Genomic DNA, 57,671 nt, shown 5'->3' on the forward strand with positions numbered 1-57,671 from the left:
GCGGGTCGGCGCTGCGATCCGCGATCATGGCGGTCTGCCCGAGGGCTTCGTGATCTCGACCAAGCTCGACCGCGACATGGAGACCGGCCGGTTCGACGCCGCCCGCGTCCGCGAAAGCATCGAGGAGAGCCTCACCGCGCTGGGGCTGGATCACGTCCACCTGCTGCACCTGCACGATCCCGAACATGCCCGCGACCTGCAGGAGATCACCGGCGAGGGCGGCGCGCTGGACGCGTTGTTCAAACTGAAGGAAGAGGGCGTCGCCGGGGCGGTCGGGCTCGCCATGGGCCGGCTCGACGTGATGAAGCCGATCCTCAGCGCCTATCCCTTCGATGGCTTGATCAGCCACAACCGCTACACACTGCTCAACCGCTCGGCGCATGCGATGTTCAACTATGCCGATGCCAAGGGCATGGCGATCCTGAACGCCGCGCCCTATGCCGGTGGCGTGCTGGCGAAGGGCAGCGCGGCGATGCCACGGATCACCTATCAGGAGGCCGACGCCGAGGCGCTGGCGCCGGTCGAGCGGATCGAGGCAATCTGCGCGAAGCACGGCATCGCGCCGGGGGCGGCGGCGCTACAATTTTCGATGGCGGATACGCGTGTCGCCTCGACAATCGTTGGCGTGTCCAGACCGGAACGGGTGCGGCAGACGCTGGACTGGGCCGAGGCCAGGATCCCGGCTGCGGCGGAAGAGGAATTGACGGCGGTGCCCTTCGCAACCGAGGATCCGGAGGCGAACCGGGTGTACCGGCCGGGGTAAGAGCCGTCGACGGTTGGCCTGATGCCGGATTGCAAGCCGAACACGACTTCGTCGCGTCGCATTCAGCCGGCAACTCCGAACTAGTCCGTCCGGATTACGCCTCCACCATCGGCGGCCAGGGCCGCTGGTCCTCGGCTTCGATCCACGCCCGGAAATGCTCGGGCAATGGCGGCAACGCCTCTTCATGGCCCAGCGCCGCCAGCACCTGCTCCGGCGGCACGATGCCGCGCTTGCCGGTGACTGCCGTGCGATACATCGCGTGCCCGGCGCATTCGCCGTCCTTCTTCCACATCGACTGTTCGAGGTAGAGGAACTTGTCGTCCACCCCCACGGCGCGCGAGCGCATCTCGAAACCCTCGAAGGACCGGATGCGGCGGCGATACCGCGTACAGGACCCGGCCACCGTCAGGCCCCAACGGTTGTCGCGCAGCACCGGATAGAGCCCCGTTCGGATCGCAAGCGGGATGCGCCCCAGATCATAAAGCGTCAGGGTGCGGCCGTTGTTCAACTCCATCCAGAAGTCGATGTCCCATGGCCAGCACCGATGATGCGAGACATGAGTGCCGGTCAGCGGCAGCGGATCGGCGTTGCGGTGAATGATGAGTTCAAGCGCCATGCGGGCAAAGGGATACATGCGGGCACCTCCTGCCCCTAGGTCGCGCCGCGCCGCGGCAAGAGCAAGCCGTAACGCGGCGGCACTTGTCCTTTGGTCGCGGTGCGCTTACCTAGGCTGCGATCCAAGGAGAGAAGACCAGATGTATGCGATTTACGGGCCGATCAAGCTGATCCTCGACGTGGCGTTCTTCATCATGATTTTGCATATCATCATGAGCTGGCTGATCAATTTCCAGGTGCTTAACCTCGGTCAGCAATTCGTGGCGCAACTCTGGTACGGCCTGAACCGCCTGCTGGAACCGATCTATCGCCCGATCCGCAACATCCTGCCGGACACAAGGCCGCTCGACCTGGCGCCGCTGGTGGCCTTCATCATCCTGATTTCCCTGCGCGATTTCATCCTGCCGGAGCTCTTCGGGCTGATCTAACACGGGGCGGGTGCTTTGCGCTCATCCCGCGGCTGCCTCTTGTTCACCGATTCTCAATGTGAGACTGTTCCTGTAAGAGCAGTTTAGAACAAATCTTGCAGGATTTCTGACATGGACCAGACCGCCACGCTTTTGCGGGACGTGTTCGGATTCGACGGTTTTCGCCCCGGTCAGGGCGAGATCGCCGAAGCCGTGGCGCGCGGCGAGAACGTGCTGGCGATCATGCCCACCGGCGGCGGCAAGTCCCTGTGTTTCCAGCTGCCCGCGCTGATGCGCGACGGCGTGACGGTGGTGATCTCTCCGCTCATAGCCCTGATGCGCGATCAGGTGCGGGGCCTGCGCGAGGCGGGTGTCGAGGCCGGTGCGCTCACCTCCGGAAACACGCCCGAGGAAACCGACGCGGTCTTGGAGGCGCTGGAGCGTGGCACGCTGAAGCTGCTCTACCTCGCCCCGGAACGTCTGGCCGCGGGCGGCACCCTGCAGATGCTGCGCCGCATCGGCGTCAGTTCCATCGCCGTGGACGAGGCGCATTGCGTCAGCCAGTGGGGCCATGACTTCCGCCCCGACTACCTGCGCATCGGCGAATTGCGCCGCAGTCTGGGCGTGCCGCTGGCCGCCTTTACCGCCACCGCCGACCGCGAGACCCAGGACGAGATCGTCACCCGCCTGTTCGACGGCGAAGAGCCCGCCCGCTTCCTGCGCGGCTTCGACCGGCCCAACATTCACCTTGCTTTCCAGCCCAAGAACAGCCCGCGCCGCCAGATCCTCGACTTCGCTGCCGCCCGGCGCGGGCAGTCGGGCATCGTCTATTGCGGCACCCGCGCCAAGACCGAGGGCCTAGCCCGCGCCCTGTCGGACGATGGCCACAGCGCGTGTTTCTATCACGGCGGCATGGATGCCGAGGACAGGCGTATCGTCGAGACCCGTTTCGCCCGCGAGGACGGGCTGATCGTGGTCGCCACCGTGGCCTTCGGCATGGGCGTGGACAAGCCTGACATCCGCTGGGTTGCCCATGCCGACATGCCCAAGTCCATCGAGGCCTATTACCAGGAAATCGGTCGCGCCGGCCGCGATGGCGCCCCGGCCGAGACGCTGACCCTGTTCGGCGCCGATGACATCCGCCTGCGCCGGTCCCAGATCGACGAGGGCCTCGCCCCGCCCGAACGCCGCGCCGCCGACCATGGCAGGCTGAATGCGCTGCTGGGCCTTGCCGAGGCTTTGGAATGCCGTCGCAAGACCCTGCTGGGCTACTTCGGGGAAGACGCCGATGCCTGCGGTCACTGCGACCTCTGCCAGACCCCGGTCGAGACCTTCGACGCCACCGATGCGGTGCGCAAGGCGCTCTCGGCGGCGCTGCGCACCGGCGAATGGTTCGGCGCCGGTCACCTGATCGACATCGTCATGGGCAACGAGACCGACAAGGTCCGCCAGAAGGGCCACGACCAGTTGCCCACCTTTGGCGTCGGGCGCGAATTCGACAAGCGCGGCTGGCAGGCGGTGTTCCGTCAGATGATGGGCCACGACCTGTTCCGCCCCGATCCCGAACGTCACGGCGCCCTGCGCATGACCGAGGCCGCGCGCCCCATCCTGCGTGGGGAGGACACGATCACCTTGCGCAAGGATACCATTGCCAAGGCGCAGGCCACCCGCCGCCCCGCCGTCAAGGCGATGGTCAGCGACGAGGACGCGCCGCTGCTGTCCGCGCTCAAGGCCAAGCGCCGGGCGCTGGCCGAGGCTGCGAGCGTCCCCGCCTATATCATCTTCACCGACCGCACCCTGATCGAGATGGCCGAGGCGCGGCCCGACAGCCTCGACGCGATGGCCGGGATCAGCGGGGTCGGCGCCAAGAAGCTTGAGAAATACGGCGCCGAGTTCCTTTCGGTCATCACTGGCGCCGACGAAGAGATGCACCCGACACGGCGCAAGCTGGCCGGGCGCGACGCTGGCGCGCTCTATGACCGTCTGATGCAGGTGCAGGCCGATCTGGCGCGCGGCGAGATGGGAACCGACAAGCCACTGTCCTGCTCGGCCTCGCAATTGGCCAAGCTGGCCGAGCGTCGCCCATCGGTGCCCGAAGAGCTGGAAAAGCTGCTGGGCGAGCGACGCGCGGAGCGCTTTGGCGCGGCCTTTCTGGACGTTCTGCGCGAAGCATCCTAAGTCCGGGTCCAAACGGAGGGACTTGAATGCTCGTGGTAATCTCGCCGGCCAAGCGGCTGGACTGGTCCGAAGTCAACGTCGACAGCACCGAACCTGCAATGCAGGACGACGCCCTGCGGCTGGCGAAGACCGCGCGCAACCTGACGCTGCGCGACCTGAAGGGGCTGATGGACCTCAGCGATGATCTGGCGCGGCTGAACCGCGACCGGTTTCGCGACTTCGCGGAAGACCCTGCGCCCAATGCCACCCGCCCGGCGATCTTCGGCTTTGCCGGCGACACCTATCAGGGGCTCGAGGCGCGTTCTTTGGAACCGGACGAGCTGCGGTATGCGCAGGATCACCTGCGCATCCTGTCCGGCCTCTATGGCGTGCTGCGGCCGCTGGACGCGATCCAGCCCTATCGGCTGGAGATGGGTTCGCGGCTGAAGACGCGGCGGGGCACAAACCTCTACCACTATTGGCGCGACCAGATCGCGAAGGCGCTGACTGCGCAGGCCGAGGAGACCGGCACCGATACGCTGATCAATTGTGCCAGCCAGGAATACTTTGGCGCGGTGGACCCGAAGGCGCTGAAGCTGAAGGTGGTCACGCCGCAGTTCTACGACATGAAGGGCGGCAAGCCCAAGATCGTCAGCTTCTTTGCCAAGAAGGCGCGCGGCGCAATGGCGCGCTACATCGTGCAGAACCGCTTGCGCGATCCGCAGGATATCCTTGCTTTCGACCTCGGCGGCTATCGCCATTGCGCAGAGTTGTCGGAGCCGGGCCGTCTGGCATTCCTGCACGACGCCAGAGACTGACAGGGCATCTTCAAAAAAGCGCGAAGAAAGCATTCGGCAGGCAGGTTCTTCCAAGTCCCGGCGCGAGGGCGTTTAGTAACGCCAACCAGACAAGGAGACAGCCGGTGACCGACCGCAGCTATTACGCGCCCCATGGCGGGCTTCCGGGGCAGACCGAGCTGCTGACCGGACGCGCCGTCTTTACCGAAGCCTATGCGGTGATCCCCAAGGCTACGATGACCGACATCGTGACTTCGTTCCTGCCGCACTGGCAGGATACCCGCGCCTGGGTGATCGCGCGGCCGCTGTCGGGCTTCGCCGAGACCTTTTCGCAATACATCATGGAAGTCGCCCCCGGCGGTGGCAGCACCCAGCCCGAACCGAATCCCGAGGCTGAGGGCGTGCTTTTCGTGGTGGGCGGCACCATTGTGCTGAACATCGAGGGCACCGAGCACCGGCTGACCGAGGGTGGCTTTGCCTACCTGCCGCCGTCCTGCGCGTGGTCGCTGAAGAACGACGGCACCGATCCTGCGCGGTTTCACTGGATCCGCAAATGCTACGAGCCGGCCGAGGGGCTGGACGCGCCCGAGGCGTTCGTGACCTCGGATCACGACGTGGCGCCGACGCCGATGCCCGACACCAACGGCGCCTGGGCGACGACGCGTTTCGTCGATCCGGCAGACCTGCGCCACGACATGCACGTGACGGTGGTGACCTTCGAGCCGGGCGGGGTGATCCCCTTCGCCGAGACCCACGTGATGGAGCACGGGCTCTACGTGCTGGAGGGCAAGGCTGTCTATCGGCTCAACCAGGACTGGGTCGAGGTCGAAGCGGGTGATTTCATGTGGCTGCGCGCCTTCTGCCCGCAAGCCTGCTACGCCGGCGGTCCGGGGCGCTTCCGTTACCTGCTCTACAAGGACGTGAACCGTCACGCCAAGCTGTAAGCGGGCCGCCCGCGGTCCTCGGAGCCGCGTCCCGGACCTGATCCGGGACCTCTACCCCGACGCCGACCGTGAGGCCCCGGAGCAGGTCCGGGGCTGCGGTTACCAGCAACGCTGCGGTCCCTCTGCGTCATCCCGTGGCGCGCTCGTCCCGCCACGCGGGCGCGTATTTCGCCAGCATCGCCTCGATATCCGCGCGTTTCAGCGGCTTGGTGATGTAATCGTCGAGCCCCGCCGCCAGAAGCGCCTCGCGGTCGCCACTCATGGCGTGGGCGGTGCAGGCGATGATCGGGACACGCCTGCCGCTTGAGGCCTCCAGCTTTCGGATCTCGGCGGTGGCGGTCTTGCCGTCCATCTCGGGCATCGAAATGTCCATGAAGATGACATCCGGCTCCAGCGCCTCATAAAGCGCCACGGCCTCAAGCCCATTGTCGGCGAAATGCAGGTCGATCTCGAGTGTCTTGACCATCTTGCGGAAGACGAACTGGTTGGTCTTGTTGTCCTCGGCCGTCAGCACCCGGAGGGACCGTGCCTGTCGGGCCGACCCGGCGGCGGGCGGGGCGGCGGGCTGCGACACTGCTGGCGGCGTGGTGGCAGCCGGCGGCGGTGCCGGGGGCGCGGGCATTAAGGACGCCTCGACCGGGGGCAACAGGCCGCCGAGCGTGCCGAACAGGACGCTCCGCGGCACCGGCTTCTGCAGGATCGCCGTCAGGTGCCGCGCCGCGGGGTCCTGCTCGGCAAAGCCGGTGTTGGAACTGAGCATGACGATCGGCACCCCGTGCCCGGCGTCGCGCAGGGCCTGCGCCAGCTCGAGCCCGTCCATCTCGGGCATGTTGTGATCGGTCAGGATCAGGTCGAAGCGCGGGTCGCCGGCATAGAGCGCCAGCGCCTCGCGCCCGTTGGCACAGCTGGCGGTCTCGACTTGCATCACCTGCATCTGGCGCTCCAGGATGGTCCGGTTCATCGCGTGGTCGTCGACGATCAGCACCCGGCGCAGGTGGCGCGGCAGATGTGGCGGGCGCACCGGCCCCTCGGCGGCGGCGGACAGCACAATCTGGAAACCGAAACTCGATCCGCTGCCGACGACACTGTCGACCCAGACCCTGCCGCCCATCATCCCGACCAGCCGCTTTGAAATCGCCAACCCCAGCCCGGTGCCTTCGAACTTGCGGTTGGTCTCGTCCTCGACCTGATTGAATTCGCCGAAGACATGCGCCAGCTTTTCCTCCGGAATGCCGATGCCGGTGTCCTCGACAGTGATATGGATCGACGTTCCGCCATCCTCCCGCGGGAGACCGACGACACGCGTCAGCACATGGCCGCACAGCGTGAACTTCACGGCGTTGCCGATGATGTTCGTCAGCACCTGACGGATGCGCCCCGGATCGCCGACGAATTCGGTGGGCAAAAAGATGTCGTAGTCCACCAGCAGGTCGATGCCCTTGTCGCGCGCCGAGGGCTGCAACAGCATGATGACCTCGTGGATGGCGCGTTCAAGGTCGAAGGGCTCCGGGTGAAGCACCATCTTGTCGGCCTCGATCTTCGAATAGTCCAGCACGTCGTTGATAATCACCATCAAGGCTTCGCCAGAATTCTTCATGGTGTTGACGTAGAGCCGCTGCTCTTCGCTCAACTCGGTATCGGTGAGAAGTTCGGCCATGCCGATGACGCCATTCATCGGGGTGCGGATTTCGTGGCTCATGTTGGCAAGGAAGGCGGACTTCGCGCGGTTCGCGGCCTCGGCCCTGTTGCGCGCGTCGCGTAAGGCGGTCTCATACCGGATGGTGTCGGTGATGTTGAGTACGAGGCTCACCACGTCGCCGTCTTCGCCGCGTTTGTCGAGCACCTTGAGGTACGTGTCGTTCCACAGCCGCACGGTCACCGGTTCCGGCGTAGCGGATTGCCAGCGGTCCAGCATCATCATCCGCCAGTCCGCCGGAGGCAGGTCGCCGCTGTCGACGATGCCCTCTTCGGTCAGCAGTTGCAGGATGCGGGCGAAGGGCACGCCGGGGCGGACCTCGTCCAGCCCGTCGAACACCGACAGATAGGCGGAGTTGGCGAAGATAAGGCAATGGCTGCTGTCGAAGAAGGCAAAACCGTCTTCGATGGTCTCGACGGCCTGATGCAGGCGGCGCTGGGCGACCTCGAGGTTCTGGGTGGCGCGCGTGAGGTCGGACTTCACGCGCTGGTTCTCGTCCCGGACGGTGGCCATCTCGGCGCGGGACTCGACGATTTCCTCGCTCAACGCGCGGGCATGGTGGCCAAGCTTGCGGTTGGCGGCGAACAGCTCGGCCTGCTTGAGCTCCAGCAAACGTTCGGCGGCCAGCCGGGCGCGGCGTTCCTCCGCTAGTTTGCTGGCAAGACTCATGGCCCGGGCTCCATGTATAACACGGTAATCCGCGCAACTTGGCCGCAAGGCATGAAGAATGGCTTAACCTTGTTGCCGCAAACCGATGACGCAAATGTCATGAGGCCGGGGGAATCGTTGCCAGCCGGGGTCACAAGTGGGACAATATGACGATTAGGACCGGAGGAATTTTGATGCACCGATTTGTTGCCGGCCTTTTGGCCGCCGTTCTTTCAGTGCCGGCTTTGGCGCAGGGCGCAGCACAGGACGTCATTCCGGACAGACGTGCCGTATTTTCGCGCAACATCGACTTTCTGGGCGCGGATCTTCAGGCGCTTTTCGACACCGATCTCGCCACCTGCGAACGCGTCTGCCTGAGCGATCCGGACTGCCGGGCCTTCACCTATAACAGCCGGTCCAACGCTTGTTTCCCCAAAAGCGCTGTGACCGGGGTCTCGCCCTACCAGGGCGCGGTCTCGGCCAAGGTCGTGACGAGCGATCCGGCGGTGACGGCGCGGGCGGGGGTGCGGCTACGCGATCTGGATTTCCTGTCGCAACACGATCTGGACGCGGCACTGGCGCAGGCCCGCACCCTCGGCGGACGTCACTTCGGCGGCACGTCGACGGTCGAGGCCCTGCTTGAAATCGCCCGGCAGGACGAGGTCGACGGCAATCTCGCCGGCGCGCTCCGCTGGACCGGGGCCGCGCTGGCGCAGAGCGATGCGGCCGACCTCTGGGTCGATTACGCCCGCCTCGCCCTGAAGCACGCCATGGCCGGCAATCGCGCGTCCAATGCACGAGAGTTGATCGGAGCCGCGCTGACAGGGGGGATCAACGGCTACCTGCGCGCCTCCGGCGATCCGGGCCGGGTGGCGGCGCTGATGGTTCTGGCGCAAGCGTTGGAAGAGGCCGGCCGGGGCCGCGACACGGTGCCCGCATTGCGGCTGGCCGCAAGCCTGCAACCCCGGGCCGATGTCACCGCCGCGCTGGAAGACGCGGTCGGCAAATACGGCTTCCGCATCACCGAACACCGAACCGAAAGCGACCGGGCCGAGCCCCGCATCTGTGTTACGTTCAGCGAGGATCTGGTGCGGGCGGGTCAGGATTATGCGACCTATGTCCAGCTGCCCGATCCCGGCCTCGCGGTCACCGCCTCGGGTCGCGACATATGCGTCAGCGGCGTCGCGCACGGCAAGCGCTATACGCTGACCTTCCGCGAGGGCCTGCCCGCCGCGTCCGGCGAGGCCACGATCAAGGACGTCTCGATCACGCAATATGTCCGCGACCGGTCGCCTGCCGTGGCCTTCAAGGGCCGTGCCTACGTGCTGCCGCGGTCTGCCGGGGCCGCGCTGCCGATCGAGACGGTGAACCTCTCCGAGGTCGACCTGACGCTGCGCCGCATCTCCGACCGCAACCTGCTGCGCGCCATACAGGACAGCTATTTCGGTGAGCCGATGGGCTATTACACCGAACGCCAGTTCGACCGCGAGGTCGGCGAAACGGTGTGGCAGGGCGTTGGCGAAGTCGAGCAGCAGCTCAACCGGGATGTCGTCACCCGGCTGCCGGTGGGCGGGATGCTCGCGGATCAGCCGCCGGGGATCTACGCGCTGACCGCCAGGGTGCCCGGCGCGGACGCCTATTCCGACGACATGGCAACCCAGTGGTTCGTATTGTCGGACCTCGGTCTGGCCAGCATGTCCGGCACCGACGGGCTGCATGTGTTCATCCGCGGCCTTGGCGACGCCGAGGCCCGCGCAGGTGTCGAGGTGCAGCTGGTCAGCCAGTCCAACCGCGTGCTGGCACAGGCCGCGACGGACGCGCAGGGCCACGTCGTCTTTGACCCCGGACTGACGCGCGGCACCCAGGGCGCGGCGCCGGCGCTGCTGGTGGCGAAGACCGGCGATGACATCGCCTTCCTGTCGCTCACCGATCCGGCCTTCGACCTGTCCGACCGCGGCGTCGAGGGGCGCGAGCCCGCCGGTCCGATCGATGTCTTCATTGCCACCGACCGTGGCGCCTATCGCGCCGGCGAGACGATCCATGTCACCGCGCTGACCCGCGACGCCGAGGCGCAGGCGATCGAGGGCCTGCCCCTGACCGCCATGCTGACACGCCCCGACGGCGTCGAATACTCCCGCCACCTGTCGCAGTCGGGCCAAGTCGGGGGCCATGTCTTCGACCTTGCCACCGGGCCGGGCGTGCCGCGCGGCACGTGGCGGATCGAACTGCATGCAGATCCGGACGCCCCGGCGCTGGTCAGCCGCACCGTGCTGATCGAGGACTTCCTGCCCGAGCGCATCGACTTCGACCTTGCGCTGCCCGAAGGCCGCATCACCGCGACCGACAGCCCCGAACTGCGCATCGACGCGCGCTATCTGTTCGGGGCCCCCGGCGCCGACCTGCCGGCCGAGGTGCGCGTGCGCCTGTCGCGGGCAGACGGGATTGACGGCTGGCCGGGCTTCACCTTCGGCCGTCACGACACCACTTTCGACCCCCGCACCCGCTACATGGAGGGTGAGCTTCGCACAGACGCCACCGGCCATCTGCAGGTGCCGCTGGCCCTGCCCGAAATCGAGGGCGACGCCGCCAACCTGCCGATGACCGCCGAGGTCGTCGTTGCCATGTCCGAAGGGTCGGGCCGCCCGGTTGAACGCAGGGTGATCCGCGACCTTGCGGCCGCTGGTCCCGTGCTGGGCATCGACCCGTTGTTCGATGGCGTGGTCAAGGAGGGCTCGGAAGCCCGCTTTCGCCTGATCGGGCTGGACGCCGACGGTCAGCCCGCGCCAATGCAGGTCAGGTGGACCCTCAACCGCGTCCGCACCCGTTATGAATGGTATCGGCTTTACGGGTCGTGGAACTGGGAACCCACCGTTACCCGCACCGAAATCGCCAGCGGCGCGCTTGCGTTGGGCCAGACCCCCACCGAGATCGCCGCCGATGTCGATTGGGGCAATTACGAGCTGGTGGTGGAGCGCACCGACGGAGATTACGTCGCCGCCTCCACCGGGTTCTGGGCCGGCTGGTACGCGCCCGCCGATGCGACCAACACGCCGGATACGCTCGACGTGTCGCTCGACAAGCCCGCTTACCGCCCGGGCGAGACCGCCACCTTGCGGCTGGTGCCGCGCTACGCCGGGACCGCGCTGATCACCGTCATGTCGAACCGCGTGATCGACATGCAGACCGTCGACGTCACCGAGGGCGAGAACCTGGTTCCCCTCCCGGTCACGGACGATTGGGGTGCCGGGGCCTACGTCACCGCAACCGTCATCCGCCCGATGGACGCGCCCGCCGGGCAGAACCCCGCCCGCGCGCTGGGCCTTGCCCATGCCGGCATCGACCCGGGACCCAAGGCGCTGGACGTGACGCTGATCACCGCCGAAACCTCCGACCCGCGCGGGCCACTGACTGCAGAGGTGCAGGTCGCGGGCGTCGCTCCGGGCGAAACCGCCCATGTCACCGTCGCCGCCACCGACCTTGGCATCCTCAACATCACCGGCTTTCAAAGCCCCGATCCGCAGGGCCACTACTTCGGCCAGCGCAAGCTGGGGGTTGAGATGCGTGACATCTATGGTCGGTTGATCAACGGTCTCGACGGCGCCATGGGACAGGTCCGCTCGGGCGGTGACGCGGGCGATGCGGCGCGGTTCAACAGCCCGCCCAAACTGGACGAGTTGGTTGCCCTGTTTTCCGGCCCGGTCGAGGTCGGACCGGATGGCACCGCAGAGGTCACCTTCGACATTCCCGAGTTCAACGGCACCGTGCGGCTGGCGGCCGTCGTCTGGTCGCGCAGCGGGGTCGGGCAGGCCGAGGCCGATGTTCTGGTGCGCGATCCGGTTGTCGTCACCGCCAGCCTGCCGCGTTTCCTGTCGCCCGGCGACACCAGCCGCCTGCTGGTGGAAGTGGTCCATGCCGAGGGCCCCGCGGGCGAGATGGACCTGACCCTTACCGCGCAGGGTCTCACCCTCGACGCCTCTGCCATTCCCGCGACGCTCAGCCTGGCGGCGCAGGAAAAGACCGCCTTCACTGTCCCGATCACCGCGGGCGACGAGGGGCGGCACGCGATCACCCTGTCGCTGACCACACCCGACGGCAAGGTCCTGCGCAAGTCGCTGGACGTGCCGGTGCGCAATAACGACCCCGAGGTCTCGGACACACGCCGCTTGTCACTGGCCGAGGGCGAGACCTTTACCTTCAACGACAACGTCTTCGCCGGTCTCCGCCCTGGCACCGGTTCAGCGCTGGTCGCTGCCGGGCCGCTGGCGCGCTTCGATGCGCCCCGCCTGCTGGCCGCGCTCGACCGTTATCCCTATGGTTGCACCGAGCAGATCACCAGTCAGGCGATGCCGCTGCTCTACCTGTCGTCAGTGGCCGAGGCGATGGGCCTGACCGAGACCGCGCAGATCCAGACCCGCATCGACCAGACTGTCGCCCGCATCCTCACCCGGCAGGCGCCGAACGGTGCCTTCGGGCTGTGGAGCGCAACATCCGGCGATGTCTGGCTCGACGCCTATGTCAGCGACTTCCTCAGCCGTGCAAGAACGCAGGGCTACAGCGTCCCCGACCTTGCTTTCCGTCAGGCTATGGACAACCTCAAGAACCAGGTCAACTACGCCCCCGATTTCGACAAGGGCGGCGAGGATCTGGCCTATGCGCTGCTGGTGATGGCCCGTGAAGGCGCGGCGGCGGTGGGCGACCTGCGCTACTACGCCGATGTAAAGGCCGACAACTTCGACACACCGCTGGCCGCCGCGCAGCTGGGTGCCGCGCTGGCGATGTATGGCGATCAGACCCGCGCCGACCGCATGTTCCGGACCGCCATGGCCATGATAGCGCCGGAGGACACCCCCGAAACCCCGGTGCTGCGGGCCGATTTCGGCACCCGGCTGCGCGACGCCGCCGGCTTGCTGTCACTCGCCGTCGAGGCCGGATCCGACGCGGTCGACCGCGAGGCGCTGGTCCACCGCATCGCCGCCCGGCGCCCCGAAATGTCGACGCAGGAGCAGGCCTGGTCGCTGCTTGCGGCCAGCGCCATGGTCACGGACCCCGCTGCCGGCAGCATCCTGCTGGACGGCGAGCGGGTTGCCGGCCCGCTGGTCCGGAGATTCCGCGACGGCGCCGCCCCGCGCAGCATCACCAACGCCGGTACCGGGCCGACCGACGTGACCCTGACCACCTATGGCAAGCCCGCCGGCGCAGTGGATGCCTCGGGCTACGGCTATCGCATCGACCGCAGCTACTACACGTTGGACGGCGCGGCGGTCACTGGCCCGGTTCGCACCGGCGACCGGTTCGTCACCGTGCTGACCGTGACCCCGGCCGAGGATACCGGCGCGCGGCTGATGATCGACGATGCGCTGCCTGCCGGGTTCGAGATCGACAACCCCAACCTTTTGCGCTCCGGTCAGGTCCGCGCGCTCGACTGGCTTGATCCGTCCCGCGTCCGCCACAGCGAGTTCCGCGCCGACCGTTTCCTTGCTGCGGTGGATCACGAGGGTGTCGAGCCTGTCCAGCTGGCCTATATCGTCCGCGCCATTTCGCCCGGTCGCTTCCACCACCCCCCCGCGGTGGTCGAAGACATGTACCGCCCGCAATACCGTGCCCGCACCACCTCGGGGCAGTTGGTGGTCGCGGAATGAAACGGCTCGGGCTCTTCCTGTTGATCGCGGCGTTATGGAGCGTGGCCGCCGCGCGCGACGCCTTTGACGATTGGGTGAACGCCACGCAATTGCCGCCGGTACTGGCCGCCACATCGGTCGAGGTGCTTGACCGCGAGGGCCGATTGCTGCGTGGATATACCGTCGAGGACGGCCGCTGGCGCTTCTCGGTCACGCTGGACGAGATCGACCCGCTGCTGATCAAGATGCTTGTCACCTACGAGGACGGCCGCTTCTGGCAGCATCCCGGTGTCGACAGCAAGGCCATCGTCCGCGCGGTCTATCTCGCGCTGAAGCACGGTCGCGTGGTGTCGGGCGGATCGACGCTGACGATGCAGGTCGCGCGGCTTCTTGAGGACAGCGGCACCGGGGCACTTGCCGGCAAGCTGCGGCAGGCGCGGCTGGCGCTGGCGTTGGAGCGCAAGCTGACCAAGCGCGAGATCCTGACGCTCTACTTCACCCATGCCCCCTATGGCGGCAATCTCGAAGGCGTCCGGGCCGCCGCGCTGGGGTATTTCGGCAAGGAACCGCGCCGCCTGACCCCGGCCGAAGCCGCGCTGCTCGTGGCCCTGCCGCAAAGCCCCGAGGGCCGCCGCCCGGACAAGCGCCACGCCAATGCGGTGGCTGCCCGTGACCGGGTGCTGAAGCGGATGCAGCGCGATCACGTGATCGACGCCGAGACCGCCGCCGCCGGCAGGCGCGAAGCCATTCCCGACGCCCGCCGAGATTTCCCGGTGCTGGCCTCGCACCTGTCTGACCGGGCGCGCGAGGACCGGCCCTTCGCGCCCGCCCATGACCTCACGGTCGACCGCGACCTGCAAGCCCGGCTGGAGCGTCTTGCCGCCCGCGCGGTCCGGGGCAAGGGAGACCACCTGTCCATTGCGCTGCTCGTCGCCGACCACGAGACCGGCGAGATCCTCGCCTCGGTCGGCTCCGCCGGGCTGAGCGAGGCCGAATCCCGCGATGGCTTCGTCGACATGACCCAGGCCCTGCGCTCGCCCGGCTCGACCCTGAAACCGCTGATCTATGCGCTGGCCTTCGACCGTGGCCTTGCCCATCCGCAGACCCTGATCGACGACAGCCCGGTGCGGTTCGGACCCTATGCGCCGCAGAACTTCGACGGCCGGTTCCGTGGCGAGGTGACAGTGGAACGCGCCTTGCAGATGTCGCTGAACATCCCTGTGGTCAAACTGACAAACGCGCTTGGGCCGGCGCATCTGATGGCCGCTCTGCGCCGCTCCGGCGCGGAACCCGCACTGCAAGGCACGCAGCCCGGCCTTGCCATCGCACTGGGCGGGATCGGCATGACGCTGGCGGACATGGTACAGCTTTACGCCGCGCTGGCGCAGATGGGCGAGGCACGTCCGCTCTATTGGCGGCAGGGCGCGCGCCCGCAACCCGGGGCCGATGTAACGGGCCGCGTCGCCGCCTGGCAGGTGGCCCAGATCCTGGCGGACCTGGCCCCGCCGCCCGGCGCCCCGCGCGACTGGCTGGCCTACAAGACCGGCACATCCTACGGCCACCGCGACGCCTGGGCGCTGGGTTTCGACGGGCGGCATGTCGCCGGCGTCTGGATCGGCCGCCCCGACGGCACCCCGGTGCCCGGCGCCTTCGGCGGTGACACCGCCGCCCCGGTGCTGTTCGAGGCGTTCCAATTGCTGAAAACCGCCCCCGACGACCTGCCGCCGCCGCCCCCGGCGACGCTGATCGTTCGCAACGCCGACCTGCCGCAGCCGCTGAAGCGCTTCCGCCCGCGCGACGGCCGCTTCGCCCGCAACACTGGCGGGCTTGAACTGGCCTTTCCGCCCCACGGCGCGGTGATGTCGGGCACGCAGGTGACGGTGAAGCTGCGACACGGCAGGCCGCCCTTCACCATCCTCGTCGACGGCACGCCCTTCATCACCGGGGCGCGGCAGCGCGTGCTGCCGATCGTTCTGCCCTCGCGCGGCTTTTCGCACCTCGCGGTGATCGATGCCGAGGGCACCTCGGTCGGTGCGACGGTGCGGCGCGAGTGAGCCTGCTCCGTTAACGGACCGGAATGCCTTGCCCCCGCCATGGTCACGCACCCTGATCCGTCAACGGATCAGCACCGATCCATCAATGGATCGGACTACCACGCCTCCGCCTTTGTCATGCATCCTGATCCGTCAACGGATCAGTATCGATCCATCAATGGATCGGGCGCCTCACAAAGTTTCGATGGCCAGCGCAATGCCCTGACCGCCGCCGATGCACATGGTCACCAGACCCTTGCCGCCACCGATCCGCTGAAGTTCATACAGCGCCTTGACCACAAGGATCGACCCCGTGGCCCCCACCGGGTGCCCCAGCGCAATGGCGCCACCATTGGGGTTCACCTTCGCGGGATCGAGCCCCAGTTCCTTGTTTACTGCAAGCGCCTGCGCGGCAAAGGCCTCGTTCGATTCGATCACGTCGAAGTCGGCAAGGTCCAGCCCGGTCTTCTCGGCCAGCTTGCGGCAGGCCGGGATCGGGCCGAAACCCATCACCTCGGGTCGCACGCCTGCAACCGCGTAGCCCAGAATACGCGCCATTGGCTTCAGACCCGAGGCCGCCCCAGCCCGCGCCAGCACGATCGCCGCTGCGCCGTCGTTGATGCCGCTGGCATTGCCCGCCGTCACGCTGCCGTCCTTCTGGAATGCCGGGCGCAGCCCTGCAAGCGCCTCCGCCGAGGTCTCCTTGGGGTGTTCATCCTTGGCAAAGGCCACCATGTCGCGCTTCACCCGCACCTCGACCGGAGCGATCTGGTCGTCGAAATGGCCCTCGGCGATGGCCTTGGCCGCGCGCTGCTGGCTTTGCAGCGCGAAAGCGTCCTGTTCCTCGCGGCTGATGTCGGATTCAGCGGCCACGTTTTCCGCCGTGATCCCCATGTGCCCGGTGCCGAACGGGCAGTTGAGCGCGCCCAGCATCATGTCGACGGTGCGGATGTCGCCCATCTTCTGGCCGAAGCGCTGCTGCGGGTTGATGAACGGCGACCGGCTCATGTTCTCGGCGCCGCCGGCCAGTGCAAAGTCGGCATCGCCCAGCATCAGCGCCTGCACCGCCGAAACCACCGCCTGCGCGCCCGACCCGCACAGCCGGTTGACGTTCATCGCCGGCGCCTCGTCCGGCACCCCGGCGGCGCGCGCGACGGCGCGGCTCAGGTACATGTCGCGCGGCTCGGTGTTGATGACGTGGCCAAAGACGGTCTGGCCGATTTGCCCGGGGTCGACGCCGGCGCGCTCCAGCGCTGCCTTGGCGGCCACGGTGCCGAGGTCGATCGGCGGCGTGTCCTTGAAGGCACCGCCGAAGGTGCCGATTGCGGTGCGTGCGCCGCCCAGAATGACGATGTCGTCTGCCATGATGTATTCTCCCGATTCTGCGCGCAGTATGCGCCGCGCCGCCCGGACTGTCACAGCGACGTTCCGTCAGAATTGCCGCTTGATCTCCGTCTCCATTCGGCGCAATCCTTCCGCCATGACGGAAACACCTGACGATATTCTGGCCCTTCTGCCTGCCCGCCTGAAAGAGGCCCGCCGCACGCAGGGCCTGTCGCTGGAGGCGGTGGCCAAGCTCTCGGGCGTGTCGCGTTCCATGGTCAGCCAGATCGAGCGCGGCGAAAGCTCGCCCACCATCGCGACACTTTGGAACCTGACCCGGGCCTTGCAGGTCGATTTCGCCGGTCTGCTGGAGGATCAGGAACCGCGCGACCGCATCGAGGTGTTGCGGGCCGACCAGATCCCGGTGATCGAAAACATGGGCGCGGGGTGCCGCATCCGCATCTTCTCGCCCCCCGAAGAGGCCGGCCGCAACGAACTTTACGAACTGCGCTTCGACGAAGGCGGGCGGCTGGACAGCCAGCCGCACAAGCGCGGCACGACCGAGATTCTAAGCGTGATCAATGGCGCGGTCGAGGTGGTGTCGGGCGAGGCAACAGAGCGGCTCGAACGCGGCGACAGTGCCCGTTACGCTGCCGACCTGCCGCACAGCATCCGGGCGCTCGACGGCACGGCGAAGGCCTTCCTCGTGGTGCAGGACTCGGGTTGAATAATTGGTGGCTCCGGCGAGCCGGGGACCGCAGAGAAACACCGTGGCAGCTTGAGTTCCGTTTTAGTGGATAAAATCCATTAAAACGAAAATCCGCTATTTCGGATGTGCATCTGTTGTGATAGACAGCCTCACGCAAAGGAGTCGCATCATGTCACAGGCATTTATGGATCACCTCACCGATACGCTGCAGCAGATCGAAGCTGACGGGCTGAAGAAGGTCGAACGTCCAATCACCTCGGCCCAAGGCGCGCGAATGCAGGTCGGCGACCGCGAGATGATCAACCTTTGTGCCAACAACTACCTCGGGCTTGCCGATCACCCGGCGTTGATCGCGGCCGCGAAGGCCGCCATGGACAGCCACGGCTACGGTATGGCTTCGGTGCGTTTCATCTGCGGTACCCAGGATCTGCACCGCGAATTGGAGCAGAAGCTTGCCGCCTTCCTCGGCACCGACGACGCGATCCTGTTCGCCGCTTGCTTCGACGCCAATGGCGCGGTGTTCGAGCCGCTTCTGGGGCCCGAGGATGCGGTGATTTCGGACGCGCTGAACCATGCCAGCATCATCGACGGCATCCGCCTGTCCAAGGCCAAACGCTTCCGCTACGCCAACTCCGACATGGCGGATCTTGAGGCGAAGCTGAAAGAGGCCCGCGACGGCGGAGCGCGTCACGTGATGATTGCCACCGACGGCGTCTTTTCGATGGACGGCTATCTGGCGAAGCTGGGCGACATCCGTGCCCTGGCCGATCAGTACGACGCAGTGCTGATGGTCGACGACTGCCATGCCACCGGCTTCATGGGCCCCAAGGGCGCCGGCACCCCGGCGCATGCCGGGGTCTCTGCCGATATCCTGACCGGCACGCTGGGCAAGGCGCTGGGCGGGGCCATCGGCGGCTATGTCGCGGCTTCGCAGCCGGTGGTCGACCTGTTGCGGCAACGCGGCCGGCCCTACCTGTTCTCCAACTCCCTGCCGCCCGCGGTGGTGGCCGCCGGGATCAAGGCGCTGGAGCTGGTCGAGCAGGGCGACGACCTGCGCGAAAAGCTGTTCGAGAACACGAAGTACTGGCGCAAAGGGCTGGAACGGCTGGGCTTCGACCTGCTGCCCGGCGAGCATCCCATCGTGCCGGTCATGCTGGGCGAGGCGCGGCTGGCGCAGGACATGGCGGCAAAGCTGTTCGACGAGGGCGTCTATGTCTCGGGCTTCTTCTTCCCGGTCGTGCCCAAAGGGCAGGCGCGGATCAGGACGCAGATGAACGCCGCCCTGACGCGCGACGATCTGGATCAGGCACTGGCCGCGTTCGAGCGTGCCGGCAAGGCCGTGGGGGTTTTGAAATGAGAAACGACATGAAAGCGCTGGTGAAGGCCGAACCGGCCGAGGGGCTCTGGATGCAACATGTCCCGGTGCCGGAAATCGGCCCCGACGACGTGCTGATCAAGATCAACAAGACCGGCATCTGCGGCACCGACGTGCACATCTGGAACTGGGATGAATGGGCGCAGAAAACCGTACCCGTACCGCTGGTCACAGGCCATGAATTCGCCGGTGAGATTGTCGAGATCGGCGCCCGCGTCGAGGACCTGAAGATCGACCAGCGCTGTTCGGGCGAGGGCCACCTGATCGGCAAGCATTCGCGCCAATCGCGCGCCGGGAAGTTCCACCTTGATCCCGAAACCCGTGGTATCGGCGTCAACGAACAGGGGGCCTTCGCCCAGTACCTGCGCCTGCCAGCGTTCAACGTGGTGCCGCTGCCGGACGAGATCGACGACGAGATCGGCGCAATCCTCGATCCGCTGGGCAATGCGGTCCACACTGCGCTGAGCTTCGATCTGGTGGGCGAGGACGTGCTGATCACCGGCGCCGGACCGATCGGCATCATGGCGGCGGCGGTGGCGCGGCACGTCGGCGCGCGTCACGTGGTGATCACGGACATCAACGCCGAGCGCTTGGCGCTGGCCGAGAAGGTCGCCGATGTGGTGCCTGTCAACGTGGCCCATCAGGACCTGAACGACGTCAAGGCCGGGCTGAAGATGAAGGAAGGCTTCGACGTCGGGCTCGAGATGTCCGGCAACCAGCGCGCGCTCGACCAGATGGTCGAAGCTCTGGTGATGGGCGGCCGCATCGCGCTGCTGGGCATTCCGCCGGGCAAGTCGCCGGTCGATTGGTCGCGCATCGTGTTCAAGGCGATCACCATCAAGGGTGTCTACGGGCGCGAGATCTTCGAAACCTGGTACAAGATGATCGCCATGCTGGAGAACGGCCTCGACGTGCGCGGTGTCATCACCCACCGCTTCAAGGCCGACGATTTCCAGCAGGGCTTTGACGCCATGCGATCGGGCAATTCCGGCAAAGTGGTGCTGGAGTGGTAAGCGGGATGCCGGGCTGAAGCCCGGCCTACGGAAAGGTTGAAAAGGTAGCGGCCCGCCCCTGGCGTCCAGACGCACAGGGGCGGGAATTCAGCGATTGCGGCTATAAGGCACGAAGAGGGCGCTTTGCCCCAACTCGCGCAGCAGCCGGAACACCCCGAAATCCTCGCGGGTGTTCATATCCATCGCGTCAACCACGTCGTTCAGGCCTGTCTGAGTCATCTGGTGCATCCGTCACCCCTTTTCAGCAAAGCCCCCGCGGGCAAGCTGACGGATGCGGGTTACCAAGTGCTTACCGGGCCTGAACCGGTTTGCGAGGATTTGACTCAACGCCAGGGGCAGGGCGGTGGGTCGCTGACCCACCGTGATTGTCACGCCCCGTAGGGCACCCAGATGTTCTTCACTTCCGTGGCCGCATCCAGGAAATCGCGGCCTTCGCCCTCGGACCCGAACCAGTCGCGGGACTTGCCGTTGTTGACCCAGGTGCGCTTGAGGTTGCCCGCTGCGCCGCGCTCGATCTCGGTGGCGAGGTCGGTGGACGAAAAGCTCCAGACCGCGTCCACATCCATGTGCTCGGCCAGCGTCTTGGCCAGCTCGGCATGAGACCCGGTGAGGATGTTGACCACCCCGCCCGGCACGTCCGAGGTTTCGAGGATCTGGTAGAAGTCGGTGGCCGCCAGCGGGTAGGGCTCCGACGCTACCAGCACCGTGCGGTTGCCCATCGCCATCGCCGGACCCATGACGGACACCAGCCCTAGCAGCGGCAGCGCGTCGTCGCAGAGCGCGCCGATCACGCCGACCGGTTCACGCATCGCCAGCGCCACCGCGCGGATCGGCACATTGTGCGCCTGCCCGTCGAACTTGTCGGCCCATGCGGCATAGGTGAACAGCCGCCTGATCGAGGCCTCGACCTCCTTCGCGCCATCCTTGCGACCGGTCAGGTCATTGACCCGGCCGGCAAACTCGGTCGCGCGCGCCGACAGGTTCTCGGCGATGTAATAGAGGATTTGCGCCCGAAGATGCCCGGTGGACGCCGACCATGCCTCCGCGCCCTTCGCGGCCTCGACAGCGTTGCGCACATCCTTGCGGTTGGCGAGGCTGGCATGACCCAGAAGCGCACCCTTCGGGCCGTGGACGCCGCGCGAATAGCCGCCATCGGGCCGCGCCTGCTTGCCCCCGATGTAAAGCTTTGCGGTCCGGTCCAGCGGATCGTTCGGGCCCTTGTCGCCTGCGAAAGCCTCGACCTTCTGCAGCGGTTTGCCGTCGCCGATGGGTCGGGTGTAGGCGCTCATGCCTTCCCATCCGCCTTCGCGTCCGAAGCCGCTTTCGCGCACCCCGCCGAAGCCCGCCGCCGCGTCGAACATGTTGGTGCCGTTGATCCAGACGACCCCCGCTGCCAGCTTGGGCGCAATGTCCAGCGCGACGTTGATGTTTTCGCTCCACAGCGTCGCGGCAAGGCCGTAGCGGGTGTTGTTGGCGACCTCGACCGCCTCGGACGGTGTGCGGAAGGTGGTGCCCACCAGAACCGGGCCGAAGATCTCCTCCTGCATCAGCGTGTCCGAAGGGTGCAGCCCGGTGATCAGTGTCGGCGGATAGAAGCAGCCCTCGGACGGAAGATCGACGTTGGCGTGATACAGCTCGCCCGAGGTGTTGGCGTCGACCATCCGCGAGATCGTCTGCAATTGTACCGGATCGACGATGGCGCCGACGTCGATGCTCTTGTCCAGCGGGTTGCCCATACGCAGCTTGTCCATGCGGGCGCGCAGGCGGGCGTGGAATGTTTCGGCGATGCCTTCCTGCACGATCAGCCGCGACCCTGCGCAGCAGACCTGCCCCTGGTTGAACCAGATCGCATCCACCAGCCCCTCGACGGCGCTGTCGATATCGGCATCCTCGAACACGATGTAGGGCGACTTGCCGCCCAGTTCGAGCGTGAGCGCCTTGCCCGATCCGGCAATGGCGGATCGGATCGCGCGGCCCACGGGGGTGGAGCCGGTGAAGGCCACCTTGTCGACGCCACGGTGAGTGACGATCGCCTCGCCCACTTCGCCATCGCCGGTCAGGATGTTCACGACGCCCTTGGGCAGCCCGGCCTGCGTGCAGATATCGGCAAAAAGCAGTGCCGTCAGCGAGGTGTACTCGGCCGGTTTCAGCACCACGGTATTGCCCGCCGCCAGTGCCGGCGCGATCTTCCATGCCAGCATCAGCAGCGGGAAGTTCCACGGGATCACCTGTCCGCAGACACCATGTGCCTCGCGCCCCGGCAATTCGCTGTCCATCAACTGGGCCATGCCGGCGTGGTAGTAGAAATGCCGCTGCGCCAGCGGAATGTCGATGTCGCGGCTCTCGCGGATGGGCTTGCCGTTGTCGAGGGTTTCCAGCACCGCGAACAGCCGCGAATGCTTCTGGAGCAGCCGCGCGATGGCGTAAAGATACCGCGCCCGTCCGTGGCCACCGAGGCCAGCCCACTTCGGCTGAGCCTTGCGGGCGGCGGCGACGGCATCGTCGATCTCGGACGGGATTGCCTGGGTCAGATCGGCCAGCGTCTCGCCACTGGCAGGGTTTTTCGACGGAAAGTCGCCCCGCGCGGCTGTCCACTCTCCATTGATATACATGCCGAAGCGGCTGCCCTGATCGACGATCCAGGCCAGCGCGTCGCCGGCGCTCTCGGGGGCGGGGCCGTATTCCATGCTCTCGAAGATTTCCTTGACGGTCATGTCCAGACCTCCTTCAAACTTTCAGAACGCACGACAGCCAGTCGCGATTCAGCGCGTGTATGTCTTCAGCCACGCGGACCCATGTTTCGTCCAACGGATACCAGACCCAAATGCCGTCATGTCCGCGCCGATAGGCAAATTCCAGACCATCCACACCTGGTCGCCCAATGCAAAACGCCTCGCCGTCCGAAGATAGATGCGCGTCCGCCAAAGGATAGATGTGCTGCATCCGAGACAGCGGGTCGTAGCGTCCATCGGCAAAGTCCCGGAAGTAGTCGACGGCGCCTGGTGGGCAATCGGCGGGGTTCGGGTTTCTCATGCCAGTGCATGCCGGATGGCGGCCGAATAGCGGCCGGTGACGTGGTGCTCCAGCTGCCGCTCGATATCGCCCAGCAGCGAGGAGGCACCAAAACGGAACATGTCCGGTTGCAGCCACCTGTCGCCAAGCTCGTCTTTCATCAGCGCGAGGTAGGTCAGCGAATCCTTGGCCTTGGAAATCCCGCCGGCGGGCTTGTAGCCGACACGGTAGCCAGTGCGCTGGTGGTAGTCGCGGATCGCCCGGATCATGACGAGCGAAACGGGCAGGGTGGCGTTGACGCTTTCCTTGCCGGTCGAGGTCTTGATGAAATCGGCGCCGGCCATCATGCAGACGAGGCTGGCGCGGGCGACATTCTTCAGCGTGCCCAGCTCCCCGGTGGCAAGGATCGCCTTCACATGCGCCTCGCCACAGGCGGCGCGGAAGGCGCGCATCTCGTCATAAAGCGCCTGCCAGTTGCCCTGCAGCACGTGCCGACGCGAGATCACGATGTCGATTTCGCGCGCCCCAGCCTGCACGCTTTCGTGGATCTCGGCCACCCGCAGGTGAAACGGCGACAGCCCGGCAGGAAACCCGGTCGAGACGGCGGCGACCGGGATGCCGGTGCCCTCCAGCGCCTTGACGGCGGTCTCGATCATGTCGTGATAGACGCAGACCGCGCCGGTGGTCAGCCCCTCCATGCCCAGTTCTTGCAGGATGTCGGCGCGCACCGGCTGGCGCGCCTTGGCGCAGAGCCGGCGCACCCGGCCCTCGGTGTCGTCCCCGGCAAGGGTGGTCAGGTCGATGCAGGCAATCGCGCGGCACAGCCACGCGGCCTGATGCTCTTTCTTGACACTGCGGCGGCCGGGCAGGGTGGCGGCACGGCGCTCGATGGCCGAGCGGTTGGCCTCGGTGCCCAGCACCCAGTCAAGGTCGAGCTCGACCCCCGGGTTGCGGGGTTCGAAGGTCTGCGGCAGGTGGGATGTGTCGTCTTTGGCTTTGGTTGTCGTGGCCATGGGCGGTGCCTCCGGTCTCTTGCAGCAACGGTGCCACGGGCTGCGTCGGGCGGCAAGAGGTCCCTTCGCGGCAGTGGCGGGCCGGAGCCCGATCCATCAATGGATCGGGACTGATCCGTTGACGGATCAGACGTCCCGACCCGCGGCGCGGACGCTCATTTGCGGATCACACCGGCCCGTCGGGTGAGGGTCTGCACGTCTCGACGGGAGGTGCCTGCGCCGATCCATCAATGGATCGGGACTGATCCGTTGACGGATCAGCGCCCTCAGCGCACCCAGACCTCGACCCGCCGGTTCGCCTGCTTGCCCCAGGCGCTGTCGTCGCAGGCCATTGGCAACGCCTCGCCGAAGGCCGCCGTCTCGATCAGCACCCGGTCGAGGTTTGCCGTCTCCGCGGCCGCCAGCACCGCGTCGCGCACAGCCTCGGCCCGGCGGGCCGCGATCAAGCGATTGCCGGTGGCCGGCCCGTCCCCATCCGAGAAACCGACGAACATGACCGAGCGGGTGTCGTATTTGCCCGCCTCCAGCGACCGCGCCAATTGCTGCACGTTCGACAGCGACTGCGCGTCCAGCAGGGTCGATCCGGCGCGGAACCGGAACGAGGTCGACAGCCGGTGGCGCGTGCCCAGCGTCCGCACCAGCCGCTTCAGCTCCTTCAGCGGCACCTCGTCCCCGGCGGCGGTGATCGCGTTGGCAAACCGCTCGCCCTGGGCGTCGATGGTCACCTCCTCCGGGGCCTGGTCCACGAAACCGGCGCGGCGGATCACGATCTGCGCCGGGTCAGACCGGGTGAAGGTCAGGAAATCCCGCGCCAGCTTGGGCAGGCGCCGCGCCGGCAGGTAGAGGAACATCGGCGCGGTCAGCGGGTAATCCTCGGTCTTGATCGCAAGCCGCGTGGCGCGCAGGTTGAAGCCGCAGCGCCCGCTCAACATCACCGGCTTGGCATTGCCGGTCTCCGAAAAGCTGGCAATGCCCACCGCCAGCACATCGCCCGCCACCGTTTCGGCGACGTCGGCGCTGGTGCCATGACGGATCACCCCGGCGGCCAGCGAAAGCCGGGCCGGCGCCATCAGCTTGTCCTGCACGCTCTGCGCCACGCCGGTTTCGGCCTCCGGAAGATGCAATACCACCGGCGCGTCCGGCCCGCCCAGTTGCAGCCAGTTGGTTACCTCGCCGGCGAAGATCCGCGCCAGCTGTGCCGGGCTGATCGCGCTGCGCGGGTTCGATGGCGACACGATCGGCACCAGCGCGTCCAGCGCCAGCACCCGCGACCGGTTTGGACCGGTCAGGTCGCCCAGCCCCAGTTCGCGCGCAGCACGTACTTCGGAGGGGCGCACTTCGCGCAGTGACATGACGATATCGCTCTCGTCCGCCATCAGGTCGGCGAACCCCTCGGTCGTGGTGGTGTTGTGGAAGTGGAAGACCGCCTTCTCGACGCCGCTGTCCCTGTCGCGCAAGATGTACGAGAAACGGCCGTCTCCGGCCTGATCGCGCACCGCCTGCAGACCGTTACGCGCAGCGAAGGCCTCGATCAGCGCCGGCATCAGAACCTCGCCCATGGCGGCAGAGCCCGAGACCCGCATCTCGGCGACGTAAGCTTCCAGATTGGGGCATCCCGGTCCTTCGCAGGTCACGCCCGAGGCGTCGATGGTGATCTCGCCATAGACGGTGCCCAGCCGGTAGAATTCGCCGTCGAAACCCAGCAGCGTGCCGTCGATACGCACCGCCCCGTCCAGCGAGGTGACGGTGACGTCCTGCGCCGCCACCAAGGACGGCAGGGACAGCAGAAATGGGAAAAGTGCGGCGCAGAACGCCGCACAGAACTTGCTCATGTCGCCCCGTTTGTCTCGCGTCAGTTGGCGGCGACTTTCAGGTCTTGGAGCAAATTATTCAACACCAGAAAATCACCCGAGCCGTCGCAGTCCGGCATGTAGAGCGTCAGATCGTTGCTGCGCAGCGATTGGCCGGGGGTGTGTTGCAGGGTCTGTGCCTCGATCTCGGTGCCGCAATTGGCCTCGGTGACCTCGGCTTCGACCGACAGAGCGACGCGGCCTTCGGTTTCCGACATCTGCGAGGGGAAGGTGTAGACCTCGGCCATCAGCGCCTCGGGACCGGTGTCATGGCCAAAGCGCGTCAGGAAACCGGCGGTGCCACTGGCGGCATTGGCCAGATCGCCGGGTGCGTCGCCGTGGACGTGGCCGGCGCTGAAATAGCTCGCATCGAATTCCAGCGCATGCAGGCCAAGCCCGGTATCGCCGCGCCATTGCACGACCACGCGATCATAGAAGGCAAGAGTGGGCACCTCGATCTGCGCCACGGCGCCTTCGCCATTGCCGAAAGAGGCAATGAAGACGGCATTCTTCGACAACGCCGGAACACGCAGCTTGCCGCGGCCGTCGTCGCCGGTCAGCGCGTGAAACATCATGCCATTGTGGTGCAGGGTAAAGCGCTCGCCGGGCAGGCAGGCGGCCTCGACCGTCAGGTCGGCCATGGCGGCGGGGGCCGGGCTTGCGGTGAGGGTGATGTCACAGGCCGGCGCCGGTGTGCTGGTGGCGGTTTCCGGCGCGGTCGCGGCATCCAGCATCGCGTCGGCCTCGACGGTCGAGGCGATCTGCAACGGCATCGGCGTATCGGCATCCTCCAGAAGCGCCAGTTCGACCCCGGCAGAGACGGGCACCGCGGCTTCGATCTTGTCCTGCGGCAGCGCGGCAGTCTCCTGCTCCTGCGGCAGCGCGGGCAGACTGCCGGCGGCGGTGGGGGTGATTTCCTCGACCTCCAGACCGGTGGGCAGCGCGGTCAGCGATTGTTGCTTGACCGGGGCGGTGTCGTCCAACTTCGGCGCGTCACCTGGATGGCCGGCCAGGTTCTGCATCACGAAGCCGATGGCAAAGATCGTCGCGCCCGAGCCAATCGCCATCGTCGCCTTGTTCACCGGGATCCGCCGGCGGCCGGTGCGCGGGGCGGGGGCCGGCGTGTCTGACGCCTCGGCCTGCTTGCCAGCGCGCTTTGCCAGCTTTCCAAAGGGAATCCTGCCCGAGGGGAGTTTGCCAAACGGAAGTTTCATCTCTGCCTCCTTGCCCACCACGGGGCGTCCATGGCGACAGGTATGGTCCCGGATCCGGGCGGAGATTGGGCGGCACGGCGGAGTCTTTCTGACCCTTATGCCCGTATTGTCCTCAATTGCGACACAAAGCCGGCGTCCGCCCGGGATTGACGGGCGGGCCGTTCAGCCCAACCCGTCGGGTCTCAGACCTGCCCGTGGCAGTGCTTGAACTTCTTGCCTGACCCGCAGGGGCAGGGCTCGTTGCGTCCGGGGGTGCCCCATGTCGAAGGATCGTTTTCATCGAAGCCCTCGACCGCGGTTTCCAGAGCCGGAGCGGCCTCGCCCTCGGGGCGAGCGTTTTCGGTGATCTTCTGCTGCGCCGCCTGCTGCTCCTGAATCTGGCGCATCAGCTCGGCCTGCTCTTCGGGCGACATCGGGCGGATCTGCGCCAGCTTCTGGCTGACTTCTTCACGCAGGCTGTCCAGCATCGATTCGAACAGCTGGAACGACTCGTTCTTGTATTCGTTCAGCGGGTCACGCTGGGCATAGCCGCGGAACGCCACAACCGAACGCAGGTGCTCCAGCGTCAGCAGGTGCTCGCGCCACTTGGCGTCGATGGTCTGCAGCAGAACCTGTTTTTCGATGTTGCGCATGGTTTCGGGGCCGAAGGCGCTGGCCTTCTGCGCCATGTACTTGTCGCTTTCGTCCTCAAGCCGTTCGCGCATGACGTCCTGATCGACGCCTTCTTCCTCGGCCCAGTCGCGGATCGGCAGGTCCATCCCGAGATACTGGATCACCGCGCCCTGAAGCCCCTCGACATCCCACTGGTCGGCGTAGGATTTCGGCGGCAGATGGCGGTCGACCAGTTCGTCGATCACTTCGTGGCGCATGTCCTGCACGATTTCCGACAGGTCCTCGGCTTCCATGATTTCGCGCCGTTGGGAGAAGATCACCTTGCGCTGGTCGTTCATCACGTCGTCGAACTTGAGCAGCTGTTTCCGGATGTCGAAGTTGCGCCCTTCGACCTTGGCCTGCGCGCGTTCCAGCGACTTGTTCACCCAGGGGTGCTCGATCGCCTCGCCTTCCTTCATGCCCAGCGTGTTCAGCACCTTGTCCAGCCGCTCGGACCCGAAGATCCGCATCAGGTCGTCGTCCAGCGACAGGAAGAAGGACGACCGGCCCGGGTCGCCCTGCCGGCCCGAACGACCGCGCAGCTGGTTGTCGATACGGCGGCTTTCGTGGCGCTCGGTGGCCAGCACGTAAAGCCCGCCCGCCTTCTTCACCGCTTCCTCGTCCGAGGCGTGCTCGGCCTCGATCCGCTGACGGATCTCGTCGGGATGGCCTTCGGGATCGGCGGCGATGGCCTCCATGATCTGGAACTCGACGTTGCCGCCCAGCTTGATGTCGGTGCCGCGCCCGGCCATGTTGGTGGCGATGGTGATCGCGCCCAGCTTGCCGGCATCGGCGACGATCTGCGCCTCCTGCTCGTGCTGGCGCGCGTTCAGCACATTATGCTTGAGCCCGGCCTCGGTCAGCGCCTTGCTCAGCATCTCGGACTTCTCGATCGAGGTGGTGCCCACCAGAACCGGCTGGCCCTTTTCGTGCGCCTGGCGAATCTCGTCGATGATCGCCTGATATTTCTCGGCCGCCGTGCGATAGACCCGGTCGTCTTTGTCGATCCGCTCGATCGGCTTGTTGGTCGGCACCTCGACGACGCCCAGACCATAGATCTGCGCGAATTCCTCGGCCTCGGTCACCGCGGTGCCGGTCATGCCGGACAGCTTGTCGTAGAGACGGAAGTAGTTCTGGAATGTCACGCTGGCGAGCGTCACGTTCTCGGGCTTGATGTCGCAGCCTTCCTTGGCCTCGATTGCCTGGTGCAGCCCGTCGGACAGGCGCCGCCCGGCCATCATCCGGCCGGTGAATTCATCGATCAGCACGACTTCGTTGTCGCGGACGATATAGTCCTTGTCCTTCTGGAACAGCTTGTGCGCGCGCAGGCCCTGGTTGACGTGGTGCACCACGGTGGTGCTTTCCGGATCGTAAAGAGACTGGCCCTCTGGCAGCAGTGCATGGGCCCGAAGCTGGTCTTCGAGGAACTCGTTGCCCTCGTCGGTGAAGGTCACGTTGCGGCTTTTTTCGTCGATCGTGTAGTGATCGTCCTGCAGCAGCGGGATCAGCTTGTCGATGGTCTGGTACAGGTCGCTGCGGTCGTCGGCGGGGCCCGAGATGATCAGCGGCGTCCGCGCCTCGTCGATCAGAATGCTGTCGACCTCGTCCACCACCGCGAAGTTGTGGCCGCGCTGGAACATGTCCTTCAGATCGGACTTCATGTTGTCGCGCAGATAGTCGAAGCCCAGCTCGTTGTTGGTGGCATAGGTGATGTCGCATTTGTAGGCCGCGTGTTTCTCGGCCTCGTTCTGCTGCGGATAGACCACGCCGCAGGTCATCCCCAAGGCGTTGTAGACCTTGCCCATCCATTCGCTGTCGCGCTTGGCGAGGTAGTCGTTGACGGTCACGATGTGCACGCCCTTGCCGGTCAGCGCGTTCAGGTACGAGGGGAAGGTGGCGACGAGGGTCTTGCCCTCACCGGTCTTCATCTCGGAGATATTGCCCTGATGCAGAAAGATCCCGCCCATCAGCTGCACGTCGAAGGCGCGCAGGCCGAGCGCCCGCCGCGCGGCCTCGCGGCAGTTGGCGAAGGCCTCTGGCAGCAGATCATCAAGACTCTCGCCGGCCTTGGCACGGGTCGACAGCTCTTCGGTCTTTGCCTTGATCTCGTCGTCGCTCAGCGCTTCGAATTCGGGCTCCAGCGCGTTGATCTTGTCGACCAGTGGCCGCGTCGCCTTGATCTTGCGGTCGTTCGGTGTGCCGAACACCTTTTTGGCGATTGTTCCAAGGCCCAACATGATGTCTCCGTCCGAATTGTGCGCACAACTGCGTGTCCACGGCTTGCCCGTCCTGTCATCAACCCATATGCCTTCGGGGGAAACAGGCGTCCGGTAGGACAGAAGCGATGTAAGCGGCACCCCAGTAAGTGTCAACGCCGCCCTCGGATGCCGTCACGAATGAAGGAACACATGATGTTGAATTGCCTGAAAACCTCTGCGCTGATCGCCGTGCTGGCCGTGCCGGGTTTCGCGGAACAACACGAAGCGCCCTCGGCCGACATGGTGGTCGCCACCGTCAACGGCACCGAGATCACCCTCGGCCACATGATCATGATCCGCACCGCGCTGCCCGACCAGCTCAAGCAGTTGCCGGACGATGTCCTGTGGGACGGCATCCTCGACCAGATCGTGCAGCAGACCGTGCTGATGCAGGACGGCCCCGATGAGGTGTCGCGCCGCGTCGCGCTGGCCCTCGACAACGAGGAACGCGCGCTGCGTGCCGCCGAGAAGGCGCAATCGGTGATGGAAGAGGCGGTGACCGAGGCCGCGATCACCGAGGCCTACACCCAGAAATACGAAGGCGAGGACCGCGGCGCGGAATTCAACGCCTCGCATATCCTCGTCGAGACCGAGGAAGAGGCCGCCGAGATCGCCGCGCAGGCCCGTGACGGCGGCGACTTTGCCGGTCTGGCGAAAGAGCACTCCACCGGCCCCTCCGGTCCCGGCGGCGGCGAGCTGGGCTGGTTCGGCGAAGGCATGATGGTGCCCGAGTTCGAAGCCGCGGTGAAAGAGATGGGCAAGGGCGACGTGTCCGACCCGGTGCAGACGCAGTTCGGCTGGCACGTCATCAAGCTGAACGACACCCGTGTCGCAGAAGCGCCCGATCTTGAATCAGTGCGTGGCGAGATCGCCGCCGAGGTCCGCAACGCCGCGCTCGAGGCCGAGCTGGACAAGCTGACCGAGGCCGCCGAGGTCACCCGCACCGCAAAAGAGGACATCGACACCTCCGTGCTCAAGAACCTCGACCTTCTCGGACAGTAAACCATGGCAAAATCCCTGCCCGTTTCGCCTCTTGCGCCCGCTGGTTTCCCCGATCTTCCGGTGATCTCCGGCGTTAGCTTCGCCTCTTGCGAGGCGGGGGTGCGCTACAAGGGCCGCAAGGACGTCATGCTGGCGCTGCTGGCCCCCGGCAGCGCCGTGGCAGGGGTTTTCACCCGCTCGGCCACCCGCTCGGCCCCGGTTCTGGACTGCCAGTCCAAGCTGGGCGGCGCGGCCGACGACGGTGCGGCGATCCTTGTCAACGCGGGCAATTCCAACGCCTTCACCGGGCGGGCGGGGGAACACTCCGTCGCCGCGATCTGCGCGGCGGCTGCCCAGGCGGCCGGGGTGCCCGAGGCGCGCGTTTTCACCTCTTCCACCGGCGTCATCGGTGAACCGCTGCCGCACGACCGCATCATCGCGGTGCTGGACAAGCTGACGGCGGAGCAATCCGAAACCGGCATCGCCGACGCCGCCCGCGCCATCATGACCACCGATACCTATCCCAAGGGCGCGACCCAGACGGTCGACGTGGGCGGTAGGCAGGTGCGGATCGCCGGCATCGCCAAGGGCTCAGGCATGATCGCACCCGACATGGCGACGATGCTGGTCTATATCTTCACCGACGCGCAGATCGCCCAGCCCGACTTGCAGGCGATGCTGTCGGACCTCACCGAAACCACCTTCAATGCCATTACGGTGGACAGCGACACCTCGACCTCTGACACCCTGCTACTGGCCGCCACCGGCGCCTCCGGCGTCGATGTCACAGGCGAAGCAGACTTCCGCACCGCGCTGGGCGAGGTGATGATGGACCTCGCGCATCAGGTCGTCCGCGACGGCGAGGGCGCCACCAAGTTCGTGCAGATCGACGTCACCTCGGCGGCCTCGGACGGTGACGCCAGGACCCACGCGCTGGCCATCGCCAATTCGCCGCTGGTCAAGACCGCCATCGCCGGCGAAGACCCCAACTGGGGCCGCGTCGTCATGGCCATCGGCAAGAGCGGCGCACAGGCCGACCGCGACCGCATCACAATCCGCTTCGGTGACACGCTGGTGGCCGAAAACGGCTGGGTCCACCCCGACTATAAAGAGGCCGACGCCGCCGCCCACATGAAGGGGCAAGAAATCCGCATCTCGGTCGATCTTGGTATCGGCAGCGGCACCGCCCGCGTCTGGACCTGCGACCTGACCCACGGCTACATCGACATCAACGCCGATTACCGCTCCTGAGCCTTCGGCCGCGAGGCCACCCAGCAATAGCCGTCCGGGTCGAGGATGAACGCCTCGCGCAGCCCGTGCGGCCTGTCCCGTGCCGCGGCCAGCACCACGCCGCCCGCTGCCTCGGCCTTGGCGCAGGCCGCGTCCGGGTCGCTGTCATAGAGCCGGATTTCCACCCCCAGCCCGCGCGGCGGCACCGCGGGCAGCATCGCCTGCAGCGGGTGCCCGGCATAGGTGCCATCGGAATGCAGCTGGAACACCTGCCCGCCGTAGGTGACGATGGCAAAGTCAGCCGACACCCGGTGCAGCCCCATGCCGAAGACCGCGCGCAGGAAGTCCGCCGTCGCCCGAACTTCGCGGACAAGGATGTTCAGCCCCATTCCGCGCAAGGACCCGCCGAAATCCTCGGGTGAGACGCTCTCATAGTCCATTTCGGCCCCCAAACCTGACGCTCGATGGTTGAAGCTGCCCCGCGCCCCTGTCAATGTCACCGCCAAACAAGAGAAGAAGGCGCCAAACATGCCCGACAGCCACCCGATCATGAATGTGCAGACCCCGGAACTGCCCGAAGAGCAATTCTTCACCGATCCCGCCGCCGCGGTCGATCACCTCTGCATGCTTTATGACCGGGCGACGTCCTTCCTGTCGGATGCTTTCCGCAGGGCCATGGTCGAAGGCCAGCCGGCCACCCGCTATCGCGCCTTCTATCCCGAGTTGCGGATCACCACCGCCAGCTTCGCCCGCGTCGACAGCCGGCTCAGCTTCGGCCATGTCGCAGAGCCCGGCAGCTATGCCACCACGATCACCCATCCGCGGCTGTTCCAGCACTACCTGAAGCAGCAGATCAAGCTGCTGATGGGCAATCACGGGGTTCCGGTCTCGGTCGCGGTGTCGGACACGCCGATCCCGGTGCATTTCGCCGTTGCCGCCAAAACCGAGGTGACGGTGCCGCAGGAGGGCGCCGCCGACTTCATCCTGCGCGACGTCTTCGACGTGCCGGACCTGTCGACGACCAACGACGACATCGTCAACGGCACCCATGTGCCCCGCGCCGACGGCAGGCGACCGCTGGCACCGTTCACCGCGCAGCGCATCGACTATTCGCTGGCTCGCCTGGCGCATTACACGGCGACCGACCCGGCGCATTTCCAGAACCACGTGCTGTTCACCAACTACCAGTTCTACGTCTCCGAGTTCGAGGCCTACGCCCGCGAAATGCTGGCCGATCCGGCCAGCGGCTACACCAGCTTCGTCAGCACCGGCAACATCGAGATCACCGAGCCGGATCAGGAGATCCCGCCGACGATGAAGCAGCCGCAGATGCCGACCTATCACCTCAAGCGGCCCGGCGGGGCCGGCATCACGCTGGTCAACATCGGCGTCGGCCCGTCCAATGCCAAAACCGCCACCGACCACGTCGCGGTGCTGAGGCCGCACGCCTGGCTGATGGTGGGCCACTGCGCGGGGCTGCGGAACACCCAGGCGCTGGGCGATTTCGTGCTGGCCCACGCCTACCTGCGCGAGGATCGGGTGCTCGACGACGACCTGCCGGTCTGGGTGCCGATCCCGGCGCTGGCCGAGATTCAGATCGCGCTGGAGGAAGCGGTGGCCGAGGAAACGCAACTCTCGGGCTACGACCTCAAGCGCATCATGCGGACCGGTACCGTCGCCAGCGTCGACAACCGCAACTGGGAGTTGCGCGACCAGGAGGGCCCGGTACAGCGGCTGTCGCAGTCACGGGCCATCGCGCTCGATATGGAGAGCGCCACGATCGCTGCCAACGGGTTCCGCTTCCGGGTGCCCTACGGCACGCTGCTCTGCGTGTCGGACAAGCCCCTGCATGGCGAGTTGAAGCTGCCCGGCATGGCCTCGGCGTTCTATCAGACTCAGGTCGCGCGGCACCTGAGGATCGGGATTCGCGCCATGGAACACCTGCGCGAGATGCCGCTGGAACGCATTCACAGCCGGAAATTGCGTGCTTTTGATGAAACAGCCTTCCTCTGACGCTAGGTGAAGTGGCAAAAACCCCTATTTTTAAGGCCTGCGCAGACACAAATTGTTGTGTTCCCCCGCAACATCCCGTTTAATGTCGATAATGAGGCCCAACAGCTGGGCAGACCGAAGGAGACCAGAAAATGGCAAAACCGATGACCAAGACCCAGCTCGTCGCCGCGCTGGCGGAGGAGATGGACACCGACAAGAAAGCAGCCGGTGCGGCGCTTGACGCGGTGTGCAACGTGATCACCAAGGAAGTGTCCAGCGGCGGCGCCGTGACCCTGCCGGGTGTCGGAAAATTCTATCTGCGCGAGCGTCCCGAGCGCATGGTGCGCAACCCGGCGACCGGCGAACAGTTCAAGAAAGAGGCCGATCAGGTCGTCAAGGTGACCATCGCCAAGGCGCTGAAGGACAGCGTCAACGACTGATCCGCGGGTCTACCGAATGATCGAAAGGGCGTCCCATGCGGGCGCCCTTTCCCTTTGTCAGGCGGAGCGGCTGCGCCGCGCAGGTTTGTCAGGATGGGGGCCAGCCCCCAAACCCCCGGGATACTTGCAGCCAGAAGAAGGCGCATTGCCTCGGCGCCGTCAGAGCGACGTGCAGATGTATTTCATCTCGAGGAACTCCTCAATGCCGTGGTGGCTGCCCTCGCGGCCGAGGCCGGATTGCTTGACGCCGCCGAAGGGGGCGACCTCGGTCGAGATGATGCCGGTGTTGACGCCGACGATGCCGTATTCCAGCCCCTCCTGCACGCGGGTGATGCGGGCGTAGTCGCGGGCGTAGAAGTACGATGCGAGGCCAAAGATTGTGTCGTTGGCCAGCGCGATCGCCTCTTCCTCGGTGTCGAATTTGAACAGCGGCGCGAGCGGGCCGAAGGTTTCCTCGTGCGCGACCTTCATGTCCTGGGTAACGCCGGTGGCCAGCGTCGGCTGGAAGAAGGTTCCGCCCAGATCGTGACGGTTGCCGCCGGTGATGATCTGGCCGCCCTTGTCCTGCACGTCGGTGATGTGGTCGCGGACCTTGTCCACCGCGTCCTCGTTGATCAGCGGGCCGGTGTCGGTTCCGTCCTCGAGGCCGTCGCCGACGTTCAAGCCCTCGACCGCCGTCTTGAGCTTCTCGGCGAACTGGTCATAGACGCCCGCCTGCACGTAGATGCGGTTGGCGCAGACGCAGGTCTGGCCGTTGTTGCGGAACTTACACATCATCGCGCCCTCGACCGCCGCATCCAGATCGGCGTCGTCGAAGACGATGAAGGGCGCGTTGCCGCCCAGCTCCATCGAGCACTTCATCACCTGATCGGCGGCCTGTTTCAGCAGAATGCGGCCGACCTCGGTCGAGCCGGTGAAGGTCAGCTTGCGGACCTTTGCGTTCTCGCAGAACTCCTTGCCCACCTCGGACGAACTGGACGAGGGCACAACGTTGAAGACCCCCGCGGGGATGCCGGCGCGGTCTGCAAGCACGCCCAGCGCGATGGCCGACAGCGGGGTTTCCGCGGCGGGGCGCGACAGGAAGCTGCATCCGGCGGCCAGCGCCGGACCGGCCTTGCGGGTGATCATCGCGGTGGGAAAGTTCCACGGCGTGATCGCGGCGGCGACCCCGATCGGCTGCTTGATCACGGTGATGCGCTTGTCGCGCTGGTGGCCGGGGATGGTCTCGCCGTAGATGCGCTTGGCTTGCTCGGCGAAGAACTCGATGAAGGACGCGCCATAGGCGATCTCGCCCTTGGCCTCGGCCAGCGGCTTGCCCTGTTCGGCGGTAAGGATGGTGCCGAGGTCGTCCTGATGCTCCACCATCAGGTCGAACCACTTGCGCAGCACCTGCGCGCGCTCCTTGCCGGTCCAGTCGGCCCAGTCCTTCTGCGCGGCATGGGCGGCGTCGATGGCACGGGCGATCTGGTCACGGCTGAGGTCGGCCACCTGCGCGATCACGTCGCCCCGGGCCGGATTGGTGACGTCGAAGGTGCCGTCGTCGCCGTCGGTCCATGTGCCGTTCACATAGGCGCGGGTTTCCAGAAGCGACGGGTCGTTCAGGTGCGATTTCAGGTCTGTCTGCTGGTCGAGCATGGGTTCTTTCCCCCGTTGGTATGAGCCGTGTCTGTCGTGACAGATAGCCCCTTGCCACATGACGGCAAATGCGCGTATCTGGACGCGGACCGGGGCGATGGCGTCGCCCCATGCGGTCCGTTCCCAACAGTCCTGTACGCCGGGACCTTTCTTTGACGAGGAGGGTCGCTATGACTGCACGTCCGGATTTCTATCGGTTTCACAATGGCGAGAAGGCCGCTCTGCAATTCGCGGATGCGGAATACGAGGCGCGGCTTTCGGGCCTGCGCAAGCGCATGGCAGAGGCGGGCTGCGAGGCGGCCGTCCTGACCTCGATGCACAATGTCAGCTATTATTCCGGCTTCACCTATTGCGCCTTCGGGCGGCCCTACGCGGTGGTGGTGACGTCCGAGGTCAGCGTGACGATCAGCGCCGGCATCGACGCCGGCCAACCATGGCGGCGCTGCTACGGTGACAACATCACCTATACCGACTGGCAGCGCGACAATTACTGGCGGGCGATCCTGTCGGTCACCGGGCCGGGCAAGGCCGTGGGGTACGAGAGCGATCACCTGACGCTGCTGCAGAAGGGCAAGCTGGAAGCGTTCCTCAAGCCGTCGCAGATGGTCGACCTCTACGAAACCACCATGCGCCAGCGGATGATGAAAAGCGCCGCCGAGATCGAACTGATCCGCGCCGGGGCCGCCGTGGCCGACGTCGGCGGCTACGCGATCCGCGACGCCGTCAAGGAGGGCGTGCGCGAGATTGACGTGGCGATGGCTGGGCGTGACGCCATGGAGCTGGAGATCGCCAAGCGCTTTCCGGATGCCGAGTACCGCGACACCTGGGTATGGTTCCAGTCGGGGATTAACACCGACGGGGCGCACAACCCGGTGACATCGCGCAAGCTGGAGCGCGGCGATATCCTGTCGCTGAACACCTTCCCGATGATCTCGGGCTACTACACCGCGCTGGAACGGACGATGTTCGTGGGCGAGGTGGACGATGCCTCGCGCCGGATCTGGGAGGCCAACGTCGGCGCGCATGAACTGGGGATCTCGGCCCTGAAGCCGGGGGCGAGTTGCGCCGAGGTGACCGAGGCGGTCAACCGCTTCTTCGAAGAGCGCGACCTGCTGCAGTACCGCACTTTTGGCTATGGCCACAGCTTCGGGGTGCTGAGCCACTACTACGGGCGCGAGGCCGGGCTGGAGCTGCGCGAGGACATCGACACGGTGCTGGAGCCGGGGATGGTGATTTCGATGGAGCCGATGCTGACCATCGGCGAGGGCAATCCCGGTGCCGGGGGCTATCGCGAACACGATATCCTCATCATCACCGAGGACGGCAACGAGAACATCACCGGCTATCCCTACGGGCCGGAGTTCAACGTCGTCGGTTAAAAGACGGGCGCCCCGGACCTGATCCGGGGCCTCAGCTCACGCTGGCCATGAGGTGCTGGGTCAGGCCCGGGACCGCGTTCTGTGAAAGGGCCGGCGTCGTCAGCCCATATGGCCCATGCGTGCGCGGGCCTTGCCGCGTTCGAGGCCCAGCTGCCGTTCACGCCAGATGATCAGCGCGCCGGCGGCCATGACCACGCAGGATCCGATCACCGTGGCGATGGTCGGGATCTCCGCGAAAAGCACGTAGCCCGCCACCACCGCGAACAGCATCGAGGCATATTCGAAGGGCGCCAGCACCGACGCCGGGGCAAAGCGGTAGGACGAGGTCAGCAGGATCTGCCCGACGCCGCCGATCAGCCCGGCGGCGATCAGCATCGCGGTCTCGCGCGGCGTCGGAACGGCCCAGCCGAAGGGCAGGGTGAACAGCGAAAACAGCGCCGCCGTCAGCATGAAGTAGAACACCACCGCGGCCGCGTGCTCTGTCTGGACCAGGCGGCGGATATGCACCTGAGCCAGCGACCGGAAGGCCGCCGCCGCCAGCATGATAAGCGCGCCGGTGGTGGCCGCGCGCTCGGCCGTGCCGTCGAAGCTCAGTTGCGGCCAGAGGATGATGATCACGCCCACCAGCCCGATGCCCACGGCGGTCAGGCGGAAGGCACGGATGCGCTCTCCCAGCAGCAGGGCGGCAAGGATCACCGTGATGATCGGTGCGGCAAAGCCGATGGCGGTGACCTCGGGCAGGGGCAGCAGGCCCAGCGCGGCAAAGCCCAGCCCCATCGCCGACACCCCGATCAGCCCGCGCCACACGTGTCCCATCGGGTTGCTGGTGCGCAGCCCGGTGCGCAATTCCCCCCGCCAGAGCAGCCAGACCAGGATCACCGGGATCGAAAACGCCGCGCGGAAGAACACCGCTTCACCCGGCGGCACCGCCTCGGCGGTGGCCTTGATGAGAACGGCCATGATGGTGAAAAGGGCAAGCGCCGATAATTTGAGCGCGATGCCGCGACTGATGTGCATTCCTGCAACCTGCGCTTTTGTCCTGCCGAGAGTCAATTGCACCGCGCGCATGGCCGCTATGCAACCCCCGACGCTGTCGTAAGGCCGAGCGAAAACCACCGGGGCCTCCGGCGCGCGTTTTCCTGAGCAGGATAAAGCGGCACTGGTTCGCGGCAGGACATGAGGTGTATCACCGTGATACAGCCGGATCGAGTGTCGATGAGATTTTTTGCCCGCCAGTCCCAAGGATCGTCTGCCGTGCCGCGTCATACCCCTGACATGCGCGACACGGTTAGCATCGAGACACTGGCCCTGCAGGCGGCGGGCGGCGAACGCGAGGCCTTCTCGCGGTTGCTGACGCTGGTCTACGACCGCATCTTCGCGATGGCCTTCCGGCTGACCGGATCGCGGGCCGAGGCCGAGGACCTGACACAGGACCTCTGTGCTGCTCTGCCCGACAAGCTGCGCGCGTTCGACGGGCGGGCGCGGCTGACCACCTGGCTCTATCGCGTGGTGGTCAACGCCGCGCATGACCGGCGGCGGCGCAACGCGTCTTTCGCTCGCGCCGCCGCGGGCTGGGGCGATGTGGAACTGGCGCGCCGCGCCGAGGCGGAAGAGGCCGAGACGCAACTGGGATGGCTGGCGAAGGCGATGCAGGCCCTGCCCGAAGACCTGCGCGAAACGCTGGTGCTGGTGCTGGAGCCGCTGACCCATGCCGAGGTGGCCGAGATTCAGGGCCTGTCTGAAGGCACCGTCAGCTGGCGCATGTCGGAAATACGCAGGCGCCTGAAAGCGCTGAAGGAGGCTGAGCAATGAGCGACGATCTCGACAAGCTGGCGCAGGCCATGCGCGCGGCGACGCCGTCGCCCGATGCGGACCGTAAAGCCCGCAACATCGCCGAAGCGGAAAAAATCTTCGCCGACGCCCAAGGATCGCGGGATGTCACCCGTCCTACTTCTGAGCGCCCGATCAGGGGCGCCTTCATGTCAGGAGTATTTGCGATGCTGAATTCCCTCTCACCCCGCGCCGCGCTGGGCGCTTCGACTGCGATTGCCCTCTTGGCCGTCATCACCGTGGCGCCGATGCTGGACATGGACGATGTGTCGCGGACACAGGCACGAGCTCCGGCGCCGGCATTGGATCCTGCCACAGCCCCAGCCCCGGCCGAGGTCGCCGTCGACGCCCTCGGCGAAAGCAGGGCTGACGTGGACGCGACCGCGCGCGGAAACGCCAAGCCACTGGCCGACGTGGCGACATCGCAACCCACGGGCGGCATGGTGAAAATGGCCGCGCCCGAGGCGGAAAGCTACGCTGCTCCGCAGAGGAAGCGCGCCCTGCCCAGCGCCCCGACTGTCGCCGAGCCGATGATCGTCCGGCCCGAAGCCGACACCGAAGCCTACCCCGAGGCGCAGACCAACCCTCTGAAGGTCACCGCCGAGGACCCGGTTTCGACCTTTTCCATCGACGTCGACACCGCCGGCTGGTCGGTGTTGCGCAGCATGCTTGAAAACGGGCAGCTGCCCGACAAGGACACCGTGCGGATCGAGGAAATGGTGAATTACTTCCCCTACGACTACCCCGCGCCTGATGGCGACGCAGCCTTCCACGCCGGGGTGACGGTGGCCGACACGCCTTGGAACGACGGCACCAGATTGGTGCATATCGGCATTCAGGGCGCGCTGCCCGTTGTCGAGGATCGGCCGCCGCTGAACCTCGTGTTTCTCGTCGACGTTTCGGGGTCGATGGCCGATCCGAACAAGCTGCCGCTGCTCAAGCAATCGCTGCGGCTCATGCTGGGTGAACTGCGTCCCGAGGACGAGGTGGCCATCGTCACCTATGCCGGCCACGCCGGCGTGGCGCTGGAGCCGACCCAAGCCGCAGAGCGCGAAACCATCCTCGCCGCGCTTGACGCGCTGGGCGCGGGCGGCGGCACCGCCGGGGCGCAGGGGATCGAAACCGCCTATGCCATGGCAGACCGCATGACCGAAGAGGGCGAGATCGGCCGCGTCCTGCTGGCCACTGACGGTGATTTCAACATCGGCGTGCACGACCCCGAGGCGCTGAAGGACCTGATCGCCGGGAAACGGGACAGCGGCACCTATCTGTCCGTGCTGGGCTTCGGTCGCGGCAACCTCGATGACACCACGATGCAGGCCCTGGCGCAGAACGGCAACGGACAGGCGGCCTATATCGACACCCTCAGCGAGGCGCAGAAGGTGCTGGTGGACCAGCTCACCGGCGCGCTGTTCCCGATCGCCAACGACGTCAAGATACAGATCGAGTTCAATCCCGCGCAGGTCGCCGAGTACCGGCTGATTGGCTACGAGACCCGCAGCCTGCGCCGCGAGGACTTCAACAACGACAAGGTCGATGCGGGCGACATCGGTGCGGGTCATCAGGTGACGGCACTCTACGAGGTGACGCCGGTGGGGTCCGAGGCGCGGCTGACCGACCCGCTTCGCTATCAGGCGGCGCCCGAAGGCGCGGACAGCGACGAACTCGGCCTTCTTCGCCTGCGCTACAAGGCCCCCGGCGAAGGCGCAAGCCGACTGATCGAGACACCGATCACCGAAGGAGGAGAGGTCACGGCGGACATGCGTTTCGCCTTTGCCATCGCCGGCTTCGGTCAGGTCCTGAGGGGCGGCGATTACCTTGGTGACTGGTCGATCGGTGACGCCATTGCGCTGGCCAGCGGCGCCAAGGGCACGGACGCCTACGGCTACCGGGCCGAGGCCGTGCGCCTGATGCGGCTGGCCGAGACCCTCACACGCTAGGGCAGGGATGGGTCACCCCGGCGCCTGACGGCCCCGAAACGACCCATCCTACCTCACCCTCCGGAAAACGCCACGGAAGCGCCGCGTTCGACCATATGCGCCAGTTCGGTGGCGTCCCAGTTGGTCAGCCGCACGCAACCGTGGCTCTGGCTCTGGAACAGCGAGGCGGGCTCTGGCGTGCCGTGGATACCGTAAGTGGGTTTCGACAGGTCGATCCAGACTGATCCCACAGGCCCGTTCGGCCCCGGCGGCAGGGTCAGCGGTTCGGTGTTGTCGCCCTGCTGGAAGTTCTCGTCAGGGCGGTAGGAATAGGTCGGATCGATGGCGATGGCCTCAACCTCGTGGGTGCCCGACGGCGAGGGCAGCTCGGCCGAGCCCACCGTCGCTGGATAATTCGCCACCATCATCCCATTGGCGTCGAAGGCCGCCACCCGGCCCACATCCTTGCGCACCTCGATCCGCGTGACCGTGGCGGACTTGCGATCGCCCGGCGCAGCGACGGTGATCGTGTCACCCATGGCGAAACTGGAACCGCCGTTCAGGCTGCGCAGGAAATCCTCGTCCATGTGAAAACGCTCGGCCAGCTTCTCGGGCACGCTGGTGTACCCCATCTGGTCCAGTTCCGCGAGCTTGGCGTAGTCTTCGGGCAATGGGTCCGAAAGCCCCGATACATCGTCCTCGGTGATCGTATAGGACTGCAACACCGCATCATGCCCGGGTCCCCCCAGCGCCTGCCACACTTCGCCGTCCATGACACCGTCCGGGTTCAGCCCTTCGCGCGTTTCGAACGCCTTGATCGCGCTTTCCGACATCGGCCCCCGCCAGCCGTCGATGATGCCCGGGCTGATCCCGTCGCGGTCAAGCAGCACCTGCACGACAACGGCGATGGACGATTGCCCTTCGGGCAAAGGACCACCGTCATAGGTGGCCGCCTCGATGCTTGCGGGGCTGGGCTGCGACAGGGCGGCAAAAGGCGCCAGGATGAGGGCGGTGGCATAAAGATATGTTTTCATGTCTTTCTAACCGCGCAAGCCACGGCCGGTTCCCGGCCCGGTGGGCAATCGTCACCCGGGTGTCGTCCCGGCAGATGGGGCAAGGGCCCCCGATCCGCCGCTTCCGCTTGGCGTCTCGGCCAAAGGCTGGCACTGTGGCCGCAAAGCAGGAGGAGGCCCAGACATGTCCGTCACCCGGATCCGCCACAACATGGACCACTGGCAAGAGCGCGTCGACCTCGCCGCCGCCTTTCGCTGGACCGTCCGGCTGAACATGCACGAGGCAGTGGCCAACCACTTCAGCCTCGCCATCGACGACGCCGGCACGCGGTTCCTGATGAACCCCAACCAGATGCATTTCGCCCGCATCAAGGCCAGCGACCTGATCGAGGTCGACGCGAACGACCCTGCCGCGATGGAAGGCCCGGACGCACCCGATCCCACCGCCTGGGGGCTGCACGGCGGGCTCCACCGCCATTGCCCGCACGCCCGCTGTGCCATGCACGTGCATTCGGTCTTTGCCACCGTGTTGGCCAGCCTTGCCGACAGCCGCCTGCTGCCGATCGACCAGAACTGCGCCACCTTCTTCAATCGCTACGTGATCGACGAAGGCTATGGCGGGCTGGCCTTCGAGGACGAGGGCGAGCGCTGCGCGCAACTGTTTTCGGACCCGAAGCAGAAGGTGATGATCATGGGCAATCACGGCGTCATGGTGATCGGCGAAACCGTGGCCGAGACCTTCAATCGCCTCTACTATTTCGAACGCGCCGCCGAAACCTATATCCGCGCGCTCCAGACCGGGCAGAAACTGCGCGTCCTGTCCGATGAGGTCGCCGAGAAGGTCGCCAGCGAGGTCGAAGCCTACCCCGAGCAGGACCTGCGCCATTTCGCGGAACTCAAGGCGATCCTCGACGGCGAGGGCTCGGACTACGCGGCATGAGCCTCGCCCGCTTCCTGACGGCACAAGAGAACACCTGGCCACAAGCGCTGGCCGAGTTGCGGGCCGGCCGCAAGCGGAGCCACTGGATGTGGTTCATCTTCCCGCAACTGGCCGCTCTCGGCCGCTCGGCCACGGCAAAACACTACGGCCTTGCCGATCTGGCCGAGGCTAAGACCTACGCGGCACACAACGTCCTCGGCCCGCGCCTGCGCGAGGCCGGCGAGGCGATACTCGGCCACCCCGACCGCGCGGCAGAGGACATCATGGGCCACGTCGACGCGCTCAAGCTGCGGTCCTGCGCGACGCTGTTCGAGCGCGCCGATCCGGTGACGAACGTGCACCGGCGTCTGATCGCGACCTTCTATGACGGCACCCGCTGCCCGCTGACCCTGTCCGAACTAAGCGGTTGACGGGCGCGAGACCGGGTAAGGGATATCTTTCGTGCCCGGTCCCTGTCTGGTTCGCGATTTCCCCGAGGTGGCAACGTCTCCCGACCGGCCGAAAACCGTTGAATCTCCCTGAACCGACGATCGGTTGAGCCTGTCACTCGAAAGGGGCCGCGCAGCGCGGCATCAAGCCCCGGAAAAAAAGCAACCCGCGAGGGCCTCGCAGGTTGCTTCCGTATCAAACCGTGCTCGTCAGATCGGTCGGATCAGTCCGCGCCGCGGACCGGGATCGCCGCGCTGGGATCGGGGTGGAAGGTTCTTTGAACAAACCAAGCACCCACTGCCAAACCGATACCGATCATGTCGGTGATCCCGCCACCTTCGATCATGAAGAGCGCCGCGAGGATCAGCGCCAGCCGGATGAACCAGGCAGAGCGCCCGCCCATGAACCAGCCCTGCACGCCGCCCGACAGCAGGAACACCCCGACGATTGCGGTCGCCCCGGCCCTGAGGATTTCGAACCAAGTGCCTTCCATGAGCAGTGCACCATTGTAGAAGAACATGAAGGGCACGATGAAGGCGGCGATGCCAATCTTGAAGCTGGCGACCGAGGTCTCCATCGGATTGGCCCCGGATATGCCCGCCGCCGCGTAACTGGCCAGGGCCACAGGTGGCGTGATGGCCGAGAGCACCGCGAAGTAAAAGACGAAGAAGTGTGCCGTCAGTTGCGGAATGCCAAGTTGCACAAGGCCCGGCGCCACCACCGAGGCCGCCACGGCATAGGCCGCCGTCGTCGGCATCCCCATACCCAGCAGGATCGCGATGCACATGGCGAAGAACAGCGCCAGAAGCTGCGAGGCCTCAGCCAATCCCAGCAGCAGCGCCGAGAACCGCGCGCCCACGCCTGTCAGGCTGATGACACCGACGATGATACCGGCGCAGGCGCAGACCGCGATGATCTGGATCGACATGATCCCGGCCAGTTCGAAGGCCTTGAAGATGCCCTTGGGTCCCATGCGGAATGGCGTGAGCCACGACACCACCGCCGCCGCGACGGTGGCCAGCGTACCGGCACGGATCACCGAATAACCCATGAAGAGCGCGACGATCAGGATGATGATCGGGATGAAAAGATAGACCTGCCGGATCATCTTGTTGAACTTCGGCAGCTCGTCTTCCTTCATGCCGCGCATGCCCAGCTTGGCCGCTTCGAAATCCACCATGAAGTAGACGCTGACAAAGTAGAGGACGGCCGGGATGATTGCCGCGATGGCAATCTCCTGGTAGGGAATGCCGGTGATCTCGGCCATGATGAAGGCGCCGGCCCCCATGATCGGCGGCATGATCTGCCCACCGGTCGAGGCCGCGGCCTCGACCGCGCCCGAGGTCTTCTTGTGGTACCCAACCTTCTTCATCAGCGGGATGGTCAGTGATCCTGTCGCCACGACGTTGCCCGCAGAGGTCCCGTTGATCATCCCCATGAGGCCGGAGGCGAAGATGGCCACCTTGGCGGGGCCCCCCCGTGCGCGCCCCGCCGCTGCGAAGGCGAAGTTGACGAAGTAGTCGCCCACCTTCGACGCCTGCAAAAAGGCCGCGAAGATGATGAACAGGATGATGTAGGTCGAAGAGACCGCCGTGGTTGGCCCCAGGATCCCGGCATCCGAATAGACATGGCCAAAGAACCGCTTCCAGGTATAAGGCTGATCGACGGCCAGAATGCCGGGCAGCATATGCGCGGTGAAGGTATAGACCAGAAAGATGCCGGTGATGATGACCAGCGCAAGCCCCGCCACGCGCCGCGTCAGCTCCAGGATCAGCGCCGATCCTGCGGTGGCGGCAAAAGCCACGCCAATCGGGACGAAGGGGGTGCCGACCGAATTGCGGGCGGCTGTCGCGTAGATCGGGATCAGGTAGCAGGCCACCGCGATTCCGCACAGCGCAAGCAGGATGTCGGAGGCGCGAAACCGGCTCCGCGGTGCCTGTTCCAGCCAGCCAAGCACGATGCCGCCGAAGGTCGCAACCAGCAAGGGCAGGCCGAAGAACCACAGCTCTTGTGAATAGATCGGTGTGCCCGGAAAGGCGGGCCATGTGGTCAGGCCGCCCATTTCCGGCAGGTCGCCGCTGGCAACCTGCATGGCGAAGTAGATCGTCGTTCCGATGGCCACCAGCGCGGGCAGCATCAGCGCGAAAGACAGTTTTTGCAGCAGCCCGCCAGTGCCGTCGACCGGGTCGTCGCGGAAGGCGGCGGCGTGAAACAGCAGAAACCCGAGGCCAAGCGCCCCGGCAATGTGAACGATGCGGAAATTCCAGGTTTCCATCGGGAAGGTCGGCAGAAACGGAATTTCGATGCCGGTCCAGTCCGAGATCGACAGCCCGTTCAGCGCGGCCATGTGGAACAGCGCGTAAATCGCGGCCATGGTCGCAATGACCTGAAACCGCCAGCCTTCGAACAGGCGCCGATTGGCCTCGGCCGGTTCGTCGTCGACGCCCTCGGCGATCAGATGCTCGTCGTCGGTCGCGGTCTCATGTGTCATCCGCTCTTCTCCCCAAGTGCGCTGAATGCTGGATGGAATTCCGGTGTGGTCCGGAGGCGCAAAGCCCCCGGACCGCCGCGGCGCAGCGGCGCCGCAGGCAGGTTTATTTGCCGTGGATCATGTCGTCGGCGATGTCAGCGCCGGCGTTTTCCTTGAACCACTTGGCCGCGCCCGGGTGCCACATGAGAACCTTGTTCTTGTCCCAGTTCTCGGGAACCGTCGACGCGGCGGCCTTGTGGATGCCCTTCATCCGCTCGTTGTCGGACATCACGACATCGACGACGGCTTCGACGAAGCTTTCCGGCAGATCGCAGTTGGCAATCGCGAAGTTCCACATCGAAACCGAGCGCGCCGGGGCTTCCAGCGTGGTATAGGTATCGGCCGCGATATCGAACTCGGACACCGGGTAGGCTTCCATGATCTTGGCCTGCTCTTCCTCGGTGAACTCGATGATGTTCACGTCGGTCTGCACCTCAAGCTGGCTGACGGCAGGGACCGGCACGCCGGCGGCAAAGGCGATCACGTCCAGCAGACCGTCCTGCAACTGGCCGCCGAGGTCCGACCAGCCGCCGTTGCGACGCTCGAAGTTGACGCCCAGCGTTTCCATCATGCGCGGGAAGTAGGTGTCCGAGGTCGAGCCCGCGGGGCCGAAGCCGATGCGCGCGCCGTCCGGGATCTCGGAAACCGAGGTGATGCCGGACGAGGCCAGCGCGGTCACGCTGAACGGGGTCTGGTACATCGGGAACATCGCGCAGGCGCCGGTCATCTGCAGGCCGGGCGCGATCGGGTTGGTGCCGTTCAGCGATTCCGCCGCCGGGCCCATGGTGGTCATGCCGAACTGGGCGTCGCCGGTGTGGACCAGCGCCATGTTCTGCATCGGGCCGCCGGTCACTTCGCCGCCGCCGGAAATGCCCAGCTCTTCGGCCACCAGGTTGGCCCAGCCGGAGCCATAGGCGAAATACGTGCCACCCTGCGAGGCAGTGCCCACGGTAAAGCTGTCGGGCCAGCCGGTCCGGTCGACGTGCGATTCGGCGAACGCGGGCACAGCAAAGCTGGCCGCGACGATGGCGGTGATTGAAAGTGCTTTCATGATTTCCTCCCAAAACGCGGGTCCTGCCCGCTTGCTCATGAACGTTCGCGTCAAGGCAAACGTTGACGAGTGGGGTACAGGTCGCCATGCAATGCAACAACGAATTTTGTCGGTAATCCGAAATCTTCCCCGGCGCCGGAAGGTTTCTTGGGTGGCTTCGGTGACAAGTCCACGGGATCTTGTGTCAACTCCGACCCGCTCAATCGTCGACACTGAAATCGTCGCGGCTCAGCCCGTATCGCTGCATCTTGTCATACAGCGTCTTGCGGCCGATCCCGAGCGATTCGTAGACCTCCTTGATCCGTCCGTCGTGGGCGGCCATGGCCGCCGAGATCAGCGCCTTTTCATAGGTCGCCATCAAATCGGCCAGCGTTTCATCCGGCGACGTATCGACATCCGGCGGTGCCGACAGCCCCAGCACAAAGCGCTCCGCCTCGTTGCGCAGCTCGCGCACATTGCCGGGCCAGTCGCGCGCGGCCAGCGCGGCCAGCAGGTTGCCGGGCACCTCGGGCGGGATCACCTTGTAGCGCGCGCCGGCCTCGGCCACGAGGATGGGAAAGATCCGCGGAATATCGTCGCGTCGCTCGTCGAGCGCGGGAATGCGGATGGTGATCACGTTCAGCCGATAATACAGGTCCGCCCGGAACCGGCCCTGCGCCACGGCGTCTTCCAGATCGGTCTTGGCCAGCGCGATCACCCGGATATCCAGCGGGATGGCGTCGTTCGACCCCAGCCGCGTCACGGTCCGGTTGTGCAGCACATCAAGGAACTTGGCCTGAAGATGCAGCGGCATGCTGTCGATCTCATCAAGGCAGAGGATGCCGCCGCGGGCATGCTCCAGCTTGCCGAACCGGGCGCGGATCGCGCCGGGAAACGCCCCGGCCTCGTGGCCGAACAGCTCGGTTTCCATGGTGGCCTCGGGCAGGGCGGCACAGTTGATATGGACGAAATTGCCCTCCGACCGTTCGCTGATGCGATGGATGGCGCGTGCCGCGACCTCCTTGCCGCTGCCGGTCTCTCCGGTGATCAGCACATCGGCGTCGGTGGCCGCGATCGTGCGGATCTGATCGTGCAGACGTGTCATGGCACGGCTTCGGCCGACCAGCCGCGCCTCGACGATGTCGGACGACCCCACCTGACGGCGCAGGGCACGGTTTTCCAGCGTCAGGCGCCGCGCCTCGAGCGCCCTGCGGACAGAGGCAACCAGACGCGACGGCTCGAACGGTTTTTCAAGGAAATCATAGGCGCCTTCCTTGATGCAGGACACGGCAAGATCAACGTCGCCGTGACCGGTCACCAGTATGATGGGCAGGGTTGAATCGATCTCCAGCACCCGGCGCATGAGCGTGAGACCGTCCATGCCGTGCATCCGGATGTCCGACACGATGATCCCGTCGAAGGACCGGTCGAGCTTTGCCACCACCGCCTCTGCCTCGGCAAAGCAGTCGCAGGCGATGTCGGCCAGCTCGAAGGTCTGCGCGGTGGCATTGCGAAGATGATCCTCGTCGTCGACGAATAGAACCTTGGGGGCCATCACTCAGCGACCAGTCCGACGGGCACATCCGCCTTTTTCAACGTCACGACGAATTCGGCGCCGCCGTCGGCATGATTGGCCGCGCTCAGTGAGCCGCCGAAATCCTTGACGATGTTGAAAGATATCGAAAGCCCCAACCCGATGCCGCTGCCAACCTGCTTGGTCGTGAAAAACGGCTCGAAAATAAGTTCTTCCTCGTTCTCGGGCAAGCCGGTGCCGCAGTCGCGCACGCGCAATTCGACACTGTCCTCATGCTCGCTGGTCGTGATCTCGACAACGCGCCGCGCCTGATCCTGCATCGCGTCGATGGCGTTCGTCAGGACGTTGACAAGCACCTGCTGCAACCGAAGCCGCCCGCCGATGGCCCAGATCTCCGCGTCCGGCCGGTGAAACACGATCTCAGCCGCGTGCCGGCGCGTGTGCGGCTGGACCAGTTCAACCGCCTCGGCGATCACCTCGCTGACCGGGATCGGGCTCAGTTGGTCGCCGGGACGGCGGGCAAAGTTTCGTAGATGCGCCGATATGCGCGCGACGCGGTCGATCATCTTGGAGATGTGCGAAATATTGGCGCCGACCTCGTCATAGCGCTGCCGCTTCAGGTACTGCGTGGCGTTCTCGGCGTAGGATTTGATCCCTGCAAGCGGCTGGTTGATCTCATGCGACAGCGCCGCCGACATCTGGCCCAGGGCCGCCAGCTTGCCGGCCTGGATCAGCTCGGTCTGGGTCTTGCGCAACTGGACCTCGGCTGCCTTGCGCTCCTCGATCTCGCTGCGCAGGCTGGTATTGGCCGCGTCGAGATCGGCGGTCCTCTCGCGCACCATCAGTTCCAGCGTCTTCCTCTGGCTGCGTTCATTTTCGATCCGTTCGGCCACCCGCGCGCGGCGTTGGATAAGCGTCAGCATCGCGAGGGTCAGCACCAATACGATCAGACCCCAGGTCCCCAGCGCGATCAAAGCCTTGATCTGGATCTGCCGCATGGGCTGCAGCACAGTGGCGTGCCACCCCGGCAGGATCAGCGGCGCACTGTCGGACAGAAACCGCCGTCCCGCGCCGGGCTCGCCCAGCAACACCTCGACATGCCGGTCGCCACCCCCGGTGACGGAAAACGACAGGTGCTGCAGGACCGACAGCGGAAACTGGCGCGTTTCCTCGATCTGCTGCCTGATCCCGTCGCCGAGAGGCTCAAGCGCGCGAAGCCGCAGGGTTTCGTCCGTGGACAGGAAGATGACCCCGTTGGGATCGGAAACAAAGATCTCGCGGTCATTGGCCCGCCAGAGGGTTTCGAGCGGATCGACCGGGATCTTCACCGCCAGCACTCCGATCACCTTGATGCCGTCGAGGATGGGCGCCGAAAAGAAGAACCCGCGTTCGCCGGACATCGTGCCCAAGGCATGATACCGCGCGTTCTCGCCCGACGCGGCGCGCTGGAAATAGGGCCTGTAGTCGAAGCTTTCGCCGATGAAGCTCCACTCCTTGCGATAGTTGCTGGCGGCGATTGTCCGGCCTGACAGGTCCATCACATAGACCTCCGAGGCATTGACCGCGAGTGCGAGGTGCCGGAGCTTCTCGTTGATGAACGGCACCAGCCCGGAATTGGACGGATCCTTCAACAACTCGCGGAACTGCCGGTCGCCTGCGATCAGCGCTGGAATGGGATCATACCGGCCGATCGTCTGATTGATGGTGCCGGTGACAAGCCGCAGGTCAACCTTGCCGTCGTCAGTGGCGCGGCTTACGAAAATCGCCTCGACCCGCGCATAGGAGGCCAGGCCGAGTGCAAGGCACAGAACGCAAAGCATCAGGACAATCGCTGTCGCCTTGCGCGCGCTTCCCTGATTGGCGCCGGGCTTCGTCATGGGGCAAGAGCCTATCGCCATTACCCGGAACATGGAAGAAGCTGCAGGCGCGGATGGCAGGTGGGTCGGTTATGGGTCCTCCCATCTGCCACGGTCCGTCACATCGCCAACCAGACGTCGGCGCCATGGTTTTGCGCACAAGCCGGTGCTCGAAAGCGGCGATCCTGTGGTCCGCTCAGGACGCTGTCACCAAGGCGCACACGGTCTACGTGTTTGATCCAACCGCTCTTCGTTTTTTTTTCCACGCAGGGCACGGCACACAAATGCAAGAATTTTCATCCCGATGCCGGGCCCATGAGGGATATAAACATGCGATATATTCAATTTTTTTGGTCGCCGTTGCGGCGACAGTGGTTCTTTCGACTTTTCAATCTGCACAGGCGGACGAGGCTGCGGACACTGAGGCCGTGCGCCAAGCAAACGCAGCGTTCCTCGAAACGGCCGGGACGGGCGATATAGACGCCCTGTCCGAGCTGTGGCGGCAAGAGGACTATGTGCGCGCCATCCATCCTTTCCGCCCGATTGACGAAGGCTGGGACGAGGTGCGCGAGGGTTTCTCAACGCTGTTCGGGATTTTCCCGGAACTGTCTTCCGTGATGGCCGAACCGCACATCCGGGTGGTCGGTGACGTTGCATGGGTTTCGGGCCTCGAGGACTTCATGGGGGTTACGTCCTCGGGCGATGTGATTGAAGTGACACTGCGCACCGGCCGCATCTTCGAGCGGGATGGCGACGGTTGGCTTGTCGTGCATCACCAAGTCTCGCCACCGCCCGACGAGTAGGGGGCGCTTCGCTCAACAGCCGCGCAGCACCCCTTCGCCAGCCACGCGGCCATCACGCCCCGGCTCACTTCGCGCCAGGCCATGTGTCCGACAGACGGAAGCCGCCCGGCCAGGGGTCGTCGGGGTCAAGCATGTGCTGGTGCGTTCCGGTAATCCACGCCTGCCCGGTGATCGCCGGAAGGATCGCAGGCCGGTCGCCGACATTGCTCGTGCCGAGGATCTCGCCCTCGAAACGGGACCCGATCACCGATGTGGCGGCAAAACGGTCGCCGGCCCGCATCTGGCCGGTGGCATGCAGCACCGCCATCCGCGCCGAGACGCCGGTGCCGGTGGGCGACCGGTCGATCTTGCCGGGCTTGATGGCGACGGCATTGCAGGCTTCGGGCACCGGGCCGCTGCGGTCCACCGGCCCGGCGAACTGGCAGAACGAGATGTGGTTCCAGCCTTTGCGCGCCGGGTGGGTGAAGCCCAGTTGCGCGTTGGCCGCATCGGTGATCTGCGCGCCGGTGACGGCCAGGTCGCGGGCTTCATCCGCGGTCAGCGAAAACCCCAGCGCCTGCGCGTCGACGATCACGAAACTGTCGCCGCCGAAGGCGGTGTCGACGGTCAGCGTGCCGACCCCCTCGACCTCGAGCGGCGCCTGAAGCCGGTCGGCGAAGGACGGCAGGTTGTGCACCGTCACGCTGCACACCTTTCCGTCGCGGCATTCGGCGGTCACCCGCACCAGCCCGCCCGGCGCCTCCAGCAGCAGCTCGGTCTCGGGCTCCTGCATCTCGAGGATGCCGGTTTCAAGCAGCACCGTGGTCACGCACATCGCGTTCGATCCCGACATCGGCGGCGTGTCCTCGGGCTCCATGATCAGAAAACCCGCCTGCGCCCGCGGATCCTTTGGCGGGACCAACAGGTTGACGTGCCGAAACACACCGCCGCGCGGTTCGTTCAGCATGAAGGCCCGCAAACGCTGGTCGCGCGCCAGCCAGCTCCGTTGCTCCCACAGGGTTGCGCCCGGCGGCGGCGTGACGCCGCCGGTGATGACATCGCCGACCTCGCCGCCCGCATGGGCCGAGACGGTGTGAATGATACGTTCGCTTCTCATGCTGGCGACATTGCTCCGGATACTCACGCCGCGCAAGATCAGCCCGGACGTAACCCTGTCTCGACCAGCATGCCGCGTCGTTTGGCCTCGTAGTAGTAACCGCGCGCGTACCATTTGATCGCTGCGGTCTCGCTGCCGTTGGCCAGAAGCCATGCCCCGCGCAGGTACTTCACCGCGTATTGCAGATTGGTATCGGCATCCAGCAGGTCCGAGGGCTTGCCGCGGAACCCCATGGTCCGCGCCGTGGCGGGCAGGATCTGCAACAGCCCCCAGTACGGTCCGTTGCGGGCCTTGGGCCGGTGCGTGCTTTCGCGGATCGCCAGCTTGTGCACCAGCGTGCGCGGCACCCTGTAGTGATCCGCCCAGCGGTTGATCTTGGCACGCAACGCCGGCGTCTCGTTGGGAAAGAGCGGCGGGTCATAGGCTGCCGGCTCGGGATGTGCCTCGGGCTGGCGGGCACAGCCGGCCGAAGCGGCAAGCGCGCCGAGGATGACGGCGCGGCGGGTCGGGTTGAACATGAAACGACTCATGGCAGTGAACGTTGGCAGGACCCTAGCGACAGGTCGCGGCCGGCACATCCCGGCGTGTTCCGCTTCGGCGAAAGCTGGCCGAAAGGCTTGATTGTCCCGCCCCCGCACGGCACAGCTGTGCCCATGACACGCACGCTGCTTTCCTTCGGCCACGGCTATTCCGCCCGCGCCCTGACGCGCCTTCTGCTGCCGCTGGGCTGGCGGGTGATCGGCACCACCCGGTCGCGCGACAAGCTGGCCGCGCTCGAAGCCACCGGGGTCGAGGCGCGGCTCTTTCCCGGCGACGACCTCGGCGCCGACATCGCGGCCGCCAGCCACCTGCTGACCTCCGCCGCGCCCACCGCCGAAGGCGACCCGGTGCTGGACGCGCTCGGCCCGCAGATCGCCGCGGCCTCCTTTGACTGGGCGGGCTACCTTTCGACCACCGGCGTCTACGGCGATCATGGCGGCGGCTGGGTCGATGAGACCACGCCGCTCACGCCCTCGACCCGCCGTGGCCAGTGGCGCAAGCAGGCGGAAGAGGCGTGGTCCGCCATTCCGGGACTGCCGCTGCACATCTTCCGGCTTGCGGGCATCTACGGGCCGGGCCGGGGGCCTTTCGCCAAGGTCCGTGCGGGCACCGCGCGACGGATCATCAAGCCGGGACAGGTGTTCAGCCGCATCCATGTCGACGATATCGCGCAGGTCGTGGCCGCCTCCATCGCGCGGCCCAACCCCGGTGCGGTCTACAACCTCTGCGACGATGACCCTGCGCCGCCGCAGGAGGTGATCGCCTTCGCCGCCGAGTTGCTGGGCGTGCCCGTCCCCGAGGCCGTGCCCTTCGAGAAGGCCGAGATGACCCCCATGGCCCGCAGCTTCTATGCCGAAAGCAAACGGGTGCGGAACGACCGCATCAAGGACGAGCTTGGCATCACGCTGAAGTACCCGGATTTCCGCACCACCCTGCGCGCCATGCTGGCAGAGGAACAGGACTCCGCCTGAGCCACCCCGCGCGGAATCAAGGCCGCAGGCCGCCGCGCAATTGCCGACCCTCCCCAACGGGGAGGCAATATGGCAACGAAGTACAACGTGCTGAGCTTCTACGGCAACTGGATGATCAAGTGGCCTTCACAAACGTCGGTTCGCCTCCCCGAGGGCCGGCAATTTCCCGGCTCCGCGCCCAGCCGAACCCCTTGAAACATCCACCGGATCCGCCCCGATCTTTGGCTAGGCTACCCGACGCCCAAGGCGCAGCACCCCCCGTGCGGAATCAAGGCCGAAGGCCGCCGCGCATCGCCGGGCCGCAGCACGCGCACGGCGATATGGCTGATGGACGCCTGAACATCTCAGGGTCTACGGGAAGGCAGGAACCAAGTGGCCTCCACACAAGCCGGATCGCCGCACCACGGCCCGCCGACGCGCGGCCCATCGCTTTACTGAGTCTGACACATCCGCTTGATCCTGCCCGCGATCTCCGGGTCCGCCGCCAGCGTATCCGCTGCCAGCGCGCGGGCCTCGTCGATCAGTGCCTCCGGCTCCACCAGCCGCTCGACCAGCCCGAACCGCAGCGCCTCCTCCGACGAAACCTTCGCCCCGCCCATCAGGATCAGTTTCGCCCGCGCCGGTCCGACCAGCGCCGCCAGCCGCCCCGGATCCGACGGCTGCGGCAGATATCCCAGCTTCATCACCGGATAGAAGAACTTCGCCCCCGGCACCGCGATCCGCAGGTCACAGGCCAGCGCCATGCCGAAGGCCCCGCCCGCCAGCGTCCCGTTCAGCGCCGCGATGGTCAGCCCCGGCAGCGCCGCCAGCGCTCCTGACAGCCGCTCCCACAGGGGCGAGACCGCTAGCCCCGCCTTCGCCGCCTCAAGGTCGGCCCCGGCCGAAAACACCTTGCCGCGCCCGGTCAGCACAAGGGCGCGCGCCGCGCCGGCGCTCTCGGCCACGCGACACAGCTCTTCCAGCATCTCCGGCGTCAGCGAATTGGCCTTGTCGGGCCGGTTCAGGGTCACGACCCAAAGCCCGCCGTCGCGCGAAACCTCGATCATTCCACGAGGCCCAGTTCGCGCCGCCAGTCCGCGTCACGCAATGACAGTTCTTCGCCCAGATGGGCATCGCCCTCCGGACCGGCCATCCACAGCAGCGCCTTGGCGACCCACTCGGGCGGAATGTGATCCTCCCAGTCAAGCTGGCTGACCGGGTTGATGCCGCTGGTCTTGATCTCGCGCTGCATCTGCGTGGCCACTGTGCCCGGTGACAGGCCCATGGCCCGGATGCCATGGTCGCGGCCTTCCTTGTCTGCGCACCGGGTCAGCATTGCCGCCCCGGCCTTCGACGCGCAGTAATGCGACCAGGCCTCCACCGGGCCATGCGCCGCGCCCGACGAAATCGTCAGGATCGACCCGCCGCCCTGCGCCTGCATCACCGGCATCGCCGCGCGCATGCCGTGATAGACACCCTTGAGATTTACGTCGATGGCATGGCTCCAGCCTTCAGGCTCGGACTCCGCCAAAAGCGAGATCGGCTCGATCACCCCGGCGTTGTTGATCAGCACGTCAAGCCGCCCGAAGGTTTCGATGGCAACGCGCACGGCGGCCTCGACCTCCCAGAAACGGCTGACATCGCAGGTCACCGCCAGCGCCCGGTCGGTGCCGAACTCGCCGGCCAGATCGGCGATCCGCTCCTCGCCGCGCGCCAGCAGGACGACCCGGTCGCCGGCCTCGATGAAGGCCCGCGCCGCCGCCTCACCGATGCCCCGGCTCGCGCCGGTGATCATCACGCATCTGCCATCCATAGCCATCGTCCGCACCCTCCGCGAGTTTCCGTTGCGCCCGTTGGTAGCGGCTTGGTTCCGCATCGTCCAGCGCGGTCGAAAGCCGGGCCGCAGGCTCGCCCCCCTTGACCTCACCCTGCCCGCATAAGAAGCTGCCAAGGGTATTCACATGAAAGGCGCATTGGTCATGAAATCTTGTACATCCCTTGCCGGGACGACAGCGATTGCCGTTGTCGTGCTGGCGCAGGCCGCTGCCGCGGACGTGACGCCAGAACAGGTCTGGGCGGACCTGCGCGGCTACATGGAAAGCTACGGCTACACCGTCGAGGCCACGGAAACGATGTCCGGCGATGCGCTGACCGTCAGCGACATCAAGATGACCATGACGATCCCCGAGGAAGACGCCAAGGTCGACATGACCCTGCCGTCGATGACCCTCACCGCCGATGGCGGCGCGGTCGACGTGGCCTGGCCCGAAAGCATGCCTCTGGTCTTCGATGTCACCAGCAAGGAAGGCTCCGTCAAGGCGACCCTGCTTTATGAAGCCACCGATCTGGACATGACGGTGTCGGGCTCGGAGGGCGATACCACCTGGGACTATTCCGCCAGCAAGACCCGGCTGTCGCTGGACGAACTGATCGCCGACGGCGAAACCATCGGGCGTGACGTGACCCGTGGCGAGCTCGTGCTCGACGGCATGACCGGCACCTCTTCGATGCGCACCGCCGAGGTGCGCGACCTTGCGCAGGAGCTGAAGATCGCCAGCCTCACCTACGACATCGCCGCCAGCGACCCTGAAAATTCCGACAACTCGATGCTGCTTACCGGCGGCATGTCCGACATCACCCACAGCGGTTCCGGGAAAATGCCGCTGAAGGTCGATCCCGACGATCCGGCGGCGCTGATGGCGGTGATGAACGTCGACGGCAGCTTCGCCTACGCCAGCGGTTCGTCGCAGTTCAGCTTTACCGACGAAGGCGACACCGTAAATTTCCAGTCGTCTTCCGACAGCGGAACCTTCGGCATCGCGATGACGCCTGAAAAATGGTCCTACGATGTGCTGGTGAAGGGCTACAATGTGCAGATGCAGGGCGGCGACGTGCCGTTCCCGGTGGCGATTCAGGCTGGCGAAATCGGTGGCAACATTACGATCCCGGTGGCCCGCACAGAAGAGCCGGTGGACTTCTCGGCCGGTCTCAACCTGACCGAATTCACCGTCAACGACCTGATCTGGAACATCTTCGATCCCAGCGCCCAGCTGCCGCGCGATCCGGCCACCTTCGTCGTCGATCTCAGCGGCAAGGCCAAGATGTTGTTCGACATCTTCGATCCGGATCAGGCGGCGGCGATGGCGGCGGCCGAGGCGCCCGCCGAACTGCATTCGCTGACCCTCGACAAGCTGATGGTCAGCGCGATTGGCGCGATGCTGAGCGGCTCCGGCGAATTCACCTTCGACAATACCGACATGCAGACCTTCCCCGGCATGCCGCGCCCCGAGGGCAAGGTGAATGCCGAACTGACCGGCGCCAACGCGCTGCTTGACCGGCTGGTCGGCATGGGCTTCGTCCCCGAGGAACAGGCGATGGGCATGCGGATGATGATGGGCATGTTCGCGGTGCCGGCGGGCGACGACAAGCTGACTTCGGAGCTCGAAAT

At 66.0% G+C, this 57,671-nt stretch carries 44 protein-coding genes (2 of these 44 cut by a window edge); 22 read left to right on the forward strand and 22 right to left on the reverse strand.

What is annotated here, in order from left to right; all coding sequences use genetic code 11:
• Positions 1 to 763, forward strand: the 3' portion of a protein-coding gene (locus AC04PT_RS15955) for an aldo/keto reductase (RefSeq protein ID WP_482874719.1). Its footprint begins 200 nt before the window's first position; only the last 763 of its 963 coding nucleotides appear in the window; its start codon lies beyond the left edge, outside the window; it ends in the stop codon at positions 761 to 763.
• Positions 764 to 857: 94 nt separating this feature from the next.
• Here the strand turns inward: AC04PT_RS15955 and AC04PT_RS15960 are convergent, their stop codons facing one another.
• A complete protein-coding gene (locus AC04PT_RS15960) occupies positions 858 to 1,397 on the reverse strand; it encodes an acyl-CoA thioesterase (RefSeq protein WP_482874720.1) in 540 nt (179 codons plus the stop codon).
• Between the two features lie 121 nt (positions 1,398 to 1,518).
• Here AC04PT_RS15960 and AC04PT_RS15965 point away from each other — a divergent pair, with 121 nt between their 5' ends.
• The 4 genes from AC04PT_RS15965 (at position 1,519) to AC04PT_RS15980 (ending at position 5,683) form a co-directional block, all read left to right on the forward strand.
• On the forward strand, positions 1,519 to 1,806 hold the full coding sequence (locus AC04PT_RS15965) for a YggT family protein (RefSeq protein WP_482874721.1): 288 nt from the start codon (positions 1,519 to 1,521) through the stop codon (positions 1,804 to 1,806).
• Positions 1,807 to 1,917: 111 nt separating this feature from the next.
• On the forward strand, positions 1,918 to 3,963 hold the full coding sequence (gene recQ, locus AC04PT_RS15970) for a DNA helicase RecQ (RefSeq protein WP_482874722.1): 2,046 nt from the start codon (positions 1,918 to 1,920) through the stop codon (positions 3,961 to 3,963).
• A 26-nt stretch (positions 3,964 to 3,989) separates the two neighbouring features.
• Positions 3,990 to 4,760 carry a peroxide stress protein YaaA gene (gene yaaA / locus AC04PT_RS15975; protein ID WP_482874723.1) on the forward strand — a complete coding sequence of 257 codons (771 nt, stop codon included), beginning with the start codon at positions 3,990 to 3,992 and terminating at the stop codon, positions 4,758 to 4,760.
• Between the two features lie 104 nt (positions 4,761 to 4,864).
• Positions 4,865 to 5,683: a bifunctional allantoicase/(S)-ureidoglycine aminohydrolase gene (locus AC04PT_RS15980; protein WP_482874724.1), complete on the forward strand. Its 819-nt coding sequence runs from the start codon at positions 4,865 to 4,867 to the stop codon at positions 5,681 to 5,683.
• A gap of 127 nt (positions 5,684 to 5,810) precedes the next feature.
• On the opposite strand, the gene AC04PT_RS15985 is transcribed toward AC04PT_RS15980, so the two are convergent.
• Complete coding sequence (locus AC04PT_RS15985) at positions 5,811 to 8,048, reverse strand: response regulator (RefSeq protein ID WP_482874725.1); 2,238 nt, start codon at positions 8,046 to 8,048, stop codon at positions 5,811 to 5,813.
• Between the two features lie 173 nt (positions 8,049 to 8,221).
• Here AC04PT_RS15985 and AC04PT_RS15990 point away from each other — a divergent pair, with 173 nt between their 5' ends.
• Positions 8,222 to 13,666: an MG2 domain-containing protein gene (locus AC04PT_RS15990; RefSeq protein WP_482874726.1), complete on the forward strand. Its 5,445-nt coding sequence runs from the start codon at positions 8,222 to 8,224 to the stop codon at positions 13,664 to 13,666.
• Positions 13,663 to 15,699, forward strand: coding sequence for a penicillin-binding protein 1C (gene pbpC / locus AC04PT_RS15995; protein WP_482874727.1), 2,037 nt, complete (start codon positions 13,663 to 13,665; stop codon positions 15,697 to 15,699). Before AC04PT_RS15990 ends, pbpC begins: the two co-directional genes overlap by 4 nt.
• A 171-nt stretch (positions 15,700 to 15,870) precedes the next feature.
• Here the strand turns inward: pbpC and AC04PT_RS16000 are convergent, their stop codons facing one another.
• Positions 15,871 to 17,043, reverse strand: coding sequence for an acetyl-CoA C-acyltransferase family protein (locus AC04PT_RS16000; RefSeq protein WP_482874728.1), 1,173 nt, complete (start codon positions 17,041 to 17,043; stop codon positions 15,871 to 15,873).
• 115 nt (positions 17,044 to 17,158) lie between these two features.
• Here AC04PT_RS16000 and AC04PT_RS16005 point away from each other — a divergent pair, with 115 nt between their 5' ends.
• The 3 genes from AC04PT_RS16005 to tdh all read left to right on the forward strand — a co-directional run bounded on the left by AC04PT_RS16005 (position 17,159) and on the right by tdh (position 20,098).
• Positions 17,159 to 17,728 carry a helix-turn-helix domain-containing protein gene (locus tag AC04PT_RS16005; RefSeq protein WP_482874729.1) on the forward strand — a complete coding sequence of 190 codons (570 nt, stop codon included), beginning with the start codon at positions 17,159 to 17,161 and terminating at the stop codon, positions 17,726 to 17,728.
• Between the two features lie 151 nt (positions 17,729 to 17,879).
• Positions 17,880 to 19,067 carry a glycine C-acetyltransferase gene (locus AC04PT_RS16010; RefSeq protein WP_482874730.1) on the forward strand — a complete coding sequence of 396 codons (1,188 nt, stop codon included), beginning with the start codon at positions 17,880 to 17,882 and terminating at the stop codon, positions 19,065 to 19,067.
• The gene (gene tdh, locus AC04PT_RS16015; RefSeq protein ID WP_482874731.1) at positions 19,064 to 20,098 is read left to right on the forward strand and encodes an L-threonine 3-dehydrogenase; all 1,035 of its coding nucleotides are present in this window, start codon (positions 19,064 to 19,066) and stop codon (positions 20,096 to 20,098) included. The genes AC04PT_RS16010 and tdh overlap by 4 nt, the downstream gene beginning before the upstream one ends.
• Before the next feature lie 87 nt (positions 20,099 to 20,185).
• On the opposite strand, the gene AC04PT_RS16020 is transcribed toward tdh, so the two are convergent.
• From AC04PT_RS16020 to secA, 7 genes are all read right to left on the reverse strand, one after another.
• Positions 20,186 to 20,317, reverse strand: coding sequence for a hypothetical protein (locus AC04PT_RS16020; RefSeq protein ID WP_482874732.1), 132 nt, complete (start codon positions 20,315 to 20,317; stop codon positions 20,186 to 20,188).
• A 149-nt stretch (positions 20,318 to 20,466) separates the two neighbouring features.
• Positions 20,467 to 22,812, reverse strand: coding sequence for an aldehyde dehydrogenase family protein (locus AC04PT_RS16025; RefSeq protein ID WP_482874733.1), 2,346 nt, complete (start codon positions 22,810 to 22,812; stop codon positions 20,467 to 20,469).
• Positions 22,813 to 22,825: 13 nt separating this feature from the next.
• Positions 22,826 to 23,131 (reverse strand): hypothetical protein, encoded by a 306-nt coding sequence (locus AC04PT_RS16030; protein ID WP_482874734.1) that lies wholly within the window; start codon positions 23,129 to 23,131, stop codon positions 22,826 to 22,828.
• Entirely contained in the window at positions 23,128 to 24,123 is a 996-nt protein-coding gene (deoC, locus tag AC04PT_RS16035) for a deoxyribose-phosphate aldolase (protein WP_482874735.1), read from the reverse strand. Before deoC ends, AC04PT_RS16030 begins: the two co-directional genes overlap by 4 nt.
• A gap of 266 nt (positions 24,124 to 24,389) precedes the next feature.
• The gene (locus AC04PT_RS16040) at positions 24,390 to 25,955 is read right to left on the reverse strand and encodes a substrate-binding domain-containing protein (protein WP_482874736.1); all 1,566 of its coding nucleotides are present in this window, start codon (positions 25,953 to 25,955) and stop codon (positions 24,390 to 24,392) included.
• A gap of 20 nt (positions 25,956 to 25,975) precedes the next feature.
• Entirely contained in the window at positions 25,976 to 27,187 is a 1,212-nt protein-coding gene (locus AC04PT_RS16045) for a translocase (protein WP_482874737.1), read from the reverse strand.
• A 182-nt stretch (positions 27,188 to 27,369) separates the two neighbouring features.
• A complete protein-coding gene (gene secA / locus AC04PT_RS16050; protein WP_482874738.1) occupies positions 27,370 to 30,075 on the reverse strand; it encodes a preprotein translocase subunit SecA in 2,706 nt (901 codons plus the stop codon).
• A gap of 174 nt (positions 30,076 to 30,249) precedes the next feature.
• Between secA and AC04PT_RS16055 the strand changes: the two genes are divergently transcribed.
• Complete coding sequence (locus AC04PT_RS16055) at positions 30,250 to 31,098, forward strand: peptidylprolyl isomerase (RefSeq protein ID WP_482874739.1); 849 nt, start codon at positions 30,250 to 30,252, stop codon at positions 31,096 to 31,098.
• Positions 31,099 to 31,101: 3 nt separating this feature from the next.
• Entirely contained in the window at positions 31,102 to 32,328 is a 1,227-nt protein-coding gene (gene argJ, locus AC04PT_RS16060; protein ID WP_482874740.1) for a bifunctional glutamate N-acetyltransferase/amino-acid acetyltransferase ArgJ, read from the forward strand.
• On the opposite strand, the gene AC04PT_RS16065 is transcribed toward argJ, so the two are convergent.
• On the reverse strand, positions 32,316 to 32,747 hold the full coding sequence (locus tag AC04PT_RS16065; RefSeq protein ID WP_482874741.1) for a VOC family protein: 432 nt from the start codon (positions 32,745 to 32,747) through the stop codon (positions 32,316 to 32,318). The two genes, argJ and AC04PT_RS16065, sit on opposite strands and share 13 nt — an antisense overlap.
• An 88-nt stretch (positions 32,748 to 32,835) precedes the next feature.
• Between AC04PT_RS16065 and AC04PT_RS16070 the strand changes: the two genes are divergently transcribed.
• A complete protein-coding gene (locus tag AC04PT_RS16070; RefSeq protein ID WP_482874742.1) occupies positions 32,836 to 34,320 on the forward strand; it encodes an AMP nucleosidase in 1,485 nt (494 codons plus the stop codon).
• A gap of 131 nt (positions 34,321 to 34,451) precedes the next feature.
• On the forward strand, positions 34,452 to 34,739 hold the full coding sequence (locus AC04PT_RS16075; RefSeq protein WP_482874743.1) for an HU family DNA-binding protein: 288 nt from the start codon (positions 34,452 to 34,454) through the stop codon (positions 34,737 to 34,739).
• A 159-nt stretch (positions 34,740 to 34,898) separates the two neighbouring features.
• On the opposite strand, the gene AC04PT_RS16080 is transcribed toward AC04PT_RS16075, so the two are convergent.
• Complete coding sequence (locus tag AC04PT_RS16080) at positions 34,899 to 36,374, reverse strand: NAD-dependent succinate-semialdehyde dehydrogenase (RefSeq protein WP_482874744.1); 1,476 nt, start codon at positions 36,372 to 36,374, stop codon at positions 34,899 to 34,901.
• 170 nt (positions 36,375 to 36,544) lie between these two features.
• Between AC04PT_RS16080 and AC04PT_RS16085 the strand changes: the two genes are divergently transcribed.
• Positions 36,545 to 37,753: a M24 family metallopeptidase gene (locus tag AC04PT_RS16085; RefSeq protein ID WP_482874745.1), complete on the forward strand. Its 1,209-nt coding sequence runs from the start codon at positions 36,545 to 36,547 to the stop codon at positions 37,751 to 37,753.
• A gap of 99 nt (positions 37,754 to 37,852) precedes the next feature.
• Here AC04PT_RS16085 and AC04PT_RS16090 read toward each other — a convergent pair whose 3' ends face one another.
• Positions 37,853 to 38,770, reverse strand: a complete 918-nt coding sequence (locus AC04PT_RS16090) for a DMT family transporter (RefSeq protein ID WP_482874746.1) — start codon at positions 38,768 to 38,770, stop codon at positions 37,853 to 37,855.
• Between the two features lie 258 nt (positions 38,771 to 39,028).
• Between AC04PT_RS16090 and AC04PT_RS16095 the strand changes: the two genes are divergently transcribed.
• Both AC04PT_RS16095 and AC04PT_RS16100 read left to right on the forward strand, forming a co-directional pair.
• Positions 39,029 to 39,565 (forward strand): RNA polymerase sigma factor, encoded by a 537-nt coding sequence (locus tag AC04PT_RS16095; RefSeq protein ID WP_482874772.1) that lies wholly within the window; start codon positions 39,029 to 39,031, stop codon positions 39,563 to 39,565.
• The gene (locus tag AC04PT_RS16100; RefSeq protein ID WP_482874747.1) at positions 39,562 to 41,523 is read left to right on the forward strand and encodes a vWA domain-containing protein; all 1,962 of its coding nucleotides are present in this window, start codon (positions 39,562 to 39,564) and stop codon (positions 41,521 to 41,523) included. The genes AC04PT_RS16095 and AC04PT_RS16100 overlap by 4 nt, the downstream gene beginning before the upstream one ends.
• 53 nt (positions 41,524 to 41,576) lie before the next feature.
• On the opposite strand, the gene AC04PT_RS16105 is transcribed toward AC04PT_RS16100, so the two are convergent.
• On the reverse strand, positions 41,577 to 42,536 hold the full coding sequence (locus AC04PT_RS16105; protein WP_482874748.1) for a L,D-transpeptidase family protein: 960 nt from the start codon (positions 42,534 to 42,536) through the stop codon (positions 41,577 to 41,579).
• A 163-nt stretch (positions 42,537 to 42,699) separates the two neighbouring features.
• On the opposite strand from AC04PT_RS16105, the gene AC04PT_RS16110 reads away from it, so the two are divergent.
• Both AC04PT_RS16110 and AC04PT_RS16115 read left to right on the forward strand, forming a co-directional pair.
• A complete protein-coding gene (locus tag AC04PT_RS16110) occupies positions 42,700 to 43,455 on the forward strand; it encodes a class II aldolase and adducin N-terminal domain-containing protein (RefSeq protein ID WP_482874749.1) in 756 nt (251 codons plus the stop codon).
• Positions 43,452 to 43,865, forward strand: coding sequence for a DUF1810 domain-containing protein (locus AC04PT_RS16115; RefSeq protein WP_482874750.1), 414 nt, complete (start codon positions 43,452 to 43,454; stop codon positions 43,863 to 43,865). Before AC04PT_RS16110 ends, AC04PT_RS16115 begins: the two co-directional genes overlap by 4 nt.
• Before the next feature lie 242 nt (positions 43,866 to 44,107).
• On the opposite strand, the gene AC04PT_RS16120 is transcribed toward AC04PT_RS16115, so the two are convergent.
• The 4 genes from AC04PT_RS16120 to AC04PT_RS16135 all read right to left on the reverse strand — a co-directional run bounded on the left by AC04PT_RS16120 (position 44,108) and on the right by AC04PT_RS16135 (position 50,855).
• On the reverse strand, positions 44,108 to 46,375 hold the full coding sequence (locus tag AC04PT_RS16120; protein ID WP_482874751.1) for a TRAP transporter permease: 2,268 nt from the start codon (positions 46,373 to 46,375) through the stop codon (positions 44,108 to 44,110).
• 103 nt (positions 46,376 to 46,478) lie between these two features.
• A complete protein-coding gene (locus AC04PT_RS16125) occupies positions 46,479 to 47,465 on the reverse strand; it encodes a TAXI family TRAP transporter solute-binding subunit (protein ID WP_482874752.1) in 987 nt (328 codons plus the stop codon).
• A 199-nt stretch (positions 47,466 to 47,664) separates the two neighbouring features.
• Positions 47,665 to 48,999 (reverse strand): sigma-54-dependent transcriptional regulator, encoded by a 1,335-nt coding sequence (locus AC04PT_RS16130; protein ID WP_482874753.1) that lies wholly within the window; start codon positions 48,997 to 48,999, stop codon positions 47,665 to 47,667.
• Positions 48,999 to 50,855: a sensor histidine kinase gene (locus AC04PT_RS16135; RefSeq protein ID WP_482874754.1), complete on the reverse strand. Its 1,857-nt coding sequence runs from the start codon at positions 50,853 to 50,855 to the stop codon at positions 48,999 to 49,001. Before AC04PT_RS16135 ends, AC04PT_RS16130 begins: the two co-directional genes overlap by 1 nt.
• Before the next feature lie 407 nt (positions 50,856 to 51,262).
• Between AC04PT_RS16135 and AC04PT_RS16140 the strand changes: the two genes are divergently transcribed.
• The gene (locus AC04PT_RS16140; protein WP_482874755.1) at positions 51,263 to 51,637 is read left to right on the forward strand and encodes a YybH family protein; all 375 of its coding nucleotides are present in this window, start codon (positions 51,263 to 51,265) and stop codon (positions 51,635 to 51,637) included.
• 64 nt (positions 51,638 to 51,701) lie between these two features.
• Here AC04PT_RS16140 and AC04PT_RS16145 read toward each other — a convergent pair whose 3' ends face one another.
• Both AC04PT_RS16145 and AC04PT_RS16150 read right to left on the reverse strand, forming a co-directional pair.
• Complete coding sequence (locus AC04PT_RS16145; protein WP_482874756.1) at positions 51,702 to 52,733, reverse strand: trans-3-hydroxy-L-proline dehydratase; 1,032 nt, start codon at positions 52,731 to 52,733, stop codon at positions 51,702 to 51,704.
• A 38-nt stretch (positions 52,734 to 52,771) separates the two neighbouring features.
• Positions 52,772 to 53,251, reverse strand: a complete 480-nt coding sequence (locus tag AC04PT_RS16150; protein ID WP_482874773.1) for a transglycosylase SLT domain-containing protein — start codon at positions 53,249 to 53,251, stop codon at positions 52,772 to 52,774.
• Between the two features lie 135 nt (positions 53,252 to 53,386).
• Between AC04PT_RS16150 and AC04PT_RS16155 the strand changes: the two genes are divergently transcribed.
• A complete protein-coding gene (locus tag AC04PT_RS16155) occupies positions 53,387 to 54,244 on the forward strand; it encodes an SDR family oxidoreductase (protein ID WP_482874757.1) in 858 nt (285 codons plus the stop codon).
• Between the two features lie 431 nt (positions 54,245 to 54,675).
• On the opposite strand, the gene AC04PT_RS16160 is transcribed toward AC04PT_RS16155, so the two are convergent.
• Positions 54,676 to 55,290, reverse strand: a complete 615-nt coding sequence (locus AC04PT_RS16160) for an enoyl-CoA hydratase/isomerase family protein (protein ID WP_482874758.1) — start codon at positions 55,288 to 55,290, stop codon at positions 54,676 to 54,678.
• Positions 55,287 to 56,042: an SDR family oxidoreductase gene (locus tag AC04PT_RS16165; protein ID WP_482874759.1), complete on the reverse strand. Its 756-nt coding sequence runs from the start codon at positions 56,040 to 56,042 to the stop codon at positions 55,287 to 55,289. The genes AC04PT_RS16160 and AC04PT_RS16165 overlap by 4 nt, the downstream gene beginning before the upstream one ends.
• 160 nt (positions 56,043 to 56,202) lie before the next feature.
• On the opposite strand from AC04PT_RS16165, the gene AC04PT_RS16170 reads away from it, so the two are divergent.
• Positions 56,203 to 57,671, forward strand: the 5' portion of a protein-coding gene (locus AC04PT_RS16170; protein ID WP_482874760.1) for a DUF2125 domain-containing protein. The gene runs 46 nt beyond the window's last position; the window shows 1,469 of its 1,515 coding nt (coding positions 1–1,469); the start codon lies at positions 56,203 to 56,205; the stop codon falls past the right edge of the window.

It is taken from the genome of Litorisediminivivens sp. KMU-197, assembly GCF_056858395.1.

What these genes read in the sequence shown, in the direction of transcription:
- AC04PT_RS15960 (WP_482874720.1), bottom strand. Translation starts at nt 1,397, where the DNA reads ATGTATCCCTTTGCCCGCATGGCGCTTGAACTCATCATTCACCGCAAC.
- AC04PT_RS15965 (WP_482874721.1), top strand. Translation starts at nt 1,519, where the DNA reads ATGTATGCGATTTACGGGCCGATCAAGCTGATCCTCGACGTGGCGTTC.
- recQ (WP_482874722.1), top strand. Translation starts at nt 1,918, where the DNA reads ATGGACCAGACCGCCACGCTTTTGCGGGACGTGTTCGGATTCGACGGT.
- yaaA (WP_482874723.1), top strand. Translation starts at nt 3,990, where the DNA reads ATGCTCGTGGTAATCTCGCCGGCCAAGCGGCTGGACTGGTCCGAAGTC.
- AC04PT_RS15985 (WP_482874725.1), bottom strand. Translation starts at nt 8,048, where the DNA reads ATGAGTCTTGCCAGCAAACTAGCGGAGGAACGCCGCGCCCGGCTGGCC.
- AC04PT_RS15990 (WP_482874726.1), top strand. Translation starts at nt 8,222, where the DNA reads ATGCACCGATTTGTTGCCGGCCTTTTGGCCGCCGTTCTTTCAGTGCCG.
- pbpC (WP_482874727.1), top strand. Translation starts at nt 13,663, where the DNA reads ATGAAACGGCTCGGGCTCTTCCTGTTGATCGCGGCGTTATGGAGCGTG.
- AC04PT_RS16000 (WP_482874728.1), bottom strand. Translation starts at nt 17,043, where the DNA reads ATGGCAGACGACATCGTCATTCTGGGCGGCGCACGCACCGCAATCGGC.
- AC04PT_RS16005 (WP_482874729.1), top strand. Translation starts at nt 17,159, where the DNA reads ATGACGGAAACACCTGACGATATTCTGGCCCTTCTGCCTGCCCGCCTG.
- AC04PT_RS16010 (WP_482874730.1), top strand. Translation starts at nt 17,880, where the DNA reads ATGTCACAGGCATTTATGGATCACCTCACCGATACGCTGCAGCAGATC.
- tdh (WP_482874731.1), top strand. Translation starts at nt 19,064, where the DNA reads ATGAGAAACGACATGAAAGCGCTGGTGAAGGCCGAACCGGCCGAGGGG.
- AC04PT_RS16020 (WP_482874732.1), bottom strand. Translation starts at nt 20,317, where the DNA reads ATGACTCAGACAGGCCTGAACGACGTGGTTGACGCGATGGATATGAAC.
- AC04PT_RS16025 (WP_482874733.1), bottom strand. Translation starts at nt 22,812, where the DNA reads ATGACCGTCAAGGAAATCTTCGAGAGCATGGAATACGGCCCCGCCCCC.
- AC04PT_RS16030 (WP_482874734.1), bottom strand. Translation starts at nt 23,131, where the DNA reads ATGAGAAACCCGAACCCCGCCGATTGCCCACCAGGCGCCGTCGACTAC.
- deoC (WP_482874735.1), bottom strand. Translation starts at nt 24,123, where the DNA reads ATGGCCACGACAACCAAAGCCAAAGACGACACATCCCACCTGCCGCAG.
- AC04PT_RS16040 (WP_482874736.1), bottom strand. Translation starts at nt 25,955, where the DNA reads ATGAGCAAGTTCTGTGCGGCGTTCTGCGCCGCACTTTTCCCATTTCTG.
- AC04PT_RS16045 (WP_482874737.1), bottom strand. Translation starts at nt 27,187, where the DNA reads ATGAAACTTCCGTTTGGCAAACTCCCCTCGGGCAGGATTCCCTTTGGA.
- secA (WP_482874738.1), bottom strand. Translation starts at nt 30,075, where the DNA reads ATGTTGGGCCTTGGAACAATCGCCAAAAAGGTGTTCGGCACACCGAAC.
- AC04PT_RS16055 (WP_482874739.1), top strand. Translation starts at nt 30,250, where the DNA reads ATGTTGAATTGCCTGAAAACCTCTGCGCTGATCGCCGTGCTGGCCGTG.
- argJ (WP_482874740.1), top strand. Translation starts at nt 31,102, where the DNA reads ATGGCAAAATCCCTGCCCGTTTCGCCTCTTGCGCCCGCTGGTTTCCCC.
- AC04PT_RS16065 (WP_482874741.1), bottom strand. Translation starts at nt 32,747, where the DNA reads ATGGACTATGAGAGCGTCTCACCCGAGGATTTCGGCGGGTCCTTGCGC.
- AC04PT_RS16070 (WP_482874742.1), top strand. Translation starts at nt 32,836, where the DNA reads ATGCCCGACAGCCACCCGATCATGAATGTGCAGACCCCGGAACTGCCC.
- AC04PT_RS16075 (WP_482874743.1), top strand. Translation starts at nt 34,452, where the DNA reads ATGGCAAAACCGATGACCAAGACCCAGCTCGTCGCCGCGCTGGCGGAG.
- AC04PT_RS16080 (WP_482874744.1), bottom strand. Translation starts at nt 36,374, where the DNA reads ATGCTCGACCAGCAGACAGACCTGAAATCGCACCTGAACGACCCGTCG.
- AC04PT_RS16085 (WP_482874745.1), top strand. Translation starts at nt 36,545, where the DNA reads ATGACTGCACGTCCGGATTTCTATCGGTTTCACAATGGCGAGAAGGCC.
- AC04PT_RS16090 (WP_482874746.1), bottom strand. Translation starts at nt 38,770, where the DNA reads ATGCACATCAGTCGCGGCATCGCGCTCAAATTATCGGCGCTTGCCCTT.
- AC04PT_RS16095 (WP_482874772.1), top strand. Translation starts at nt 39,029, where the DNA reads ATGCGCGACACGGTTAGCATCGAGACACTGGCCCTGCAGGCGGCGGGC.
- AC04PT_RS16100 (WP_482874747.1), top strand. Translation starts at nt 39,562, where the DNA reads ATGAGCGACGATCTCGACAAGCTGGCGCAGGCCATGCGCGCGGCGACG.
- AC04PT_RS16105 (WP_482874748.1), bottom strand. Translation starts at nt 42,536, where the DNA reads ATGAAAACATATCTTTATGCCACCGCCCTCATCCTGGCGCCTTTTGCC.
- AC04PT_RS16110 (WP_482874749.1), top strand. Translation starts at nt 42,700, where the DNA reads ATGTCCGTCACCCGGATCCGCCACAACATGGACCACTGGCAAGAGCGC.
- AC04PT_RS16115 (WP_482874750.1), top strand. Translation starts at nt 43,452, where the DNA reads ATGAGCCTCGCCCGCTTCCTGACGGCACAAGAGAACACCTGGCCACAA.
- AC04PT_RS16120 (WP_482874751.1), bottom strand. Translation starts at nt 46,375, where the DNA reads ATGACACATGAGACCGCGACCGACGACGAGCATCTGATCGCCGAGGGC.
- AC04PT_RS16125 (WP_482874752.1), bottom strand. Translation starts at nt 47,465, where the DNA reads ATGAAAGCACTTTCAATCACCGCCATCGTCGCGGCCAGCTTTGCTGTG.
- AC04PT_RS16130 (WP_482874753.1), bottom strand. Translation starts at nt 48,999, where the DNA reads ATGGCCCCCAAGGTTCTATTCGTCGACGACGAGGATCATCTTCGCAAT.
- AC04PT_RS16135 (WP_482874754.1), bottom strand. Translation starts at nt 50,855, where the DNA reads ATGACGAAGCCCGGCGCCAATCAGGGAAGCGCGCGCAAGGCGACAGCG.
- AC04PT_RS16145 (WP_482874756.1), bottom strand. Translation starts at nt 52,733, where the DNA reads ATGAGAAGCGAACGTATCATTCACACCGTCTCGGCCCATGCGGGCGGC.
- AC04PT_RS16150 (WP_482874773.1), bottom strand. Translation starts at nt 53,251, where the DNA reads ATGTTCAACCCGACCCGCCGCGCCGTCATCCTCGGCGCGCTTGCCGCT.
- AC04PT_RS16155 (WP_482874757.1), top strand. Translation starts at nt 53,387, where the DNA reads ATGACACGCACGCTGCTTTCCTTCGGCCACGGCTATTCCGCCCGCGCC.
- AC04PT_RS16160 (WP_482874758.1), bottom strand. Translation starts at nt 55,290, where the DNA reads ATGATCGAGGTTTCGCGCGACGGCGGGCTTTGGGTCGTGACCCTGAAC.
- AC04PT_RS16165 (WP_482874759.1), bottom strand. Translation starts at nt 56,042, where the DNA reads ATGGCTATGGATGGCAGATGCGTGATGATCACCGGCGCGAGCCGGGGC.